The 57671-nt window shown below is 72.2% G+C and carries 48 protein-coding genes, 1 tRNA gene and 3 pseudogenes (2 of these 52 running past the window's edge); 27 read left to right on the forward strand and 25 right to left on the reverse strand.

The annotated features are described in order from the left end of the window. The 5 genes in view from carB to pyrR are tightly spaced (each overlapping or abutting the next) and all read right to left on the reverse strand, a layout consistent with a single transcriptional unit that may run on beyond the window. Positions 1-1664 carry the start of a carbamoyl-phosphate synthase large subunit gene (carB, locus tag WBK50_RS16590; protein ID WP_341336480.1) on the reverse strand. The gene continues 1711 nt to the left of window position 1, outside the view, so only the first 1664 of its 3375 coding nucleotides appear in the window; it begins with the start codon at positions 1662-1664; its stop codon lies beyond the left edge, outside the window. Next, positions 1664-2950 (reverse strand): glutamine-hydrolyzing carbamoyl-phosphate synthase small subunit, encoded by a 1287-nt coding sequence (gene carA, locus WBK50_RS16595; RefSeq protein ID WP_341336481.1) that lies wholly within the window; start codon positions 2948-2950, stop codon positions 1664-1666. Before carA ends, carB begins: the two co-directional genes overlap by 1 nt. Next, positions 2947-4251 carry a dihydroorotase gene (locus tag WBK50_RS16600; RefSeq protein WP_341336482.1) on the reverse strand — a complete coding sequence of 435 codons (1305 nt, stop codon included), beginning with the start codon at positions 4249-4251 and terminating at the stop codon, positions 2947-2949. Before WBK50_RS16600 ends, carA begins: the two co-directional genes overlap by 4 nt. Next, entirely contained in the window at positions 4248-5192 is a 945-nt protein-coding gene (locus WBK50_RS16605; protein ID WP_341336483.1) for an aspartate carbamoyltransferase catalytic subunit, read from the reverse strand. The genes WBK50_RS16600 and WBK50_RS16605 overlap by 4 nt, the downstream gene beginning before the upstream one ends. Next, the gene (pyrR, locus tag WBK50_RS16610) at positions 5189-5833 is read right to left on the reverse strand and encodes a bifunctional pyr operon transcriptional regulator/uracil phosphoribosyltransferase PyrR (RefSeq protein WP_341336484.1); all 645 of its coding nucleotides are present in this window, start codon (positions 5831-5833) and stop codon (positions 5189-5191) included. The genes WBK50_RS16605 and pyrR overlap by 4 nt, the downstream gene beginning before the upstream one ends. 578 nt (positions 5834-6411) lie before the next feature. On the opposite strand from pyrR, the gene bldD reads away from it, so the two are divergent. Further along, the gene (gene bldD, locus WBK50_RS16615) at positions 6412-6903 is read left to right on the forward strand and encodes a transcriptional regulator BldD (protein WP_297503019.1); all 492 of its coding nucleotides are present in this window, start codon (positions 6412-6414) and stop codon (positions 6901-6903) included. A gap of 96 nt (positions 6904-6999) precedes the next feature. Here bldD and WBK50_RS16620 read toward each other — a convergent pair whose 3' ends face one another. Genes WBK50_RS16620 through WBK50_RS16630 form a run of 3 tightly spaced genes read right to left on the reverse strand, consistent with a single transcriptional unit; the run spans position 7000 to position 8707 of the window. Then, positions 7000-7359, reverse strand: a complete 360-nt coding sequence (locus tag WBK50_RS16620; RefSeq protein ID WP_341336485.1) for an acyl-CoA thioesterase — start codon at positions 7357-7359, stop codon at positions 7000-7002. Next, positions 7263-7811: an acyl-CoA thioesterase gene (locus WBK50_RS16625; protein WP_341336486.1), complete on the reverse strand. Its 549-nt coding sequence runs from the start codon at positions 7809-7811 to the stop codon at positions 7263-7265. Before WBK50_RS16625 ends, WBK50_RS16620 begins: the two co-directional genes overlap by 97 nt. After that, positions 7811-8707 carry an alpha/beta fold hydrolase gene (locus WBK50_RS16630; RefSeq protein WP_341336487.1) on the reverse strand — a complete coding sequence of 299 codons (897 nt, stop codon included), beginning with the start codon at positions 8705-8707 and terminating at the stop codon, positions 7811-7813. Before WBK50_RS16630 ends, WBK50_RS16625 begins: the two co-directional genes overlap by 1 nt. A gap of 189 nt (positions 8708-8896) precedes the next feature. On the opposite strand from WBK50_RS16630, the gene WBK50_RS16635 reads away from it, so the two are divergent. From WBK50_RS16635 to WBK50_RS16670, 8 genes are all read left to right on the forward strand, one after another. Then, entirely contained in the window at positions 8897-9850 is a 954-nt protein-coding gene (locus WBK50_RS16635) for a DNA polymerase domain-containing protein (RefSeq protein WP_341336488.1), read from the forward strand. Between the two features lie 283 nt (positions 9851-10133). Next, positions 10134-11783, forward strand: a complete 1650-nt coding sequence (locus WBK50_RS16640) for a hypothetical protein (RefSeq protein ID WP_341336489.1) — start codon at positions 10134-10136, stop codon at positions 11781-11783. Between the two features lie 193 nt (positions 11784-11976). After that, the gene (locus WBK50_RS16645; RefSeq protein WP_341336490.1) at positions 11977-13803 is read left to right on the forward strand and encodes a flavin-containing monooxygenase; all 1827 of its coding nucleotides are present in this window, start codon (positions 11977-11979) and stop codon (positions 13801-13803) included. 144 nt (positions 13804-13947) lie between these two features. After that, positions 13948-14208, forward strand: a complete 261-nt coding sequence (locus tag WBK50_RS16650) for a DUF3311 domain-containing protein (RefSeq protein ID WP_341336491.1) — start codon at positions 13948-13950, stop codon at positions 14206-14208. After that, the gene (locus WBK50_RS16655; RefSeq protein ID WP_341336492.1) at positions 14205-15680 is read left to right on the forward strand and encodes a sodium:solute symporter family protein; all 1476 of its coding nucleotides are present in this window, start codon (positions 14205-14207) and stop codon (positions 15678-15680) included. The genes WBK50_RS16650 and WBK50_RS16655 overlap by 4 nt, the downstream gene beginning before the upstream one ends. Positions 15681-15693: 13 nt before the next feature. Next, the gene (locus WBK50_RS16660) at positions 15694-17079 is read left to right on the forward strand and encodes an amidase (protein ID WP_341336493.1); all 1386 of its coding nucleotides are present in this window, start codon (positions 15694-15696) and stop codon (positions 17077-17079) included. 227 nt (positions 17080-17306) lie between these two features. Beyond that, positions 17307-17380: transfer RNA gene (locus tag WBK50_RS16665), tRNA-Pro, on the forward strand. A 211-nt stretch (positions 17381-17591) separates the two neighbouring features. Continuing rightward, entirely contained in the window at positions 17592-17726 is a 135-nt protein-coding gene (locus WBK50_RS16670) for a LuxR C-terminal-related transcriptional regulator (protein WP_341336494.1), read from the forward strand. Between the two features lie 575 nt (positions 17727-18301). On the opposite strand, the gene WBK50_RS35170 is transcribed toward WBK50_RS16670, so the two are convergent. Continuing rightward, positions 18302-19258: a DUF2267 domain-containing protein gene (locus WBK50_RS35170; protein WP_445942267.1), complete on the reverse strand. Its 957-nt coding sequence runs from the start codon at positions 19256-19258 to the stop codon at positions 18302-18304. Between the two features lie 247 nt (positions 19259-19505). On the opposite strand from WBK50_RS35170, the gene WBK50_RS16675 reads away from it, so the two are divergent. From WBK50_RS16675 to WBK50_RS16685, 3 genes are all read left to right on the forward strand, one after another. Next, positions 19506-19838, forward strand: a complete 333-nt coding sequence (locus WBK50_RS16675) for a DUF2795 domain-containing protein (protein ID WP_341336495.1) — start codon at positions 19506-19508, stop codon at positions 19836-19838. A gap of 463 nt (positions 19839-20301) precedes the next feature. Further along, positions 20302-23997: a GAF domain-containing protein gene (locus WBK50_RS16680; protein ID WP_341336496.1), complete on the forward strand. Its 3696-nt coding sequence runs from the start codon at positions 20302-20304 to the stop codon at positions 23995-23997. Between the two features lie 231 nt (positions 23998-24228). Then, positions 24229-25251 (forward strand): zinc-dependent alcohol dehydrogenase family protein, encoded by a 1023-nt coding sequence (locus WBK50_RS16685; protein WP_341336497.1) that lies wholly within the window; start codon positions 24229-24231, stop codon positions 25249-25251. A 93-nt stretch (positions 25252-25344) separates the two neighbouring features. Here the strand turns inward: WBK50_RS16685 and WBK50_RS16690 are convergent, their stop codons facing one another. The 3 genes from WBK50_RS16690 to WBK50_RS16700 form a co-directional block, all read right to left on the reverse strand. Continuing rightward, positions 25345-25974: a DedA family protein gene (locus tag WBK50_RS16690; protein WP_341336498.1), complete on the reverse strand. Its 630-nt coding sequence runs from the start codon at positions 25972-25974 to the stop codon at positions 25345-25347. 54 nt (positions 25975-26028) lie between these two features. Beyond that, positions 26029-26169, reverse strand: a complete 141-nt coding sequence (locus WBK50_RS16695; RefSeq protein ID WP_341336499.1) for a hypothetical protein — start codon at positions 26167-26169, stop codon at positions 26029-26031. A 375-nt stretch (positions 26170-26544) separates the two neighbouring features. Beyond that, complete coding sequence (locus tag WBK50_RS16700) at positions 26545-27186, reverse strand: DedA family protein (RefSeq protein WP_341336500.1); 642 nt, start codon at positions 27184-27186, stop codon at positions 26545-26547. 581 nt (positions 27187-27767) lie between these two features. On the opposite strand from WBK50_RS16700, the gene WBK50_RS16705 reads away from it, so the two are divergent. The 5 genes from WBK50_RS16705 (at position 27768) to WBK50_RS16725 (ending at position 32160) form a co-directional block, all read left to right on the forward strand. Further along, positions 27768-28121 (forward strand): DUF1707 SHOCT-like domain-containing protein, encoded by a 354-nt coding sequence (locus WBK50_RS16705; RefSeq protein WP_341336501.1) that lies wholly within the window; start codon positions 27768-27770, stop codon positions 28119-28121. Positions 28122-28148: 27 nt separating this feature from the next. Next, positions 28149-29468 carry a sensor histidine kinase gene (locus WBK50_RS16710; protein WP_341336502.1) on the forward strand — a complete coding sequence of 440 codons (1320 nt, stop codon included), beginning with the start codon at positions 28149-28151 and terminating at the stop codon, positions 29466-29468. A 248-nt stretch (positions 29469-29716) separates the two neighbouring features. Then, positions 29717-30505 carry a phosphatase PAP2 family protein gene (locus WBK50_RS16715; RefSeq protein WP_341336503.1) on the forward strand — a complete coding sequence of 263 codons (789 nt, stop codon included), beginning with the start codon at positions 29717-29719 and terminating at the stop codon, positions 30503-30505. A 159-nt stretch (positions 30506-30664) separates the two neighbouring features. Then, on the forward strand, positions 30665-31987 hold the full coding sequence (locus tag WBK50_RS16720; RefSeq protein ID WP_341336504.1) for an alpha/beta hydrolase: 1323 nt from the start codon (positions 30665-30667) through the stop codon (positions 31985-31987). Then, positions 31984-32160, forward strand: coding sequence for a hypothetical protein (locus WBK50_RS16725; RefSeq protein ID WP_341336505.1), 177 nt, complete (start codon positions 31984-31986; stop codon positions 32158-32160). Before WBK50_RS16720 ends, WBK50_RS16725 begins: the two co-directional genes overlap by 4 nt. Positions 32161-32447: 287 nt before the next feature. On the opposite strand, the gene WBK50_RS16730 is transcribed toward WBK50_RS16725, so the two are convergent. Continuing rightward, positions 32448-33506, reverse strand: coding sequence for a Type 1 glutamine amidotransferase-like domain-containing protein (locus WBK50_RS16730; RefSeq protein WP_341336506.1), 1059 nt, complete (start codon positions 33504-33506; stop codon positions 32448-32450). A gap of 593 nt (positions 33507-34099) precedes the next feature. On the opposite strand from WBK50_RS16730, the gene WBK50_RS16735 reads away from it, so the two are divergent. Beyond that, entirely contained in the window at positions 34100-34990 is an 891-nt protein-coding gene (locus WBK50_RS16735) for an alkaline phosphatase family protein (protein WP_341336507.1), read from the forward strand. Positions 34991-35026: 36 nt separating this feature from the next. Here WBK50_RS16735 and WBK50_RS16740 read toward each other — a convergent pair whose 3' ends face one another. Both WBK50_RS16740 and WBK50_RS16745 read right to left on the reverse strand, forming a co-directional pair. Further along, entirely contained in the window at positions 35027-35419 is a 393-nt protein-coding gene (locus WBK50_RS16740) for a response regulator (protein WP_341336508.1), read from the reverse strand. A gap of 41 nt (positions 35420-35460) precedes the next feature. Next, positions 35461-36909 (reverse strand): MFS transporter, encoded by a 1449-nt coding sequence (locus WBK50_RS16745; RefSeq protein WP_341336509.1) that lies wholly within the window; start codon positions 36907-36909, stop codon positions 35461-35463. 543 nt (positions 36910-37452) lie between these two features. On the opposite strand from WBK50_RS16745, the gene WBK50_RS16750 reads away from it, so the two are divergent. Together WBK50_RS16750 and WBK50_RS16755 are read left to right on the forward strand one after the other, a co-directional pair. Then, positions 37453-38226, forward strand: coding sequence for a COG4280 domain-containing protein (locus WBK50_RS16750; protein ID WP_341336510.1), 774 nt, complete (start codon positions 37453-37455; stop codon positions 38224-38226). Beyond that, positions 38223-38459, forward strand: coding sequence for a hypothetical protein (locus WBK50_RS16755; RefSeq protein WP_341336511.1), 237 nt, complete (start codon positions 38223-38225; stop codon positions 38457-38459). Before WBK50_RS16750 ends, WBK50_RS16755 begins: the two co-directional genes overlap by 4 nt. A gap of 495 nt (positions 38460-38954) precedes the next feature. Here the strand turns inward: WBK50_RS16755 and WBK50_RS16760 are convergent, their stop codons facing one another. The 4 genes from WBK50_RS16760 to WBK50_RS16775 all read right to left on the reverse strand — a co-directional run bounded on the left by WBK50_RS16760 (position 38955) and on the right by WBK50_RS16775 (position 45967). Beyond that, entirely contained in the window at positions 38955-40403 is a 1449-nt protein-coding gene (locus WBK50_RS16760; RefSeq protein ID WP_341336512.1) for a glucose-6-phosphate dehydrogenase, read from the reverse strand. 757 nt (positions 40404-41160) lie between these two features. Further along, positions 41161-42972, reverse strand: a complete 1812-nt coding sequence (gene ftsH / locus WBK50_RS16765; protein WP_341336513.1) for an ATP-dependent zinc metalloprotease FtsH — start codon at positions 42970-42972, stop codon at positions 41161-41163. A gap of 241 nt (positions 42973-43213) precedes the next feature. Further along, entirely contained in the window at positions 43214-44164 is a 951-nt protein-coding gene (locus WBK50_RS16770; RefSeq protein ID WP_341336514.1) for a PrsW family intramembrane metalloprotease, read from the reverse strand. Positions 44165-44419: 255 nt separating this feature from the next. Next, on the reverse strand, positions 44420-45967 hold the full coding sequence (locus WBK50_RS16775) for an MFS transporter (protein ID WP_341336515.1): 1548 nt from the start codon (positions 45965-45967) through the stop codon (positions 44420-44422). Positions 45968-46262: 295 nt separating this feature from the next. Between WBK50_RS16775 and WBK50_RS16780 the strand changes: the two genes are divergently transcribed. From WBK50_RS16780 to WBK50_RS16810, 7 genes and pseudogenes are all read left to right on the forward strand, one after another. Further along, positions 46263-47717 (forward strand): GAF domain-containing protein, encoded by a 1455-nt coding sequence (locus WBK50_RS16780; RefSeq protein ID WP_341336516.1) that lies wholly within the window; start codon positions 46263-46265, stop codon positions 47715-47717. Further along, a complete protein-coding gene (locus WBK50_RS16785; protein WP_341336517.1) occupies positions 47701-48255 on the forward strand; it encodes a sensor histidine kinase in 555 nt (184 codons plus the stop codon). The genes WBK50_RS16780 and WBK50_RS16785 overlap by 17 nt, the downstream gene beginning before the upstream one ends. 116 nt (positions 48256-48371) lie before the next feature. Next, a complete protein-coding gene (locus WBK50_RS16790; protein WP_341336518.1) occupies positions 48372-49058 on the forward strand; it encodes a response regulator transcription factor in 687 nt (228 codons plus the stop codon). A gap of 204 nt (positions 49059-49262) precedes the next feature. After that, complete coding sequence (locus WBK50_RS16795; RefSeq protein ID WP_341336519.1) at positions 49263-49802, forward strand: hypothetical protein; 540 nt, start codon at positions 49263-49265, stop codon at positions 49800-49802. A gap of 513 nt (positions 49803-50315) precedes the next feature. Then, a complete protein-coding gene (locus WBK50_RS16800; RefSeq protein ID WP_341336520.1) occupies positions 50316-50999 on the forward strand; it encodes an MIP/aquaporin family protein in 684 nt (227 codons plus the stop codon). A 263-nt stretch (positions 51000-51262) separates the two neighbouring features. After that, positions 51263-52720, forward strand: coding sequence for a catalase (locus tag WBK50_RS16805; RefSeq protein ID WP_341336521.1), 1458 nt, complete (start codon positions 51263-51265; stop codon positions 52718-52720). 157 nt (positions 52721-52877) lie between these two features. Further along, positions 52878-53096 (forward strand): annotated as a pseudogene (locus tag WBK50_RS16810) (WhiB family transcriptional regulator); the annotation flags it as partial. Positions 53097-53291: 195 nt separating this feature from the next. Here WBK50_RS16810 and hemC read toward each other — a convergent pair. From hemC to hemE, 6 genes and pseudogenes are all read right to left on the reverse strand, one after another. Beyond that, positions 53292-54293 (reverse strand): hydroxymethylbilane synthase, encoded by a 1002-nt coding sequence (gene hemC / locus WBK50_RS16815; protein WP_341336522.1) that lies wholly within the window; start codon positions 54291-54293, stop codon positions 53292-53294. Continuing rightward, complete coding sequence (gene hemA / locus WBK50_RS16820; protein WP_341336523.1) at positions 54290-55567, reverse strand: glutamyl-tRNA reductase; 1278 nt, start codon at positions 55565-55567, stop codon at positions 54290-54292. The genes hemC and hemA overlap by 4 nt, the downstream gene beginning before the upstream one ends. A 247-nt stretch (positions 55568-55814) precedes the next feature. Continuing rightward, positions 55815-55919 (reverse strand): annotated as a pseudogene (locus WBK50_RS16825) (ferrochelatase); the annotation flags it as partial. A gap of 21 nt (positions 55920-55940) precedes the next feature. Beyond that, positions 55941-56165 carry a hypothetical protein gene (locus WBK50_RS16830; RefSeq protein ID WP_341336524.1) on the reverse strand — a complete coding sequence of 75 codons (225 nt, stop codon included), beginning with the start codon at positions 56163-56165 and terminating at the stop codon, positions 55941-55943. Positions 56166-56430: 265 nt separating this feature from the next. Further along, positions 56431-57357 carry a lactate/malate family dehydrogenase gene (locus tag WBK50_RS16835; RefSeq protein WP_341336525.1) on the reverse strand — a complete coding sequence of 309 codons (927 nt, stop codon included), beginning with the start codon at positions 57355-57357 and terminating at the stop codon, positions 56431-56433. A gap of 283 nt (positions 57358-57640) precedes the next feature. Next, positions 57641-57671, reverse strand: a pseudogene (hemE, locus tag WBK50_RS16840) (uroporphyrinogen decarboxylase) (its annotated part continues 1040 nt past the right edge of the window); the annotation flags it as partial.

Consider the following 57671-nt stretch of genomic DNA (forward strand, 5'->3'; position numbering starts at 1 on the left):
TTCTCGGTCTGCGGGGCGATCTCGGACTCCGCGGCGGGATCGGTCTCATAGGCGCTGTAGTGGTACGGCGTCCTCGCGGCGAACTCCGCGGCGCACGTGTCGACCGTCTTGTAGACCGGCCGGATCCCGAGCCGGTGCCGCAGCGCGCGGATGCCGTCCTCGCCGGCGAACTCCGAGCGGATCGCGGCCAGCTGCCGGTCCGACAGGCCCGCCCGCTTCGCCCTGCGCAGCAACGCCGCGTCGAGCACGGGGGCGGCCTCGATCTCGGCGCGCAGCTCGATCAGCGCCTGGATCTGGTCCAGGAACCACGGGTCGATCCCGGACTTCGCCGCGACGTCCTCGATCGACGCCCCGCCGCGCAGCGCCCGCTCGACAGCCAGGATGCGGCCGTCCGTCGGGGTCGCGACGTCCGGCTCGTCGGCCGGGTCCGGGGTCGTCCAGAAGCCCGCGGAGGTGGTCTCCATGGAGCGCAGCGCCTTGCCGAAGGCCTCGGAGAACGAGCGGCCCATCGCCATGGCCTCGCCGACGCTCTTCATCGTCGTCGTCAGCTCGGTGTCCGCGCCGGGGAACTTCTCGAACGCGAACCGCGGGATCTTGACGACGACGTAGTCCAGCGTCGGCTCGAAGGCCGCCGGGGTCTCGCCGGTGATGTCGTTGCGGATCTCGTCCAGGGTGTAGCCGATGGCGAGCTTCGCCGCGATCTTCGCGATCGGGAAGCCGGTGGCCTTCGACGCCAGCGCCGAGGACCGGGAGACGCGCGGGTTCATCTCGATCACGACGAGCCGCCCGGTCTCCGGGTGGATCGCGAACTGGATGTTGCAGCCGCCGGTCTCCACGCCGACCGCGCGGAGCACGGCGATGCCGACGTCCCGCATGTTCTGGTACTCGCGGTCCGTCAGCGTCATCGCCGGCGCGACGGTGATCGAGTCCCCGGTGTGCACGCCCATCGGGTCGAGGTTCTCGATGGAGCAGACGACCACGACGTTGTCGTGGTGGTCCCGCATCAGCTCGAGCTCGTACTCCTTCCAGCCGAGCACGGACTCCTCGATGAGCACCTCGGTGACCGGGGACGCGGCGAGGCCGGCGCCCGCGAGCCGCTCGAGGTCCTCCGGGGTGTGCGCCACGCCCGAGCCGAGCCCACCCATGGTGAACGACGGCCGGATGACGACCGGGAGCCCGAGCTCGCCGGCGGCGGCCCGGACCTCCTCCATGGAGTGGCACACCGCGCTGCGCGGCACGTCGCCGCCGAGGCCCAGCACGATCTCCTTGAACTTCAGCCGGTCCTCGCCGCGCTGGATGGCGTCGATGTCCGCGCCGATCAGCTCCACGCCGTAGCGCTCGAGCACCCCGTTCTCGTGCAGCGCGACCGCCGTGTTGAGCGCGGTCTGCCCGCCGAGGGTGGCCAGGATCGCGTCCGGCCGCTCCGCGGCGATGACCTGCTCGACGTACTCCGGCGTCACCGGCTCGACGTAGGTGGCGTCCGCGAACTCCGGGTCGGTCATGATCGTCGCCGGGTTGGAGTTCACCAGCGAGACGCGCAGGCCCTCGGCCCGCAGCACGCGGCAGGCCTGCGTGCCGGAGTAGTCGAACTCGGCGGCCTGGCCGATGACGATCGGCCCGGAGCCGATCACCATGACGTGCCGGATGTCCTCGCGGCGCGGCATCAGACGTTCTCCCCGGTGCTGTCGGTGCTGGTGGTCTCGGTGCGGGTGCCGGTGCCGGTGTCGGGGATGCTCGACGGGTTCGTGTCGGGCAGCTCGACCACCGCCTCGCCGAGCAGGCGGTGCCTGCCCCCGCCGTCGGGCTCCGGGTCGTGGGTGACCGGGTGGTCCGCCATGAGCGCGACGAAGCGGTCGAAGAGGTCCGCGGCGTCGTGCGGGCCCGCGGCGGCCTCGGGGTGGTACTGGACGCTGAACGCCGGGAACTCCAGGCCCGCCAGGCCCTCGACGCAGCCGTCGTTCGGGCAGGTGTGGCTGATCACGGCCCGGCCGTACGGGGTCGCGAACTCCTCCCCCGCCGTGCCCTCGACCGCGAAGCCGTGGTTCTGCGAGGTGATCGCGACCTTGCCGGTGGCGTGCTCGATCACCGGGACGTTGATGCCGCGGTGGCCGTAGCGGAGCTTGTAGGTGCCGCGGCCCAGCGCACGGCCGAGGATCTGGTTGCCGAAGCAGATGCCGAACAGCGGGATCCGCAGGTTCAGGATCTCCTGGGTCAGCGCGACCGGGACGTCCGCCGTCGCCGGGTCCCCGGGGCCGTTGGACAGGAACACGCCGTCGGGGCGCACCGCCAGGACGTCGCCCAGCGCGGAGTCCGCGGGCAGCACGTGCACCTCGATGCCGCGGGCCGCGAGCATCCGCGGGGTGTTGGACTTGATCCCGACGTCCAGCGCGGCGACGGTGAACCTCTTGTCCCCCACCGCCTCGACGACGTACGGCTGCCTCGTGGTGACGGCGCCGTAGAGGTCCGCGCCCTCCATGCCGGGGCTCTGCCGCACCTTCTCGACCAGCACGTCGTCCGCGGCCAGGGCCTGCCCGGAGAACACCCCGGCGCGCATCGCGCCGCGCTCACGCAGGTGGCGCACCAGCGCGCGGGTGTCGATCCCCGCGACGCCGACCACCCCGTTGTCGCGCAGTGCGTCCTCGAGTGAACCCGTTGCGCGCCAGTTGGAGGAGCGACGGGCGGGGTCCCGCACCGCGTACCCGGCGACCTGGATCCGGCCGGACTCGTCGTCCTCGTCGTTCCAGCCGGTGTTGCCGATCTGCGGCGCGGTCTGCACCACGATCTGGCGGTGGTACGAGGGGTCGGTCAGGGTCTCCTGGTATCCCGTCATGCCGGTGGTGAAGACGGCCTCGCCGAGGGTCTCCCCGGTCGCGCCGTACGCCTCGCCCCGGAAGATCCGCCCGTCCTCGAGGACGAGCACCGCCTCGTTGGTCACAGCGTCGCCAGTCACAGGGCAACCTTTCCGTCCCGGGCCGTGATCCGGCCACGGAGAATCGTCGCGACCACCGCACCGGGCAGTCGCATTCCTTCGTACGGCGTGTTCGCCGCCTTGCTCGCCAGCGCGGCGCCGCGGACCGTCCACTGCGCGTCCGGGTCCACCAGCGCGAACGTCGCGGGCTCGCCCACCGCGATCGGCCGGCCCTGGTCCGGCAGCGACCCGATCTCCGCGGGCCGCTCGGACAGCACCCGCGCGACGCCGTGCCAGTCCAGCAGGCCCGGCTCGACCATGGTGTGGACCAGGACCGAGAACGCGGTCTGCAGGCCCAGCATTCCCGGCTTGGCCGCGGCCCACTCGGTGTCCTTGTACTGCGACGCGTGCGGCGCGTGGTCCGTCGCGACGACGTCGATCACGCCCTCGGCCAGCGCCTCGCGCATCGCCTGGGTGTCCCCGGCCGTGCGCAGCGGCGGGTTGACCTTGTTGACCGGGTCGTAGCTGGTCAACCGGCCGTCGGTGAGCAGCAGGTGGTGCGGGGTGACCTCGGCGCTGACCCGCACGCCGGCCGCCTTCGCCGCCCGCAGCACCGCGATCGTGTGCGCCGACGAGACGTGGCAGACGTGCAGCGCGGCCCCGGCCTCGCGGGCCAGCGCGCAGTCCCGGGCGACCACGGTCTCCTCGGCGGTCGCGGGCCAGCCGGTCAGGCCCAGCCGGGACGCGACGGCGCCCTCGTGCGCCTGGGCGCCACCGGTCAGCCGGTGGTCCTCGGCGTGCTGCGCGACGACGACGTCCAGCGAGGACGCGTACTCCAACGCCCGCCGCATGATCAGCGGGTCGTTCACGCAGCGGCCGTCGTCGGAGAACATCCGGACCCGCGCGCGGGAGCGGGCCATCGTGCCGAGCTCGGCGAGCTTCTCGCCCTTCAGCCCGACGGTCACGGCGCCGACCGGGTGGACGTCGACGAGGCCGATCTCCTCGCCGCGCCGCCGGACGTGCTCCACGACGACCTCGGTGTCCGCCACCGGGTCCGTGTTCGGCATGGCGAAGACGGCGGTGAAACCACCCAGCGCGGCAGCGTGCGAACCGGTCTCGATGGTCTCGGACTCCTCGCCGCCCGGCTCGCGCAGGTGCACGTGCAGGTCGACGAAGCCGGGCAGCAGGACGTGCCCGCCGGCGTCGAGGGTCTCGGTGTCCTCGGGGGCGGTGAGCCCGGTGCCGATCTCGGTGACGACGCCGTCGGAGACCAGCAGGTCCGTCGCGTCCTCCCCGTACGGCCGGGCATTTCTGATCAACAGGTTGTCGGCGGTCTGGGTCATTCGGGGGCTCCGGCAAGCAGGTGGTAGAGGACGGCCATCCGCACGTGCACGCCGTTGCGCACCTGGGCGAGGACCGCGGAGGACGGCGAGTCCGCCACGGCGGGGGCGATCTCCATGCCGCGCACCATCGGCCCGGGGTGCAGCACGGGGGCGTTCTCCGGCAGCAGCGCCTGGCGCGCCTCGGAGAGCCCGTAGCCCACCGCGTACTCGCGGGCGGAGGGGAAGAAGCCGCCGTGCATGCGCTCGGCCTGCACGCGCAGCATCATCACGGCGTCCAGGGCGGACAGCTCGGCGTCGAGCTCGTGGGAGACCCGGCAGGGCCATTCACGCACGCCGACCGGCAGCAGCGTGGGCGGCGCGATCAGGACCACCTCGGCGCCCAGCGTGGCGAGCAGGAGCACGTTCGAGCGGGCGACCCGGCTGTGCAGGACGTCGCCGACGATCCCGATCCGCCGGCCCGCCACCGATCCGAGGCGCTCGCGCAGCGTCGCGGCGTCGAGCAGGGCCTGGGTGGGGTGCTCGTGGGTGCCGTCGCCCGCGTTGACGACCGACGTCGACGTCCCCGTCGTGCCGGCGTCCCGGTCCGCCCAGCCCGCGATGCGGTGCGCCGCACCGGAAGCCGGGTGCCGGACGATCACGCAGTCCGCACCCATCGAGGACAGGGTGAGGGAGGTGTCCCGCAGGGACTCGCCCTTGGAGACCGACGAGCCCTTGGCGCTGACGTTGATCGTGTCCGCGCTCATCCACTTGCCGGCGATCTCGAAGGAGACCCGGGTGCGGGTGGAGTCCTCGTAGAACAACGTGACGACCGTGCGCCCGCGCAGCGTGGGCAGCTTGCGGACCTCGCGGCCGAGCAGGGCCTGCTTGAGGCGGTCCGCGGTGTCCAGCAGGCCGGTGGCCGCGGCCGCATCGAGGTCGGCGACGGAGAGCAGGTGCCTCACGCCGGGTCGGCTCCTTCCGTGAATTCCATGTCCCCGGTGGCCGGGCGCTCCTCGCCGGGGGCCCGCGCGATCTCCACGGCGTCGCGTCCGTCGTGCTCGGCGAGCAGGACGTGGATCGCCTCGGCGCGGGCGGTGGGGACGTTCTTGCCGACGTAGTCCGCCCGGATGGGCAGCTCGCGGTGCCCGCGGTCGACCAGGACGGCGAGCTGGACCGCCCGCGGGCGGCCCTCGTCCCGCAGGGCGTCCAGCGCGGCGCGGGTGGTGCGGCCGGACATCAGGACGTCGTCGACGAGCACGACGAGCTTGTCGTCCACCCCGCCCTCGGGCACCGCGGTGTCCTCGAGCGCACGGGCGGGCCGGCGGCGCAGGTCGTCGCGGTAGAGGGTCGCGTCGACGGAGCCGACCGCGGGGGCGGCGCCGCTGAACTCGGTGATCGCCGCGGCGAGCCGACGAGCCAGGGTGGCGCCGCGGGTGGGGATGCCGAGCAGGACGAGGTCCTCGGCGTTCGACGGGCCGAAGGCCGTCTTCTCGATGATCTGGTGCGCGATCCGCGCGATGGTGCGGGTGACGTCCGCGGCGCTGAGCAGTTCCCGGACGGGAGGCTGCGCGCCCTCGGCGTCCCCGCGGCGGGCTGTCGCCACGAGGTGTGCTCCTTCCCCGCCTCACAGGACGGGCCTTAAAGGATGTGTCTGCCGTGTTTCCTCCCGCGACTCTAGCAAGGCGCCCGATCGGGCCCGGCCCCGGTGTGTGATCACGGGCCCGTCACGATCGGGCAACGTCCGTGCGTCGGTCTGCGGCGGCCCGGCGGGGCGTCGAGGCGATGATCACGCCTACGGTGCGGCGTCGGGACGACGTCCCGAGGCTGCGTCACACCCACGCGTACCCCGTTCGCCACAGCGTTGCCGCAGATAGTCGCGGTTCTCGGCGTAGCGCGTGATCCGTACCGCCGTCGAGGGACAAGGGCTCATCCTTCTGAGTGGAGTACGGCGTGTTGACCCCCGTACGGGGTGGCCCGGCTTGACCTGCGGCGCTGCTGCGGCGGAGGATTACTCTCCGTATTGAAAGGCGGTGACGAGGGTGGCCGCGGCAGCGGGGGGCACCGCCTTTGTCGACACCTCTCGCACGGACCGGTCCGCCGCACCCGCGGCCGGTGTCCGCGATTCGCACGACACGGTCCGGTCGGCCCGCGACCGGACGACAAGAATGAGGAGATCGCCAGATGGGCGACTACGCCAAGGCGCTCGGGAGCAAGCTCCGGGCCATCCGGCAGCAGCAGGGGCTGTCGCTGCACGGCGTCGAGCAGAAGTCGGGGGGCCGCTGGAAGGCGGTCGTCGTCGGCTCCTACGAGCGCGGCGACCGGGCAGTCACCGTGCAGAAGCTGGCCGAGCTGGCCGACTTCTACGGCGTGCCGGTCGCCGAGCTCCTGCCCGAGGGCCGCGTGCCCTCCGGCTCCGAGCCGGCCACCAAGATCGTGATCAACCTGGAGCGGCTGCAACAGCTTCCCGCCGACAAGGTGGGCCCGCTGGCCCGCTACGCGGCCGCCATCCAGAGCCAGCGCGGCGACTACAACGGCAAGGTCCTGTCCATCAGGGCCGAGGACCTGCGGTCGCTCGCGATCATCTACGACATGACACCCGGTGAGCTGACCGACCAGCTCATCGACTGGGGCGTCCTGCCCCCCGAGGCCCGGCCGGTCCACCGGGCCGAGTAGCCACGCAACGGCCGCGCTCCTGGGGAAGGGTGGCGCGACCCGCGGCAGGAATCGACGAACGGCGGCGGTCCCACAGGACCGCCGCCGTTCGTCGTGTCAGCGCTCCTTGCGGAACAACGTCTCCTGGGTGAGGCTCGCGCCGATCTGGCCGCCCCGGTCCCGCACCGTGCCGGTGTACCAGCCGCGACCCGCGGAGACGGTGTGCGGCACCAGGTCCACCAGCGCCCAGTCGTCGAGCCTGATCGGCCGGTGGAACCAGACGGCGTGGTCCAGGCTCGATCCCGTGCGCCACGTGCCGTCGTGCAGCGGGGCCAGCCCGGTGAGGATGTCCGAGACGTAGGTCAGCACGCAGGCCTGGGTCAGCGGGTCCGGCGGGAGCTCCTGGGTGCACCGGGCCCAGAACCGCGTCGGCCACTGGACGCCCGGGAACGGCTGCTTCGGCAGCCGGCCCTCCATCGAGAACAGCCGCGGCGGCGTGAAGGCCTGCTGCTCGCGCGGGTCCCCGGCGTCGATCGGGGGGCGAACTGCCGGTCCAGCCCCTCCTCGGCGATGTGGAACGAGGCGGACATGTTGAAGATGACCTCGCCGTTCTGGATCGCGACCACCCGGCGGGCGGAGAACGACCGGCCGTCCCGGTCCCGGTAGACGCGGAAGAGCGTGGGCCGCGACGCGTCGCCGCCGCGCAGGTAGTAGCCGTGCAGCGAGTGCGGCGACCGGTCCTCGTCGACCGTCCGGCCGGCGGCCAGAAGGGCCTGCGCCGCCACCTGTCCGCCGTAGAGCGCCCACTGCTCCTCGAAGACTGTGGTGGCCCGGAAGAGGTCCCGCTCGAGCGGTTCGAGGGTCAGCAGGTCCAGCAGGGTGGGATCGGCGACCGCCTCCGCGGGCGGGTGCGTCGGTGGGTGCGTCATCACCGGGACACCGTCGCATCCGGACGCGCCGCGTGGGAGTGCTGCCAGTCACCCAACAGGGTACGCAGTCCCGTGACCAGCGCGATGGGGTTGTCGATCATCACGTGATGGGCGGCCGTCGGGATCTCCACCACCGGTACCCCGCGGCCCAGCTTGTCCACGATCATCTCGCCCATGTCCGCCGGGACCAGCCCGTGCTCCGCCCGGAAGAGCGCGACCCGGCACCCGGGGACGTCCAGGTCCCCGGGCTCCAGCGGGCGCCGGTTGAAGACCACCGGGTCGAACTTCCAGGCCCAGCCGTCGTCGAGCCGCCGGACGGAGTGCTCGGCGATATGCGCGGTCACGTACGGCAGCGCGACCTCCTGTGCCGGGACCGCCCGGAACCGCGCGACCGCCTCCTCACGGGTGGCGTACCGCTTCAGCGGTCCGAACGCCCGCCGCTCGCGAGCCGCGACGTCCTCGGGCGGCTGGTCTCGCACCGGCGTGTCGATCGCGACCGCACCGGCGAGACGGTCGCCGAACCGCTGTGCGGCGACGAGGGCGACCATTCCGCCCATGCTGTGCCCCACGACCACCGGCCGCGTCCCGGCCCCGGCCGCGTCCGCAGCGGCCAGGGTCTCCTCGGCCCAGACGTCGAACGTGTAGTCCGGCCGGCGCCCGGAGTCCCCGTGCCCGGTGAGGTCCAGCGCGACGACGCGGCGCCCGGCCGGCTCGGCGAGCAGCGGCGCCACGTGGTCCCACCAGCGCGAATGCGCGGCGCCGCCGTGGATCAGCACGAGACCGTCACCGGACGGGCCCCACGCGCGGAAGCGCACGGGGGCGCCGGAGACCGACACCTCGCCGACGTCCGCCTCGGTGTCCAGCGCAGCACGGAACCAGGCGGGGGTGGTGGCCACGGGTGGTGTCCTCCTCGGGAGCGATCACGCGGACGCGTTCGGGCGCGGACGTTACGGCACCGGCCTGCTCCGGCAGGTGGCGACGAGCCGTCCTCCCCCGCCGGCTCGGCGTCCGTCCCCCGCGCCCGAGAACACGCGGGGCCTTCGCACGTGTGGCCCACCGGACGTGATCAGTGGTAGGACGTCGCTATGAGCCCCTCGACGGAGTCCCGCGCCGGGGTGCCCCTGAGCAGCCTGGACTCCCCGCTCTTCGACGGCGCGGACGCCACCAAGCGGGACCTCGTCGACTACCTGGAGGCGGTCGCGGACCGGATCCTGCCGGGCCTGCGGGACCGCCCGCTGTCGGTGATCCGGGTCCGGCCCGGGCAGCAGCCGTTCATGCAGAAGAACCTGCCGGCGTCCGCGCCGGACTGGATCCGCACGACGACGGTCTGGGCCGAGTCGTCGAAGCGGGAGGTCCGCTACGCACTGTGCGACGACCTGCCGACGCTGCTGTGGTTCGCCAACCAGCGGGCGGTCGAGTACCACCCGGCGCTCGTCCCCCTCGGCCCGCCGCGGGCGACCCAGCTGGTCCTGGACCTCGACCCGCCGGAGGGCGCCGCGTTCGGGCACGTGGTGCGCGCCGCCGCGCTCGTCCGGCAGGCGCTCGCCGACGCCGGGCTCGCCGGCGCGGTGAAGACCAGCGGCGCGAAGGGCCTCCACGTCGTCGTCCCGCTGGCGGACGGGACCGCGATCGAGGACGGGGCCGCCGCGACCCGCGCCCTCGCCGCGCGCGCCGAACGCCTCGGCCCGGACGTCGCCACCACCGCATTCCTCCGCGACGACCGGGAGGGGAAGGTCTTCCTGGACCCGACCCGGGTGGGCGGCGCGACCATGGCCGCCGTCTACAGCCCGCGGGTCCGCCCGGGCGTCCCGGTGTCCTTCCCGGTTTCCTGGGACGAGCTGGACCGGGTGTCACCCGCGGACTTCACGATCCACACGGCGGTCGGCCTGCTCGGGGACGCCGACCCGTGGCGGGACGCGCTGCCGGCGCCGCAGTCGCTGCCCGCGGATCTGGTCGAGGAGGGGCACACCATCCCGGTCCCGCGGGTGCAGGCGATGCACGAAGGCAAACGCCGAGCACGGGCCCGCCGAGCGCAGTAACGGCGTTCCGCTACCCGGCGGAGGCGAACCGCACCCGGGTGACCGCCCGGCGAACATGCCACCAATCGAGTGACCGGCTCGCTACCAGCGGGCGCACGCCGAGTGGTCTGTCAGGTCCGACCAGTGGTCGTTGCGCTGTTAGGGTGACGACCGGTGAACGGATGAATGACTCTTGGTGAACGTCCGGTGACCGGAGTAGGTCTTGTGGCTCCACTTCGCACACCGGAGGCGTTCCACCGTGGAACCGATCGATCGCCGTGCCCGAGCGGGCTCCGTCGACGCCGTGACCGTCGCCGGACCGCTCGCCCGCAGCATCCCCTCCCAGCGCAGCAACCCGGCCCCGGGCGGCATCCCGACCCGACGCGGCGCCGGGGACCCCCGGCCGGGCCGGCACAGCTCCGCCGGTCCGGTCGAGGGCGAACCCTCCGCGGAGGACCGGCAGATGGTGTCGGTCGGATCCCTGCTGCGCCGCGAGGGTCGCGTCCGGCACGCCGTGGACCGGCCCCTCCGGCCGCGGGCCGCGCACCGGGCGGAGATCGAGGCGGCGCAGGAGGCCGCCGGGGGCGCGCCGCTGGGGGGCGTCCGGCGCAGTGTCGCCGCGGGCGGGGCGCTGCTGATCGCGGGGTCGGTGCTCGGCGTCGCGATCCTCACGGATCCCTCCGGCGGGCCCTCCGATGCCGAGCAGGCTCTCGGCGGCAGCTTCCCCGGTCAGGGCCTCCCCGATGGCAGCCGGGGGTCGCTCGGCGCAGGAGGGACGCTCGACGCGGGACAGGCGGCGCCGTCGTCCTGGATGACGGTCGCATTCCCGTCCGTGCTGGTCACGGCCGACCCGAACGCGGCTGCCGGGCCGGCCGAGCGGATCAGGTTCACCCCCGCACCCGTCGCCGGCGCGGGCTCGGCCGGACCGCCGCCCTCCGTGCCGGACCTGACGCCGGCCGCCGGTGTTCCCGGCGCTCCGGGCGGTGTCGCCCCCGGCGGGACGGCGCCCGGTGGCCCGGCTCCGGTGGTGACGATCCCGGTCGTCCCGGTGCCGGCCGTCCCGGCCCCGGGAGGCACAGGCAACGGTGGACCGGGGACCGGGACGGGCGGATCCGGCGGGACGCCACCCGTCGTGACCGATCCGGGGCCCGGCGGCGGGGGCGGGAACGGTGGCGGGGGCGTTCTCGCCCCGGTCCTCGAGGACCCCGTGGTCACGCCGATCGTGCAGCTCCCCGGCGAGGTCACGCCCGTGCTGGGGCCGGTGCTCGGCACCGTCGGGACCGGCGTCGTCGGCCCGGTCGCGCAGACCGCCGGCGAGGCGCTCGGCGCCGTGACCGAGCCTGTCGCCGACGACCTGCTGGTCCCCGCGGCGGAGGCGATCGTCCCGGCTGTGGGCGCCTTCGCCGCCCCGGTCGTGACCGCGGTCGCGTCGACGGCGGAACCTCTGGTCGCCGCGGCCACGCCCGCCGCCGCGGTCGTCGCGCCGGTCGCGGACGTCGCCGCCCCGGCCCTGGACGTCGCCGGCCCGGTGGTGGCCGCGACCGCCCCGGTCGTCGAGGCGGCCACGCCGCTGGTGGAGACGACGGCGCCGCTCGTCACGGCGGTGGAGCCCGTCGCGAAGGCGGCGGCACCCGTCGTCGAGGCGGCCGAGCCCGTCGTCGCGGCCGCACCGGTCGTCGAGAAGGCCGTGCCGGTCGTCGAGGTCGCCCAACCGGTGCTCGACATCGCGGAGCCGGTCACGAACGTCGTCGAGCCGGTCACGGGGCCGCTCACGACGCTGACCGAGGAGGACGGCGGGGCGCAAACTGCCTCCGCCGGCGCGAGCAGCCCGGCGGCGGAGGGGCAGGGCACTTCCTCCTCCGAGGAGGGCTCCGGGAGCGGCGGTTCGGGCCTCGTCGAGACGGTCGCGGACACCACGAGCTCGGCCCTCGGTGGCCTCGTCCGCGGCGGCTGAATCCCCGCCCGGTCACCGGTAGCCACTCCGCACCGGGCGGAGTGCGGTCCGACGACCTTCCGGGGGTGCAACCGTGGTGCAACCCTTCCCGATCGCGCCGGAACCCCGTTGTCTTGTCCCAGGACGCCGTCACCGACGACGGTGTCCCTGTGCTGCCGAGCACGGCAGGGATCACGGACAGGGAGGTCCTCACATGACCCAGACCCTCGAACCGGCGCCGGGGCAGGAGCGGCCGACGCCGGCCCGCGAGCGGGTCGACACGTGGCTCGCGGACTTCGAGGCGGCGCTGGCCGACCGGGACGCCGAGCGCGCGGCCGGACTGTTCGCGACCACTTCGTTCTGGCGCGATCTCGTGGCGTTCACCTGGAACCTCAAGACCGTGGAGAACCAGGAGGGCGTGGCGGACCTGCTGCGCGCCACCATGGACACGACGGACGCGCGGGGCTTCCACACCACCGAGGAGCCCACCGAGACGGACGGTGTCGTCGACGCCTGGATCGGGTTCGAGACGGCGGTCGGGCGGGGCCGCGGGCACCTGCGGCTCAACGACGAGGGCGCCTGGACCCTCCTCACCACGCTCCACGAGCTCAAGGGGCACGAGGAGCCGCAGGGCAACAACCGCCCGATGGGCGCCGAGCACGGCGTCCACCGCGGCCGGGTGACGTGGAGCGAGGCGCGCGAGGCCGAGCTGACCGAGATGGGCCGGACCCGCCAGCCGTACGTCGTCGTGATCGGCGGCGGACAGGGCGGCATCGCGCTCGGCGCCCGGCTCAAGCAGCTCGGGGTGCCGCACGTCGTCGTCGACCGGTACGCCCGGCCCGGGGACCAGTGGCGCGGCCGCTACAAGTCGCTGTGCCTGCACGACCCGGTCTGGTACGACCACCTGCCGTACCTGGACTTCCCGCGCAACTGGCCGGTCTTCGCGCCCAAGGACAAGATCGCGGACTGGCTCGAGTTCTACACGAAGGTCATGGAGGTCAACTACTGGCCCTCCACCACCTGCACGTCCGCGACGTACGACGAGACCACCCAGGAATGGACCGTCGTCCTGGACCGCGACGGCGAGGAGGTCGTCCTCACCCCGAAGCAGCTCGTGCTGGCCACCGGCATGTCCGGCAAGCCGAACGTGCCCGAGCTGCCCGGTCAGGACGTCTTCGAGGGCGAGCAGCACCACAGCTCCGCGCACCCCGGCCCGGACGCCTACAAGGGCAGGAAGGTCGTGGTCGTCGGGTCGAACAACTCGGCGTTCGACATCTGCGGGGCACTGTGGGAGGTGGGCGCGGACGTCACGATGGTGCAGCGCTCGTCGACGCACATCGTGAAGTCGGACTCGCTGATGGACCTCGGGCTCGGGGACCTCTACTCCGAACGGGCCGTCGCGTCGGGGGTGACGACGCAGAAGGCGGACCTGATCTTCGCGTCGCTGCCGTACCGGATCATGCACACGTTCCAGCAGCCGGTCTACGCGGCGATCAAGGAACGGGACCAGGAGTTCTACGACCGGCTCGAGGCCGCCGGCTTCCGGCACGACTGGGGCGACGATGACTCCGGCCTATTCATGAAGTACCTGCGCCGAGGCTCGGGCTACTACATCGACGTCGGTGCCGCGGACCTCGTCGCGAACGGGGACGTCCGGCTGGTGCAGGGCCAGGTCGCCGAGCTGACCCCGCGCACGGTCAGGCTCACCGACGGCACGGAGCTGGAGGCGGACCTCGTCGTCTACGCCACCGGCTACGGCTCGATGAACGGCTGGGCGGCGGACCTGATCAGCCAGGAGGTGGCGGACAAGGTCGGGAAGGTCTGGGGTCTCGGCTCGGACACCACCAAGGACCCGGGCCCGTGGGAGGGCGAGCAGCGCAACATGTGGAAGCCCACCCAGCAGGAGGGCCTGTGGTTCCACGGCGGGAACCTGCACCAGTCCCGCCACTACTCGCTCTACCTCGCCCTGCAGCTCAAGGCCCGCGCCGAGGGCATCGACACCCCGGTCTACGGCCTCCAGGAGGTTCACCACACCTCCTGAGGCCCACCGACACCGCTCACGCACACCTTCGCGGGTCCGCGCCCAGGTTCCGACCTGTGCGCCGGCACGTCGGCCTGTGCGTGAGCGGCTGTCGATGCGGGCACGATTTCCGTGCACGGGCGGCGGAGGCGCAACCTGGCACGCATGGCAGCCCCCCGTGAACGAACTGCGTCGAGACGATCCCTCTGGTGGTTGCTCGGCCCACCCGTGATGTTCTGCGGGTTGCTCCCGTTGGCGAACCGCGTCGACCCGGTCGTGCTCGGGATGCCGTTCTTGATGTTCTGGCTGCTCCTCGCGACGCTGCTGTCGCCGGTGTTCGTCCGGCTGGCGGCGAAGGGCGACCCGGTCTGGGCGGCCGCTCGAAAGCGGGAGCAGGGCAGGCAGCGGGAGCGGGACGCGCGGTGAACGCCGTCGTCTCCGTCGGGATCCTGGCGCTGTTCATGGTCGCCGCCTGCGTGCTCGGCGTCCGCGCCGGCCGCGGGCGGGACAGGAAGGACCTCGCCGAGTGGTCGATCGGCGGCCGGAGCCTCGGGCTCGTCATGACCCTGGTGCTGATGGCCGGCGAGACCTACACGACCTTCAGCTACCTCGGCGCGGCGGGCTGGTCGTACACGCACGGGCTCTCGGCGCTCTACGTCGTCGCCTACCTGACCATCGGGATGGCGGCGAGCTACGTCGTGGGGCCGCTGCTGTGGAACTACGCGCACCGCCACGGGCTGCACAACATCACCGACATCGTCTCCCACCGGTTCGGCGCGCCCTGGCTGGGCGCGCTGCTCACCGTCGCCGCCACCGTCTTCCTGCTCCCCTACATCCAGCTGCAGATCACCGGCATGGGCACGGTCGTCGCGAGCGTGAGCTACGGGGCGATCGGGCTCGGCGTCGCCTACCTCGTCGCGTTCGTCGTGTCGGAGGTCTTCATCCTGGCCGGCGGGCTGCGCGGGAGCGCGTGGGTGTCCGTGCTCAAGGACCTGACCGTGGTGGTCACGCTCGCCGTCGTCTTCGTCTACGTGCCGCTACGATTCTTCGGCGGCTACGGCGAGCTGTTCGCGCGCCTCGGCGCGGAGCGTTCGGCCTGGCTCACGCTGCCCGGCCCGAACTCCGCGACCTACGGCCTCGCCTGGTTCGTCTCGACGGCGCTGCTCAACGGGGCCGTCTACAGCGTCCTGCCGACGACGGTCGCCGGCTTCCTCGGCGCCCGGTCGGCCCAGACGCTGCGCCGCAACGCCGTCATCCTGCCCCTCTACCAGGTGCTGCTGTTCGTGCCGGTGCTCCTGGGCCTGGCCGCGACGTTCGTCGTGCCGGGCCTGAAGGACTCCAACCTCGCGATGTTCGAGATGATCCGCTCGACGATGCCCGCATGGCTGCTGGGGATCGTCGGGGCCGCGGGCGCGCTGTCCGCGCTCGTGCCGATGGCGGTGTTCATGCTGGTCATCGGCACCATGTGGGGCCGTTCGGTGTTCAGCCTGCACCACCGCACCGCGAGCCGGCCGCGGCAGCTCTCCCAGGTCGTCACGCTCGTCGCGGGCGGTCTGGCGCTCGGCATGACCTACCTCTTCCCGAACGCGCTGGTCCGCTTGTCGGTGATCTCCTACGAGGGTCTCGCGCAGCTGCTCCCCCTCGTGGTGATCGCACTGGTGTGGCGGCGGATGTCACCGGCGGGCGGGGTCGCCGGCATGACGGTCGGGATCCTCCTCGTGGTGGTACTGATGGTCACGGGGAACGACCCGTGGAACGGGATCAACGCCGGGGCGCTCGCGCTGGTGGCGAACCTGGCGATCACGGTCGTGGTCTCGCTGGCGCGGCCCGGGGACGCTCCGCCGGAACGTCTGGCCGTGTCGAAGCTCGCCGAGCCCGAACCCGTCGCGGCCCGCTGAGCAGGAGGAACCCGTGCCCGTACCCGCCGATCTCACCGCCCGCGAGCTGCTCGACGGCTACCGCACCCGCACGCTGTCCCCCACCGAGGTGCTCGACTCCGTCCTCGAGCGGATGGCCGCCGACGAGCCGAGGCTGCACGCGACCTACGCCCCCGACCCCGAGGGTGCCCGGACCGCCGCACGGGAGTCCGAGAAGCGCTGGGCGGACGGGGCACCGATCGGCGCCCTCGACGGTGTGCCCGTGACGATCAAGGAGAACATCGCCACCCGCGGCACGCCCTCCCCGCTCGGGACCGCCGCCACCGTCCTGCAGCCGGCCGCGGCGGACGCCCCGGCCGCCGCCCGGCTGCGCGAGGCGGGCGCGGTGATCGTGACGAAGACGACCATGCCGGACTATGGGATGCTCGGCTCCAGCCAGTCGTCCTTCCACCCGCTCACGCGCAACCCCTGGGACCTCTCGCGGACGCCCGGCGGCTCCAGCTCCGGGGCCGCCGCCGCGGCCGCTGCGGGGTACGGACCGCTGCACCTCGGCACGGACATCGGCGGCTCGGTCCGGCAGCCGGCGGGATGGAACGGGATCGTCGGGCTGAAGCCGACGTTCGGCCGGGTGCCCGTGGATCCGCCCTACGTCGGCCGAGTGATCGGCCCGATGTGCCGGACGGCAGCGGACGCGTCGCTGCTGATGTCCGTGATCGGGGTGCCCGACCCGCGCGACCACACCGCGCTGCCCGCCGCCCGGATCGACTGGCCGGACTCCCCCGGCGACGTCCGCGGCCTGCGGATCGGGCTGCTCCCGTCCGTGGGGACGGGGTTGGACACCGACCCCGAGATCCGCGCCGCCGTCGAGGCCGCCGCCCGCGCGTTCGAGGCCGCGGGCGCCGTGGTCATCCCGGCGGAGCCGTTCACGACCCGCGAGATGCTCGACGGGATCGACCGCTTCTGGCGCGCTCGTGCCTTCGCCGACCTGGCGAAGCTCCCCGAGGAGCGCCGCCGCGCCGTCCTGCCCGCGATCACCGACTGGGCCGCGAGCGGCGAGACGATGACCGGGTCCGAGGTCTTCCACGGCTTCAGCCAGATCGACGCGATGGCGGTCGCCGCGAACCGCGCCCTGGCGGACCTGGACCACCTGCTCCTGCCTACGGCCCCCATCCCGCCGTTCGCGGTGGAGTACGCGTCCGTCTTCGACGACCCGCAGCGCCCCTTCGAGCACATCGCCACCAGCCTGCCGTTCAACATGTCCGGGCAGCCCGCCGTCTCGGTGAACTGCGGCTACACCGCGGGTGGCCTCCCGATCGGCCTGCAGATCGTCGGCAGGCGCTTCGACGACGCCGGCGTGCTGGCCGCCGCCCTGGCCTACGAGCAGCTGCGCCCGGCCCAGCGTCCCTGGCCCTCGGTGTGACGCGGGTTACCCGCGGGTACCTACCAAAGTCGCCCCGCGTCGGGCGACCGAGGGCGGTGGTCGCAGACGATCTCCCCCGCGACACTGGGTACGGCCTTCACGGCGGTGCCACGCCGTGATCGCCGCCGGCAGTGCGCTCGCCGACAAGTTGGGGGGCGGCACGAACGGGCCGATGTGGAGCCCGATCAGCGGTGCGCTAAGCTGGTCGAGCCCCACAGGGGGCGGCTCGGGACGTGGCGCAGCTTGGTAGCGCACTTGACTGGGGGTCAAGGGGTCGCAGGTTCAAATCCTGTCGTCCCGACGCAAGGCCGGAGGCCGGTACCGTTCGACGGGGTACCGGCCTTCGGCCTTTCTACCAGCGGCCACACCGCAACCGTGATCCCCGGCCAGCGGTCGATGCCGATCAGGACAAGATCACCCGCGAAGATCATTCGGGACCGCTTCTGGACCACGCTGATCTCCACGCGCCGCGGAAGCTGTGTCCCTGGTTGAAGCTCCGAAGGGTCAGCTGCGTGGTGAGCGAGCCGGGCAAGGGCCACCTCAGCCGACGCACCGTCGAGGCGCACCTGCGATCGATCTACCGCAAGATCGGCGTCACAACCCGAGCCGCCGCGATCCGTGATGCCTCCAGCATGATCTGCCGGTGAGAGCGGTGGCGATCGGATTATCAGCGCCTCGCACGATTGGCCGCAGTCAGTGACATCATCTAGGCAACTCGGTACCGTCACATTGCCCGAACGCCGACTCGAGCATGTTCGGGGCTCATGTCACGATGCGCCGATTCCCTCCTTGGCGCTCGTGGCGTGAAGGTGGCCCGGTCTGAGTGGTGGGTGCCCCCTCGTCACTCAGAACGGGTCGCCTGCCAAGTCGTCTCCGCTTTGCGCCTCGGGTAGTACTCGGAACTCTGTGAACAAGGCGGTGGCCTGCTCGTGCTCTCCCCGACGTCTATCAAGGCCGCGATCGTCACGCGCTCGATGAACTGCTTTGCGACCCCGTGCCCAAGGACTGCTGATGCACCGACGGTGCCCTCGATACACAACCGCTGAGTTTCGACACCATCCCGGTCCGCGCCGGCGGCGCATATCCCGCTCCTCTGTCCTTTCCGCGCTCTGGAGAATGCCCGCCACGACCGACACCACCGCCACTCATGACCTCCTGCGGGCAACGCCCGCGTACGAGCGGCGGAACCCGCCCTGCTACGTGGGCAGCATCTGCGGTGCCCTCACCGGCACTCAAACCGCCGACATCTGCCGACACACCGAGTGGCACGCCGCCCTTGCCGCACTACTGGCACCCGAGGGCCGACGCGACCCGTCCCGATGAACGCTCGCCACCGGCGCCGGTCCGCCCGGCCACACGAACAGCCGGCCTGGGTCCCCGCGGCCAAGGCGACCTGGCCGCACCATCGGGCCGCAGTCCTGCTGCTGGCAGCGGTGATCCTCGTGCTCGTCCTCGGCCTGCTCGTCACCGGCGCCACGTCAATAGTCCCGGCAGCGTTGTGCTCAGCTGCCGTTGTGCCCGGCCGGCGGGACGTTCTCGCGACCTTCCCTCCTCGGGCCAGGGCCGAGAGCTTCTCTACCTGGCGAACGCAGCGGATGCTGCGACGCGGTGGATCTGGGGACAAGTATCGAATCCGGCGCCGGTTGGGGGCGGCCAGCGCGCATGCGCGAGGCCTTGCCCCTGGTGCGCGAGGCCGCGGCGGAGTGCGGGACGCAGTTCGCGGGCGCGAGCGGGATCGGGTCCTCCACCTCGCCGCCGGTGAGGCGATGGGGCCAGCGCCTCGGGCACCGCTTACGACGTCACGCCGATCGCCTCGTCGAGCAGGGGCTGGAAGTCCTCCGGGAAGCTCGGCGCGCATATCGGTGAACTCCTTGGTACCGGCCCGCCACAGCGCCGCGAAGGTCCCCTTCGCCACCTTCTCGGCGACGCGCCGATCAACCCCCAGGTGCTGCTGCAGTCGCTGCAGGAACTCATCGAGGTCGAACTTCTCGTGCGGTCCCGCGTACTCGATGCACGAGCGCAGCTTCTCGGGCAGGCGCGGTGCGAGATCCTCGGCCTCTCCCTTCGAGATCCGCCGAGCCAGCGTCTGGAGCGTGAAGCAGGCGACGTGCTCGATCTGATGCCCTCCCGGGTTGCCCGCCACCTGCTGCACCGTCTTCAGGAAGTCCTGGTAGTCCATGGCCGCTCCTCGGCTCGCTGTCCCTTACGCAGGGAGGTGCCCATGGGAGGCCGGATGATGCGCACCGAGCGGGGTTCGGGTGCGCCGCTGCTCCAGGGGGCGAGGAGCCGGTCTCATGAACGTGTCGCCACCGGACCACGATGCGCTCGGCGATGTCCTCAATCGGCCTGCCAGTGCGAGGCCACCCCGCGCGGCTGACGCGCTCAGGCCCACGCCCCCGCGGCGCCGGTGAGGCCAGCATGAGGACATGGCGGCCTACACCACCCGTGAGCGGTTCAAAAAGGCGTTGATCGACGCCGACTACCCGGCGACGAAGGAGCAGCTCCTCGAGACCGCGGTGCGCAACGGCGCGGATGAGATGACGCTGAAAGCGCTGCGATCGATCCCACCGGTGGACTACCGCAACTTCCACGATGTGGAGGCCTCGGTCGAGATCCGAGACGAGGACCCGGAGCTGGAGGCCGCTCTGAAGGCGGAGCGCCGCAGGCTGCACACCCATCCCGGGCTCAGCGAGCGGGCGAAGGACGTGCCGCCGCCCAGCCCGATCGTCGAGGAGTTGGGGGAGAACCGAGGCAGCTGACGGGACCGCTCGGACCCCGGGTGAGGGAGCCGGAGTCCGAGCGGTTCCGTACTGCCCGGCGATTCCGGGGCGACCCCGACACGCCGGGCCGGCCATGCCTGCGCGGGCGCACGTCGCGGTGCACCGCTGGATGACTGCCGGTGCCGACGGCTCTCGAGCTCACGAGTTCGGGTCGGTGGTGCCGTGACATCACCGCCTTCCGGCGCCACACCCAGCCCGACCGCGGCGACGGGCAGCGGTTGTGGTCCGGGCACAGTTCCGGTCAGCGGCACCGCCCGGCGCGACCGGTCCTACCATGCTGTGGTCGGCGACGACATTCGTCCGCCGCGCTGCTGGACCTCGCCCGCGCGAGCACGCCACCCCACTCGTCCTGGGCGCCGGCGTTGCAGCGGGGCGGCCCTGTCGCCGACGGGCCCGGGCACCGGCGCTTCCGCCACCCGCCCGACGGGAAGGGCGACCCGACATGCGTATCGTCAGCCACGAGCCCGCCGCGACCCGAGGACGGCCGCCGGCAGTGGGCGCGGGGCTGTCCCCGCGGCGCCGGCTGGCCGGGGCGCTGACCGGGCTGATCGTTCTTCCCCTGCTCACGGCAGGTCTGGCCCAGCTCCGCGACGTCGTGGAGCTGCCCGTGCAGATGTTGCTCTACCTGCTCGCCGTCGTGATCGTGGCACTGCTCGGCGGGCTGGTCCCGGCACTGGCCGCCGCGGCCGCGGCCACGGTACTGCTCGATCACTACTTCGTCCCGCCGCTCTACGACGTCGACGTCGCCAACCCCACCAACGTGGTCGCCCTGGTCGCGTTCGTCCTCGTCGCCGGCGCGGTCAGCTCGCTGGTCGGCCTGGCCGCCCGCCGCACCCACGAGGCCGAAACCCTCGCGGCCACCAACGCCGCGAGCCGCGAGGAGCTACGCCTGCTCGCCGACGAACAGGCCGCGCTGCGCCGGGTGCTCGCCGAGGAACAGGCCGCGCTGCGCCGCCTCGCCACGCTGGTCGCCCGCGGGGTGGCGGCGCACGAGGTGTTCGCCGCCGTCGCGCAGGAGGTCGGCAACGTCCTGGCTGCCGACGCCACGAACATCACCCGCCTCGAACCCGACGGCGCGGTGACCATCCTCGCCCGCGTCGGCGCCCACCCCGCCGAGTTCCCGGTGGGCAGCCGCTGGACCCCGCAGCCGCCACTGGCCCTGGCACTCGCCCTACGCACCGGCCACCCGGCCCGCCTCGACGACTTCAGCCACGCCACCGACGCCTACGGCGACTTCTTCCGCCGGCGCGGATTCCGCTCGGGGGTCGCGGTACCGATCATCGTCGACGGGCGGTTGTGGGGCGGGATCGCCGTCGGCACACGACGCCAGCGATTCCCGGCCGACACCGAAGAACGCATGGCCGGGTTCACCGAACTCGTCGGCACCGCGATCGCCAGCGCCGAGGGCCACGCCCAGCTCGAGCACAGCCGCGACGAACTGCGCCGCCTCGCCGAGGAGCAGGCGGCGCTGCGCCGGGTCGCCACGCTGGTCGCCCGCGGGGAACCGGCGGCTGAATTGTTCGCGGCCGTCGCACAGGAGGTCGGCCACGTCCTCGGGGCCGATGCCACGACCATCGCCCGCCTGGAGCCCGACGGCGCGGCGACCGTCCTCACCCGCGTCGGCGACCCTCCTGACAAGTTCCCGCTGGGGAGCCGCTGGACGATCGAGCCGCCGCTGCCTCTGGCGGTCGCCGTGCACACCGGCCGCCCGGCCCGCCTCGACGATTTCAGCCAGGTCGCCGGCGCCTACGGCGACCGCCTCCGCAGGCTGGGGATCCGGTCGGGGGTCGCGGCTCCGATCATCGTCGAGGGGCGCGTGTGGGGCGCGATCGGCACCGGGACCCGTCGCGAGGAACTTCCGGCCGGCGCCGAAGAGCGCATGGCCGGTTTCACCGAGCTCGTCGGCACCGCGATCGCCAACGCCGAGGGTCGCGCCCAGCTCGAGGACAGTCGCGACGAACTGCGCCGCCTCGCCGAGGAGCAGGCCGCGCTGCGGAGGGTCGCCACCCTGGTCGCCCGCGGGGAACCGGCGGGCGAGGTGTTCGCGGCCGTCGCGCACGAGGTCGGCCACGTCCTCGGGGCCGACGCCACGACCATCGCCCGCCTCGATCCCGACGGCGCGATGACCGTCCTCGCCGTCGTCGGCGATCACTCCGACAATCTGGCGGTGGGCAGCCGCTGGACCCCTGAGCCGCCGCTTGCCCTGGCGGTCGCCCTGCGCACCGGCCGCGCGGCCCGCTGCGACGACTACAGCCACGCCTCCGGCGCGTTCGTTGACGCCACCGTCCGCCGGCTCGGAATCCGGTCGTCGGTCGCGACCCCGATCACCGTCGAGGGGCGTCTCTGGGGCGCGATCGTCGCCGGCACCCGGCGCGCGCATCTTCCGGTCGACACCGAACAGCGCCTGGCCGGGTTCACCGAACTCGTCGGCACCGCGATCGCCAACGCCGAGGGCCGCGCCCAACTCGAGGACAGCCGCGACGAACTGCGCCGCCTCGCCGACGAACAGGCCGCCCTGCGCCAGGTCGCCACGCTGGTCGCCCGCGGGACACCACCAGCCGAGGTGTTCGCGGCCGTCGCGCACGAGGTCAGCAGCGTCCTCGGGGCCGACGCCACGCCTATCGCCCGCCTCGATCCCGACGGCAGGGCGACCGTCCTCGCCGTCGCCGGCGACCCCCCCGACGCGTTGGCGGTGGGGAGCCGCTGGAAGCCCGAGCCGCCGCTGGCCATTGCGGAGGTCCTCCGCACCGGCCGCCCGGCGCGCTGCGACGACTACGGCCAAGGCTTCGGCGCGGCCGGTGACGCCGTCCGCCGGATGGGAATCCGCTCGGGGGTCGCGGCTCCGATCATCGTCGAGGGGCGGCTGTGGGGCATGATCGCCATCCTGGGGCGGCGCGGTCTCTTCCCGGCCGACACCGAACAGCGCCTTGCCGGTTTCACCGAACTCGTCGGCACCGCGATCGCCAACGCCGAGGGCCGCGCCCAACTCGAGGACAGCCGCGACGAACTGCGCCGCCTCGCCGACGAACAGGCCGCCCTGCGCCAGGTCGCGACCCTGGTCGCCCGGGCGACCCCGCCGGAGGAGGTGTTCGCCGCGGTCGCCGCCGAGGTCGGACAATTGCTCTCCGTCGAACAGGCGCTGCTGAACCGCTACGACCCGGAGGGCACGGCCACGGCCCTCGCCCCGTGGAGCAGCACCGGCGGCGCCGTGCCCTTCCCTACCGGCACCCGGTGGAGCCTCGGCGGGCGGAACGTGACCACGCTGGTGTTCCGGACCCGCCGGCCGGCGCGGATCGACGACTACGCCGAGGCCACCGGCCCGGCCGCCGACCTCACCCGCGCGCAGCGCGTCCGCTCGATCGTCGGCGCGCCGATCAGCGTCGAGGGGCGGCTGTGGGGGTTCATCAGCGTGATGTCCAGCCGCCCGGAGCCGCTGCCGGCCGACACCGAGGCACGGCTGGCCAGGTTCGCCGAGCTGGTCGCCACCGCCCTGGCCAATGCCGAGGCCCAAGCCGCACTGACCACGTCGCGGGCGCGGATCGTGGCCGCCGCCGACAGCACCCGCCGCCGGATCGAGCGGGACCTGCACGACGGCACCCAGCAGCGACTGGTGGCGCTCGGCCTCGCGCTGCGCCTGGCGCAGTCCATGGTGCCCGCGGACCTGGTCGAGCTGCAGACCCGGATCGGCCGGGTCGTCGACGAGCTCACCGAGGCGGTCGAGGAGCTGCGCGAGATCGCCCGCGGCATCCACCCGGCGATCCTGTCCGAGGGCGGGCTGGGCCCGGCCGTGCGCACTCTGGCCCGCCGCGCCGCGATCCCGGTGGAGGTCGCCGTCCGGACCGACACCCGCCCCGCGGAGCCGATCGAGGTGGCCGCCTACTACGTCGTGTCCGAGGCCCTGACCAACACCACCAAACACGCCCACGCCTCCCACGCGGACGTCGCGGTGGAGGAACGCGGCGGGCTGTTGCACCTGTCGATCCGCGACGACGGCGTCGGCGGCGCCGACCCGGCGGGAGGCTCGGGTCTGATCGGGCTGCGGGACCGGGTGCTGGCCCTCGGCGGGTCGATCGAGGTCGGCAGCCGCCCGGGGGACGGCACGACGATCGTCGTCGACCTTCCGCTGCAGACCGACTGACCGGTGGACCCCCGACTCGCCACGAGAAGCGGGCTGACCACCAGCACTCGTTTGGATCCCGCCGCTACGTGGAACCCGAACGGTCGCGGCGCCGAGCAGAAGGCCGGCAGCAGCTCGCGCAGCTCGACGCGCATGCCGAGCTGCCTGCGCTCGCGACGACGCCGTGTCCCGACGGGTGGCCCCTGAACAGCCCATCCACTGACCCACTCACCGAAGCCAGAAGGGAACCCCATGCGCGGAGCAGTGCTCTACGCCCCCCGCGACGTCCGCGTCGAGGACCGCCCGGACCCGAAGATCGAGGAGCCCACGGACGCCGTCATCCGCCTGGCCGCCACCTGCGTGTGCGGCTCGGACCTGTGGCCCTACCGCGGCATCGAGGCGGTCGACGGGCCGTCCCCGATGGGGCACGAGTACGTCGGCATCGTCGAGGAGGTCGGCAGCGAGGTCCGTGACGTGAAGCCGGGGCAGTTCGTGGTCGGCTCGTTCTTCGCCTCCGACAACACCTGCGAGATCTGCCGGGCCGGCTACCAGACCTCCTGCATCCACCGGCAGCCCGGCGCCGCCACGGGCGCGCAGGCCGAGTACACCAGGATCCCGCTGGCCGACGGCACCTTGGTCGCCACTCCCTCGATGCCTGCCGACGACCTGGTCCCCAGCCTGCTGGCAGCCTCCGACGTGCTGGGTACCGGCTGGTTCGGCGCGGTTGCCGCCGAGGTGGGGCCCGGCAAGACCGTCGCCGTCGTCGGTGACGGCGCGGTCGGCCTGCTCGGCGTGCTGGCCGCCGGGCAGCTCGGCGCCGAACGGATCATCGCCATGAGCCGGCACGAGCCCCGCCAGAAGCTCGCCCGCGAGTTCGGCGCCACCGACATCGTGACCGAGCGCGGCGACCAGGGCGTAGCACGGGTCAAGGAACTCACCGACGGCCTTGGCGCCCACTCGGTCATCGAGGCCGTGGGCACCCAGGAGTCGATGATGCAGGCCATCCGCTCCACCCGCCCCGGCGGCCACGTCGGCTACGTCGGCGTCGCCCACGGCGTCCAGCTGCCCGGCGAGGAGCTGTTCTTCTCCCACGTGCACCTGCACGGCGGCCCCGCTCCGGTGCGTCGCTTCCTGCCGGAGCTCATCGACCTGATCTGCAACCGCACCATCGACCCCGGCAAGGTCTTCGACCTCGAGCTGCCGCTGGACCAGGCCGCCGAGGGCTACCGGGCGATGGACGAGCGCCGCGCCATCAAGACCCTGCTGCAGCCCTGAGCCCGCGCGACCAGGACGATGGAGGAACAACCGGAATCGGTGTTGTGCCGCCGACGCTGAGGGACACAGGCCCGTCGTGTCGGGTCTGATCGCTCATTCCTCGGGCCCGTCCTCGGTGCGCTTCTCGATGCGATGACGGCGAAGCCGCCACACGATCAACGCCACGACGGCGACGACCGCGACGACGATGGCGACATCGCGTCCCACGGCGCTTTCGATCGCAGCGTAGGAGTTGCCGGCGCCGTAGCCGAGCAGGACCACGCCGACACCCCACACGATGCCCCCGGCCGCGTTGTAGACGAGGAAGCGGGCGTAGTGCATCTCGGCGATCCCGGCCAGTGCCGGCATCACCGCACGGAAGAAGGCGACGAACCGACCCAGGAACACCGCCGCACCGCCCCGGCGGGCCAGGAACGCCCGAGCCCCGTCCAACCGCGCCCGCCGGCTGCGCAGCATCCGGCCGTCCAGCAGGCGAGCGCCGAACTGGCGCCCGACCTCATAGCCGACGCTGTCCCCCACGATCGCCGCCGCCACCACCACCAGGATCATCACCGGGAGCGAAGCGTGCCCGAGGCCGGCCGCGACCCCGCCGAGCACCGCTGCGGTCTCCCCCGGAACGACGAAACCGACGAACAAGGCGTCTTCGACGAAGACCACCGCGGCGACCAGGGCATAGAGAAGCGGCCCCTGAATGCTCAGCAGCCTGTCGAGCAGGGCAGTCATCGAGAGTCCACGGCCTCTCCCCCAAGCCGGCGGTCCGCACTTCGCAAGCCAGGATCATGGCTCCTGCGGGCCGCCTTGGTGGTCGATGTCGCCGGACGGGTCGGTGTGCCCGCCGGGGCCGTCGGCCGCGTCGGGCTGCTCCCCGGCCGTCTCGCCGTCGGCCTCCTTCGCCGTGCGCGGAGGAACTGCGCACAACGGCAAGATTGCCCAGGCGAGATGAGACAGCAATGTACTGCGGGTGACGGCGCACTCACGGGCCTGCCGCAGAGATTCCGGCTCGGTGGTCCCGGCGGCCTGGCCGGACGAGATGCGGCAACGCCATCGCGTCCGCGGCCACCACCGGGCTTACCCGTGGCCGTGGCCTCGAGCGTGACGAGGCTCTGCAACTCGGCGACATCCGGCCTGCAGAACACGGCGCCACCAGCGGGACATCCCTCCGCGCCGCCGCCGCGTCCACGCCGGTCCCCGCCCGTCGTCGGCGAACCGGGCCGCGCCGTTGACGTCGGGCGGATAGGTGTCCGCGCCGCGCAGGATTCGAAGGGGCCGCATCGGCGTTCTCCTTGTGCCGGGTCAGCGCGAGGGATCGGGCCGGCGACGGCGCTCGCGGAGGATCTCCCGGGCGAGCGGGATCAGCGAGATGATCACGACCAGCGCGATCACGGGGAGCAGGTACTGGTCGACACCCGGGATGAACGCGCCCAGCGCGTAACCCGCGAGGACCAGGCCGACCGTCCAGACCAGCCCGCCGAGGACCTGCCAGAAGGTGAACGTCCGGACCGGGGTGTGCAGTGCCCCCGCGACCGGGTTGAGCACCGTCCGCACGACCGGGATGAATCGCGCCAGGACGATGGCCTTGGCCGGCCCGTACCGGGTGAACAGCTCCTCCGCGCGTTGCATCCCGGCCGCGACCTTCGGTCGCTTCGCCCGGGCCTGCAGTGCCTGCCCGGCACGGCGTCCGATCCAGAATCCGACCTGGGCCCCCAGCAGTGCGCCCGCTGCCGCGGCGAGCAGCACCCAGGGCAGGCTCAGGTGCAGGCTCCCCGCACCCGTCGCGCACAGCAGGCCCCCGGTGAACAACAGCGAGTCCCCGGGCAGGAAGAACCCGATCAACAGACCGGTCTCGGCGAAGAGCACGACCAGGATCCCGATCGTGCCGAACGAGGTCAGCAGATCGGTGGCGCTGAGCGGGTTGAGGGCAAGGACGGTGGTCATGGCTCTCCTCGGTCGGCGACACGGATGACGTCGCCGGATCCGACCCTAGGAACCCTCGGGCTTCGAACCGGCCAGACGGAGGTAAACGGACTGCAAGAACGCCTGTGAACAGCCTGCGAGCGCCGGACGAGGCCGGTGGTAGAGGTGCAGACCTTCCTGGCGGTGGCCCTCGCCCTCGTCTCCGCTCTCTGCGACGCGGCGGCGGCGGTCCTCCAGCACCGTCGCCGCCGTCCTCCACGCCGTCACGACGGCCCTCTGCTTCGGGCTCACCTCCGGAACGGCACCCGTGCGACTGGCGATCGGCGTCGCGGGGGCGTTGCCGACCGCTGCCGGCGTGGCCGCGCTGGCACCACGACCCGTCGTCGCCGAGCCGGGCCCACGGGCCGAGCTCGAGTCGGTCCCCTGACCGGCGATGCCGTGGCCCGGCGCGAGGACCGCCGGCTGCCCGAAGTTTTGCCATCGCCTTACCCGGCGCGGCCCGAGCGCGAACCAGCCGCCACCTAGCGTGGGAGCATGCACAGCATCCCGGAGGCCGCCTGTTCCCCGGCTTCCACCGCGGCACACGCAACACGGGCCGGAAGATGACTCTCTCGCCGGGGCACCACGAGGGCGACGGCCGCGCCCGGGAGGCGCCCGGGCCGAGGTGTCCGAGCGACGACGAACTCCTGTGCGCGGCCACGCACGTCAGCGACGCCGTCCACGACGGCCGCCTCGACCTCGAGGAGGCAGGCCGGCTGCTCTCGGCGACCTACCGGGCGCGTTCGCGGCGCGAGCTCGACGACCTGGTCCACGATCTCGTCGCCGAGCAGGCCGAGCCCCCCACCTCGTCGGGGGACCGTGCGTTCTACGTCTGGGCGGCGGTCCGCGTGACGATCTTCGCCGCCACCGCCGCCGTCCTGCTGTTCGCCGTGCTCCACGCCCTCAGCCCCTCCTGATCCGACCGACCCTCGGGGACCCCAGACGTGCGTAGACGCATCATCGTGCTCACCCTCGGCGCAGCCGTCCTGGCGATCGGGCTGTTCGGGCTGCCGCTGGCCGGGATCGTGGTGTCCTACCTCGCCGGCAACGAGCAGAACGAGCTCGGCCAGGTCGCGAACGTCGCCGCGCTGACGGTCGCCGTGGACCTCGCGCGAGGCCAGGACCCTCAGCTCCCGGCCTTCCCCGGATCGACCCAGGTCGCGCTCTACGACCGCGCCGGCGTCCGGATCCTCGGCACCGGACCCGCGACCGCGGACCATTCCGTCGCCGAGGCGCTCGCCGAGAACTCCCACGACACCGGGGAGGACGGGATCGTCGCAGTGCCGGTCACCGGCGACAGCCCCCGCGCCGGCGCCATCCGCGTCTACAGCTCACCCGGCGAGGTCTACGCGAAGGTCGCCCTGGTGTGGGGAGCGATGCTCGCCCTCGCCCTCACCGCGCTGGCCACCGTCTGGATCGTCGCCAGGCATCAGGCCGGGCGACTGGCCGGGCCCCTGGAACAGCTCTCCGGAGCCGCCCGCCGCCTCGGCGACGGCGATTTCACCGCTCGTGCGCCCCGCGTGGGGATCCCGGAGATCGACTCCGTGGGCGCGGATCTCGACACCACCGCCGAACGGCTCGGTGACCTCGTCGCGCGCGAACGCTCCTTCACCGCCGACGCCTCACATCAGCTGCGCACCCCGCTCGCCGGACTCCGGCTCAGCCTCGAGGGCGCCCTCGAGGACCGGGACACCGACCCGAGGCCGGCCATGGCCGACGCGGTCCGGGCCGCCGACGGGCTGCAGCGCACCATCGAGGACCTCCTGGCTCTGGCCCGTGACACCGACACCGCCCCCGCCGCGCTCGACCTCCCCGCCCTCCTCGCCGAGCTCGACCACCAATGGCGCCCCGTCCTCGGCACCGCCGGCCGGACCCTCCGGATCATCGTCGGCACCGACCCACCTCGCGCCGCCGCCTCGACCGCGGCGATCCGCCAGGTCCTGGCCGTGCTCGTCGACAACGCGGTGCGCCACGGCGCCGGAACCGTCACCGTGGCCGTCCGCGACATCGGCGCGGCCGTCGCCGTCGACGTCTCCGACGAGGGCCGCGGTGTGACGGTCCCCGTCACGGAGCTCTTCACCCGGCGCGCCCGCCACGCCGCAGGACACGGGATCGGGCTCGCCCTCGCCCGCAGTCTCGCCGAGGCCGAGGGCGGACGGCTCGCCCTCACGCGCACGGCACCGCCGACCTTCACCGTCCTGCTCCCCGCCGCCGCACGCGAGCCCGAACCCGGTGCCGACCCCGCGGCGACGCTCCGCCCATAGTCCGCGGCCGCCGGTGCCACCGGTGTCGCGCGCCGCGCCGCTCGTCGCGCTCCGGCGGCAGCAGCCCGGCCCCGTGCGGCCGGTGCGACGCAGCTCTCCGAGCGGCACGGAGGGGTTTCCCGAGCGCTAACCTTCCGTTGGCCCGCCGCGTACCAGCACGTTCCTAGCGTCGACGGCATGATGATGCCCAGGGCGGCCAACCGCTATCTGGTCCCCGACCAGCGCGACTTCTTCGCGATCACCGCCCGATGACCGTCGCGGATGTCCAGCAATGGGTGGGCGTGGGGGCGATGGGCGTCTGGCTGATCGCCACGATCGTCGTCGTCCGGACCGCGTGGAGTGCCGGACGACGGCCACCGCTCGGGTTACTGATCGGGAGCGGCGTGGGCGCGGGGCTGTTCGCCGCCTACGGCGGGATCGTCGACGCCGTCGCGGACCCCGGTCCCCCGGCCGACCTGGACGTCCCCGTCCTGCACTGCATGGTCGGGCACCGCTCCGCACCCGCGAACGCCGTCATGATCCAGATCAGCGATCTCGGGGGGACCCTCGGCATGACGGTCCTCACCGCACTCGGCGCCGCCGTCCTGCTGTGGCGACGGCGGGTCCCGGACGCGGTCGTCGTCCTCGTGGCCGGCGCCGGCACCGGCGTCCTGGTGAGCGGGTTCAAGAACCTCAACGCCCGCCCGCGTCCGCCCGTCGCGACCCAGCTGGTGACCGAGCAGACCTTCGCGTTGCCGTCGGGGCACGCGCTGACCTCGACCGTCGTCGTCGGGATCCTCGCCGTGGTGGCGGCCGGGATGATCCGCTCGACGGCGGCGCGCCTCGGCGTGGGCGCCGTCGCGGCGGCTGTGATCCTCGCGATCGGGGTCAGCAGGCTCTACCTCGGTGTGCACTGGCTGACCGACGTCCTGGCCGGGTGGCTGCTCGGCGGTGCCTGGCTCGCCCTGTGCCTCACGGCGCTCACCGCGGTCCGGACACGCCGGGCGACCCGGGTTCCCGAACAGGCCGCACCGGCGGAACCGGGGGTGCTCTCATGATCCTCAGCACCCTCATGGCCCGGGCGCCGGGCCCGCTCGTCGTCCTCGTCCTCGTCGTGATCGGCCTCGTGGCCGCGCGGACGAGGCGGGAGATCCACTCCTGGTCGTGCTCACCGTCGGTTCCTCCCGAACGGCGCCCGGTCTGCGAAGGTATGAGACATGTCCGTTCTCGGCTGGTCGACGCTGACCGGGCCGCTACCGGTCGTGCTGATCATCCTGGCGCTGACCGGGCTGGTCGTGCTGCTCCTGCGCCCCGACCGGTGGTGGTGGAGCCGGGTGGTCCCGGTCTGCGCGGTCGCGGCGGTGGCCCTGACCACGGCCCTCGTGCTGGTCGTCGACCGGGTGTGGCACCCCTTCCCGGACCGGCTGCCCCTGGTCGTGGACGTGGCCACCGGGGTGGGCGTCCTCGGGATCGTGCTCCTGGCGGCCCGGTTGAGCACCTCTCGCCGGGAGCACCGACGGGCACGGCTACTGGTGGTACCCGCCCTCACCGCCGCGACGCTCGCCGTCGTGCTCGGAGCAGTCTCCGCCGTCAACCGGTACTACGGATCCTTCCCCACGGTTGGGGCCGTCTTCGGCGTGGCCCTGCCGAACCAGGTCGCGCTCGGCGCGGTGCCGGCCGACGTCCCCCTCGTCACGGAGCGGTCGGGAACACCCTTGAGCGCCACCTGGAACCCCGCCACGCCCGCCCCGGCGCACGGCTCCGTCACCGAGACCGCGGTGCCCGGTACCCGCTCCGGCTTCGCCGCCCGCCCGGCCTGGATCTACCTCCCGCCCGCCTACCTGATGGCCCCGCGCGCACAGCTCCCCGTGCTCGTCCTCGTGTCCGGACAGCCGGGGTCACCGCGGGACTGGTTCGACGGCGGTCGGCTCGCCGAGCGGCTGGACGCGTTCGCCGCCGCGCACCGCGGCCTGGCCCCGGTCGTGGTCGTCGCGGACGACCTCGGAAGGACGACGGCGAACCCGCTCTGCATGGACTCGCGCCTCGGGAACGTCGGCACCTACCTGGACGTGGACGTGCCGGCCTGGATCCGAACGCACCTGCAGGTGGCCACGTCGTCGCGGGCCTGGGCCGTGGGCGGCTACTCCAACGGCGGCACCTGCGCGCTGCAGACATCGCTGCGTTCGCCCCAGGTCTACCCGACCTTCCTCGACATCTCCGGCCAGGACGAACCGACGCTGGGCAGCCGGGCCGCGACCGTGCAGGCCACCTTCGGCGGGGATGCGGCCGCGTTCGCCGCGGTGAACCCGCTCGACGAGCTGACGGCGCGGCCGGCTCCGCGGATCGCGGGCATGCTCGTCGCCGGCACCGCCGACAAGCAGTACCGGCCCCAGGCCGAACGGGTGCAGGCCGCGCTCGTCGCCGCGGAGGTCCCGAGTGTCTACCGGCTGCTCCCCGGGGGCCATACCTGGGCGGTGTGGGGCGCAGGGCTCGACGTCGGCCTGCCGTGGCTCGCGGCCCGGACCGGGCTCACACCGTGACCGCGCAGGCGTGGGGCCGCCGGATCCGCCGGGCCCCGGTCACGACGCTGCCCGCGATCGGCACGGCGATCGGCCGGGCCTACCTCCCCGACCTGACCGCCGGCCAGATGGCCCGGCTCGGCGGACGCCTGCTGGTGCCCGCGGAGCGTCCGCCGGCGCGCGCCTCCGTGTGAGAGGTTTCGGTCGGTGACCGCCACGGCGCCCCCGTCCGGGTCTGCCGTGGCAGCGGCGATGCTCGCCCGCAGGGCGGGTCCGCGGCGCCTACGCCGAGACCGGCACGAAGGACGGGAGCGGCTGGATGAGTGCGAGCGGGGACCGGCGTACAGCGGCGAGCGCGGCCCCGCAGAGCGAACAGGCCCAGTGTCCCGACAGAGACCCAGATGCCAGTCTGCAGCGCCGCGCTCAGCGCTGCCGTTCGCTCATGGACAGGAAGCAGCAACGCCGGGGGCCGAGTAGGGGTTCACCCCCCAAAGGGGTCTGCCCGGCGCGCGTCCACAGAGATGGTGTATTTGGGACCGGTACCGCAGCGCCTCGTCATGGCGTAGTACTGCCCAGGGGCGTCCAGGCGGGTGACTTCGAGATTCGGGTAGACCAACGGCTTTCCGGCGCTGACCTGCGCAGCGGGTCCTCCGACCACGAAGTAGGCGGCACCGGGCTTCGAAGGTGACTGCAGCAACGTGGCCCTACCTGCGCGGTCGACGACGACCGCGGCGGTTTCGTCGATACCCAGGCCGTAGACCTGTGGATGAGCACCGGATACCGCACCGTCCGCTATCTGCCGTTCCATGAACACCGTGAGCCGGCCGAAGCGATCGCGCTCACCGAAATGGCTGTCCGTGATCCAGCCGGCGAGCGGCGGGAATTTCAACATGTTCCGGGTGAAGGTCGCCCTCGACGAATAGGGATCGGCGAGAGCCTCGGCTGAGTCGATGCTGCCGTTGCTGGAATCGAAGGCGTACTGCCCGAGGATCGCCAAACCGGCACTGCTTCCGCCGACGACGCCACCACGCTGGTACACGCGTTGGACCGCTGCCATGAGCGGACTGCCCGCCCATTGCGTGTAATTGTACTGATTGCCTCCGTCGAAGAAGACGGCCTCGGCTTTGTCGATGACCGGAGCGGTCTGCTCGAGGTCGGCCTGCGTGGAGGGAGGCGGCAGGCTGATCGTCTGCACCGAATTGAAGGGTGCGGCCTTGTAGATGTCCGAGTCCAGGCCACTGTTGGCCTCCGCGGTCAGCACCACCACGTCCCCGAGTCGGCTCGTGCTGTCCGGGGAGAGGGTGGAGCGCATCCACGCAGCGAACGCTGCGGTCACCTCCAATTCGCCCCCGTCGAGCACGAGCCCCGGCCCGGCGGGCGTGAAGACGCTGTCCGCAGTGGATCCCAGACGCGGAGATACCTCCGTCGTCCTCGGCAGCCCCGCCGCTTGCGCAGCGGCGGCCAACGATGTCAGGCCTCCGGCGAGCAGAATACATGCCGCCAGGACGAAGAGGGATCGTTCGAATAGACGGTGCACCATTTCCCCTTTCTTCCATCGGAAGACCGGAGGACGTCCCGGGAACCGAGAAGGAGATCGCAATCGCGCCCCTCGCCAGCATGAGGACGGCCATCTCCCCATACTCGATTCCGGTGTTCTCAGCGCCGCCGCGGTCGTTGGAGTGCCTTGATCATCTGCGGTGAGCAGCCGCAGGCAGCGATAGCAGCACCGGCGGAGGCCGGGGTCAAGGGATCGGGGCGGGCGATTTCGGCCGGGCGCAGTGTCCCCGTAGGGGCGGTCGGGACGGTGCGGCCCCGTGACGGCGAAGGCGGCCGGCGCACGCTCCCGAAGGGGGTGATGTCCGCCCGTCCCCGGTCCCACCGCGGGCGTCCGGGTTCGAGCACCGGAGGGACGCCTCGCCCATGAGGCCCCACCCCGGTGCGGGCAGGCGCGTGCGGCCTGCTCGGCAGGGTTCTTGGCGTCGTCACAGGATCGATCGGCTACACATCACCCAGCGCACGGACACTCCAGCTCGGAAGCTGCCCGGGAGCACGCAGCCAGACACCCACGCGGAGCGGAGTCCGAATGCCGAATCCACTGTTCCGGACCACGCACGACGCTTCCGGGAGCCCCCGATGAGCCGACGCCGGACCATCGGCCTGGCCGCAGCCGCCGCCTGCCTCACCGCCGCGGTGTCCGGATGTTCGATCTCCGGGACTCCCGTGACGGCGGTCGCTCCCGCAGACTCGGCTACGGCGGACACCGGCCTTCCCCGTCCGGACCACGTGGTGATCGTCATGCTGGAGAACAAGGACGAGGCGGACGTCAGGCGCGAGGCGCCCTACCTCCGTTCGTTGGCGCAGACCGGGTCCGCGTTCACGGACATGCACGCGGAGACCCATCCGAGCCAGCCCAACTACATCGCGCTGTTCTCCGGTGGCACGCAGGGAATCGACAACGACGACTGCCCGCACACCATCGACGCGCCGAATCTCGCGAGCGAACTCACCACTGCCGGTCTCACCTTCACCGGCTACGCCGAGGACCTTCCCGAGGTCGGCTACACCGGCTGCGAAGCAGGGGACTACGCCCGCAAGCACAGCCCGTGGACGAACTTCTCCGACGTTCCCGCCTCGGCCAACCAGCCGCTCTCCGCGATGCCCACCGACTTCACCCAGCTGCCCACCGTGTCGTTCGTGATCCCGAACCTGTGCCACGACATGCACGACTGCTCCATCGGCGAGGGCGACACGTGGCTCCGCCAGAACATCGACGGCTACGCGCAATGGGCCCGGACCAACAACAGCCTGCTGATCGTGTCCTTCGACGAGTCCGACGTCCCCGACGACAGCGACAACCAGATCAGCACGATCGCCGTCGGGCAGATGGTCGAGCCGGGGACCTACGACGGGCGCGCGGACCATTACGACCTGCTCCGCACCCTCGAGGACATGTACGGCCTCCCGGCACTCGGTCGCAGCGCCGATGCTGCTCCGTTGACGGCGCTCTTCCGGTCCGGTACCTGACCCGTCGGATCGGCGTCCGAGCAGTACCCGACCGTCTCACCGCGGACGGTCGGGACCTCCGGCGACGCTGCTGATCAGCCTCTCGATCGCCTCGGCGGACAAAGCCGGTTTCGCCAGGAAACCGAGGGCCGGACTCGTCTCGATCAGGTCGGCGAGATCGTCCTCGGTGTGGGCGGAGATCAAGATCAGATGCCCGGGGTCGACGCCGGCGTCGTCGACGAGCCGCCGCGCCAGCTCGAAGCCGCTCTCTCCGCCGAGATCGATGTCGACGAGCGTCACGTCGGGATGCAGCTCGGCCGCACAGCGGAGCGCCTCCGCGCCCGTCGAGGCGACGCCGACGATCCGGAGGCCCTCCCGCTCGAGCAGCGCGCGGGCAGCCTGGAGGAAGCCCGAGTTGTCGTCAATGATCAAGCAGCGCAAGGCAGCCACGATCTCAGGCTAGGAGCGGGGCGGCGGCGCGGGCATTGCAGCTAACCGCCATCTCGGCCCGCCATGCGTTCCCGGATCGTCCGACCGCTCCTCGGATATCGCCGCCGCGCCAGCTCCGTGACGGCCATCAGCAGCGCCAGCACCATGAGCCCGCAAGCGCACAGCAGCGCGTCGGATCCTGCTGCCGGGTAACCGCGGCCGGATTCGGTGAGGACCCGGTAGAAGACGGTGGTGAGGACGGCGGTGCCGATCGCCGAGCCGATCCGCTGGGCGGTCTGCAGCGCACCGCCGGCCGCGCCGGCCATCGACACGGGCACGTTCTGCAGGGTCAGCGTCATGTTGGGTGAGGTGATCATGCCGCCGCCGATCCCGGCCAGGAACAACGGCCCTGCAACCGCCCACGCTGCTTCGTCCCCACCCACGTTCTGCAGCACCAGCGCGGTGGCGGCCAGCCCGACGATCGTGGCGACCAGCCCGAAGACGGTCAACCAGCGCCCGACCCGGGGCACGAGACGACCGGCGATCGCGGCGGAGATCGCCACCCCGATCGCGAACGGCGTCACGGCCAGACCGGAACGCAGGGGCGAATAACCCATTCCGTCCTGGAAGAACAGCGCCAACACGAGCCAGATGCCCGTGGAGCCGATGAAATAGACCAGAGCGATCCCCGACCCCGCCAGGTACCCCGGGGTGTGGACCAGCCGCGGCTCCAGCAGCGGTTTCCGTCCCTTGCCGACCGTGCGGACCTCCCACCAGGGGAATGCGACGAGCAGCAGCCCGGCCACGACGAACAGCGGCCACCATCGGCCCAGCCCGCCTGCCTCGGCGCTCACCAGGGGTAGCAGGAGGCTGAGCACGCCACCTCCGAGCAGCAGCGCCCCGACCAGGTCCAGATGGACGCCGCGCCGACTGCCACGGGTCGTGGCCGGTACGAGCCGGGCGGCGAGCAGCAGCGCGACCAGGCCGATCGGCACGTTGACGTAGAACACCCACCGCCAGCCGTCGGGACCGGGGAACGCGGACAGGATCAGCCCGCCGACCACAGGGCCCGCCGCGGTGGACAGCCCGACGGTCGCGCCGAGGATTCCGAACGCCCTACCGCGTTCGTCGCCGCGGAACAGGTCCTGGATCAGCCCGGAGTTCTGCGGGATGAGCATGCCCCCGGCGACGCCCTGCAGCAGCCGCGCGGCGATCAACAGTCCCGTGGTCGGCGCCGCGCCGGTCAGCGCGCTCGTGACCACGAATGCGGAGAGGGAGATGAGGAACATGCGGCGCCGACCCACGATGTCACCGAGGCGCCCCGCCGCCACCAGCACCAACCCCAGGGTCAGCGCGTAGCCGGACACCACCCACTGCACCGTCGCCGCCGATGCGCCCAGCCCGCGCTCGATCGAGGGCAGCGCCACGTTGACGATGCTCACGTCGAGCAGGCTCATCAATACGGCCACCTGCGTGACGGCGAGCGCGTGCCAGCGCCTCGGGTCTGCCACCTCCGTCGGGGAGATCGTCGACGTGGCCCGGCCTGCCGCCCTCGAGGGTCCGCCGTGAGGAGGCGGCGGCTGCCGTTGATCCGGTCCCGACTCCGGCAGCCTTGCCGTCGGTCGGGGTTCCATGCCGTGCTCCAGGGCCATCACCTGAGCGTCCGGGTGAGGTCCTCCAGCGGCATCACGGCGAGCGGCCGTTCTGCGGTGCCGGTGGTGGGGGTCCCGGACCCCGGCTGACCGGTATCGGCGGATGAGCCCTGGCCGTGCCGCCTCTTCCGACGCGGGGCGTTGCCGAGGGCTCGGTGGAGGCGACCGACGATCTGCGGGTGCTCGCTCGCGGCAACGTCTCCGCGTCTCGATCCAGGATGACGGCATCGGTGGCGCCACCTCCGAGAGAGCCTCCGGCTCGTCGACCTGCCCGTCGGGGACCCCTAGCCGGAAGCCCGCCATCCCGGCCAGCAGCCACGGCCGATGCCCGCTGGCCACGACGACATGTCACCGCCAGCGCGCCAAGCTGGAACAGGAGGGACCAATCACTCCGGAGGTTTCATGAGCAGCGGTGCATTGTTCATCGCAGTCTTCCTGGCCTGCATCGTGGAGGCGGTCGAAGCGCTGACGATCGTGCTGGCCGCGGCCACCGGCCGGGACTGGCGGTCCGCGCTGATCGGCGTGGTGGCCGGTGTCGGTGTGCTGGCGGTGGCCGTGGCCGCGCTGGGCCCCGCGCTGACGGCGGTGCCGCTCACCCCGCTACGTCTGGTCATCGGCGGGTTGCTGCTCATCTTCGGGCTGCAATGGCTCCGCAAGGCCATCCTCCGGGCCGGCGGGCTCAAAGCACTGCACGACGAGACCGCGATCTTCCGGACCGCTGTCGACGAAGCCCGCACGACGCCGAGCAGGGGACGCGGCATGGTCGCCGACTGGTACTCCTTCACCTTGTCCTTCAAGGGCGTGCTTCTCGAGGGGCTCGAGGTCGTCTTCATCGCGCTGACCTTCGGTGCGAACCAACGCGACGTCCCGTTGGCCGCACTTGCCGCCGGGGCCGCGGTGCTCGTCGTCACGGTCGCCGGAGTCGCGGTTCGGGCCCCGTTGGCGCGCGTGCCGGAGAACACCATGAAGTTCGTCGTGGGTGTCATGCTGACGGCGTTCGGGATGTTCTGGGGCGCCGAAGGCGCAGGCGCCCGGTGGCCCGGCGCGGATGCCGCACTGCTCGTCCTGATCCCGTCCGTCGCGCTGTTCGCCCTCGGCCTCGTCGCCCTCCTGCGACGGGCCGGAGGGCCCCCGGCGACTGCTGACTCCTTCATCCACGGTGAGGCCCGGCCATGACCGCGAAGATCGCTGCGTTCCTCAGGTTCTGGTACGACTTCGTCGTCGGCGACGACTGGCGCATCGCCGTTGCGGTGGTGGCGGCACTGGCCCTCACCGAGATCGTCAGTGGCAGCTCCATGCCGGCCTGGTGGATCCTGCCCGCCGCCGTGGCTCTGCTACTGCCACTGAGCCTGCGGAGGGAGCACCGGCGTCGGCGTCCCTCCGGCCACGGTGGGCCGGGCTCGCGCTGAGCGTCCGGACAGGCCGTCGGGCTGTCGGCGACACGTCCCCGAACCCGGACCCCGGTTGTCGAGCGCGAGCTCGAGCCGGCTGCCGTCACCGTCGAGGTCAGCGCCCGTCTCCGCTGGCGGTCAGCCGGGCCCGGGGCGTACCTACTAGCTGCAACTGCCTTGATCGGCCCTGCCGAATCCGGGCCTGACCCGGTCACCGACCACCTCGACGACCCGCCGGACCGACTCGCGGTCGCCGGTCCAGCGGCGTGGAACTGCTGGCTCCCGGGCGAGGACACGGGCGAGGACACATGTCCTCGCCGGGACGTGAACAGCGTCGCGGGTGATGCACACCACGCGCATCACCGCCAGCGGCCCTCGCGGTCCGGTGCTGGCCGGAGTCCTCGGGTTCCCGCTGGCAGGTATTCGGATGCCGGGAACGGCGTCACGCCCGCCGATCGAGGTCGTCGTCGACGACGGAACGAACCCGCGCTGTCCGCGGGTGGTGACCCTGCCTCAGACGGCTTGCCCGTGCCGGTCCGGCCCGTCGGAGGCTGAGGAGCCGAGCAGCCAGCCGGGGGGCTCGGCGAGCCGATCCGCCTCGGCCGGCCCCCACGAACCCTTCGGATAGCTCACCGGCTCCGGCTTGTCGGCGAGCAGCGGACCGGCCACCTGCCAGACGTGTTCCAAGCCGTCCGGGCGGGTGAACAACGTGCGGTCACCGAGCAGCACGTCATGGATCAGCCGAGCGTAGGGCGGCAGCGGGTGCCCTCCGAGCACCGTCCTCAGCGGCAGCGCGGTGTGCGCCGTGCCGAGAGCCAACTCAGGTCCGGGCACCTTGACGACGAGCGACAGATCCAGTTCTCCCTCACCGGCGAGGTCGAACGTCAGGACGTTGCCCATTGCCGGCAGCTCGTGCACCACGGGGTCGGGCCGGCGGAACAGCAGGCTCACCTGCTGGCGCGACTCCGCCAACTGCTTACCGGTGCGCAGCAGGAACGGGACCCCGCGCCAGCGCTCGGTGTCGACCCACAACCGGACCGCCACGAACGTCTCGGTGCGGGAGTCGTCGGGGACACCGTCGATGTCCCGGTAGCCCTCGAACTGGCCGAGTACCACGTCGTCGGGCTCCAGTGTGCGGAACGCACCGATCACCGCCTCTCGGGCCGCCGCCAGGTCGTCGGCGCCGAAGCTGGCCGGTGGTTCCATAGCGACCTCGGCGGCCACCTGGAACAAGTGGGTGACGAGCATGTCGAGCACCGCCCCCGTGCTGTCGTAGAACGCGGCACGGTCCGCCACGTCCAGCACCTCGGGCACGTCGACCTGCACCGCAGCCACGTGGGAGCGGTCCCATACCCCGCTGAACAGCCCGTTGCCGAAGCGCACGGCGTAGAGGTCCTGGGCCGCCTCCTTGCCCAGGAAGTGGTCGATCCGGAACACCTGGGACTCGTCGAGAACCTGATGAACCGCCCGGTCGAGTGCATGGAAGGAGTCCATGGACGTGCCGAACGGCTTCTCGAACACCACCCGGGACCGCGCGGCGAGCCCGTGCCGCCCGAGTCCCCGGGTGAGGGTGCCGAACGCCGCGGGCGGCACGGCGAAGTAGTGCACCCGCTGGGGGCTTCCGCCCAGCTCGCGTTCCGCGTCGGCGAGGACTTCGAGAAGGCTCCCCGGGTCGTCGGCCGAGAAACCGCCGCCGGCGAAGAGCAGCCGGGAGCAGAACTCCTCCCACGGGCCTTCCTGGGGCTGCGGGCCGAACTCGGTCAGCGCGTCGTGCACGCGGGCCCGGAAGTCCTCGTGGCTCACGTCGCCACGGCCGTTGCCGATCAGTCGCCAGTCGTGAGGCAGCAGCCCCGCCTGTGCCAGGCGGAACAAGGCAGGGAGCACCATCCGGCGAGCGAGATCTCCGGTGGCGCCGTAGAGCACGAAGACGGTGGGGTCGGACACGCGGTCGAGCTCGAACACTGCACGGCCTCCCTGAGGAACGAGACGACGGGCCTGATCAACGCGGCACGCTGACCCAGGCCCAGGCCTGGGCGCGGGCGCGGCGCTGCCGCCATGACCAGAAGTTCTTCCTGCTCCACGACGTGGCCGCGTCAGGCCACGAGGCGGGGCTGCGTCCTGCTGCCGGCGTGGCTGAGGCTGGCCCGGCAGGCGGCCAACAGTCTAGTGGTCGCGGCGCTGCCACCCTGGCTGCAGCGCGGACAGCGCATGGTCACCGTTCGCGCGAGTTCGTCCACCGCGACGGTCAGCTCCGCTGCGCAGTCGCGACACCAGCGATGCCGCGTGACCGGGTTGACATGCACCGGCGAGGAGACGCAGTGGTGGATCCACCGGCCGTGGACGTGGCAGGTGAGCCGGTCGTCGGGGTCGAGTCGGCCGGCGTCCTCCGCCCGGTCCTCCGCGGCCAACCGTTGCGCCAGGGCTTGGCCTGTCAGGCTCCGCACCCGACCCCGAGGTTCCCGCTGGTTCATGCCGCCCTCCCGACCCCTCACCGACCGGCTCCCCCACGGACGAGGAGCGTGATCGGTCTTGCTTCACCGAATGAGCTTCGCCCGTGACGCCCGACGGCCGCATCACCGCCAGCGGCCGTCACGCCCAGGTGGTGGCGGGGGTCCTCGGACTCATGCTGGCAGGTACCGCGTGGGGCTTTCGGCGCCGAGGCATCCAGGTCGGCGCGCCCTGTCGGCGGGGTCGCCCAGGGGCCGGGCCTCGGCCCTGCTCAACTCCTCGTCGTGGTGTGGTCGACCGCAGCGACCGGCGAGGGTTGGCCGGGGATCCGGCCGAGGATCTCGTCCACCTCGGCCCCGTTGACGGTCTCCCGTTCCAACAGCAGCTCGGTGAGGCGGTCCAGCTCGTGGCGATGGTCGGTGAGAGTTGCGGTGGCGCGCCGCTCGGCGTCGCGCAGCAGTGTGGCCACCTCCTCGTCGATCACCCGCTGGGTGGCCTCGGCGTACGGACGGCTCCTGACCTCCTCACCGCCCAGGTACGTCGGGTTCCTCGAGCCGAAGCCGACCGGGCCGAGTGTCGGGCTCATACCGAACTCACGCACCATGCGGGTGGCCAGATCGGTCGCGCCGGCCAGATCGTCGGCGGCGCCGGTGGAGGTCTCACCGAGGACGATCTGCTCGGCGACCCGCCCGCCCATGCGGATGGCCAGCGAGTCCTTGAGGTAGCCCGCGGACTGCAGATGGCGCTCGTCGATCGGGAGCTGCTGGGTCACCCCGAGGGCCTGACCGGCGGGCAGGATGGTCACCTTGGCCACCGGATCCCCGTGCTCCGACAGTGCCGCCACCAGCGCGTGGCCGCCTTCGTGCACGGCCACTGCGCGTTTTTCGTCCGGCAGCAGCGCGTTCGAGCTGTCGCGGTGCCCCAGCAGCAGGCGGTCCCACGCCTCGGCGAAGTCCACCGCCTCGATCACCTGGCGCCCGGCGCGCACCGCGAAGATCGCGGCCTCGTTGACCAGGTTGGCCAGGTCGGCGCCGGAGAACCCCGGCGTACCACGGGCCACCACTCCGAGGTCCACATCCGGGCCCAGCGGCTTACCCCCACTGTGGACCGCGAGGATCGCCCTGCGTTCCCGCTGGGCGGGCAGCGGGATCACCACCTGCCGGTCGAAGCGGCCCGGGCGCAGCAGCGCGGGGTCCAGCACCTCGGGCCGGTTGGTGGCGGCGATCACCACCACCCCGGTGGCCGGGTCGAACCCGTCCATCTCGGCCAGCATCTGGTTGAGGGTCTGGTCGCGCTCGTCGTTGGAGACCAGCTGGCCGCCGCGGCGCTGCCCGATCGCGTCGATCTCGTCGATGAAGACGATCGACGGCGCCCGCCGCCGGGCGTCGGCGAACAGGTCACGGACCCGCGCGGCGCCGACACCGACGAACATCTCCACGAAGCTGGAGCCGGTCACCGAGATGAACGGCACACCCGCCTCCCCTGCGACCGCCCGGGCCAGCAGCGTCTTGCCGGTTCCCGGCGGCCCGACCATCAGCACCCCCTTGGGGCCGACCGCACCCGCCCGCCGGTAGCGGTCCGGCTGCTTGAGGAAGTCGACCACCTCGGTGACCTCCCGCTTGGCGCCCTCGTAGCCGGCCACGTCCGCGAACGTCGTGCCGGGCCGCTCGGTATCGAACACCTTGCCGCGGGAACGGCCGATACCGCCGAGACCGGAGAGCTGCCGCCGGGACGCACGGCCCACCCACAGGAACAGCCCCACGACGATGGCCAGGGGGAGCAGGTTCAGCAGCACCGACGAGATCGAGGTCCTCGCCGGCTGGGTGGTGACCTGGACGTTGTGCTGGTCCAGCAGCTGGGCGAACTGGGGATCCTGCAGGCCCAGCGGGTAGCTGGAGGTGAAGCCGGTGCCGTTGGTGAGCGTGCCCGAGATGTTGCCGTCCGGGCCGATCGCGACCGAGGTGACCTGCCCGGCGGCGATGTCGCTCTTGAGCTGCGAGTAGCCGAGCTGTTCGACGTTGCCCGCGGTCCGGCTCGGAACCAGGAACAGCGCCACGGTGAGTACCACTCCGACGATCAGCAACCAGCTTCGCCACCTCGGCGGGGGCGCCGGCGCCGGCGCAGGTGGCCGGTCGGGCGGTGGGCCGGGCCGGGCTTTCGAGGTTCGGTGCACGGTGCTCCACCGGCCCGCGGCCATCGTGATCAACGGTTTTCCTCCCTGCTACGGATGACGACCACGGCGGGCCGACCTGTCTGACGGCGCGGGCGCAGCGGCACCGCAGCGCCGCCGACGGCGGGGCGCCCGGTTCGGTGTCGGATCCGCCTCACCGTCCGCCTGCGTCCGTCGGCGAGACGGCGGTGGCCCGGTGCCAGCGACCGTGCAGGACCAGCAGGCCGACGATCCCGACCAGCACCAGCAGGGCCCAGCTCAAGGCCGTGAACAGATGCACCTGGCCCCCGGTCACCCGCGGGACGTCGTCCAGCCGGATCAGCAGCCACTGCCTGCGGGTGCCGGTGAGCAGGAGCGTCAGCCACACCGCGATCCCGCTCGAGGCGTCCCACAGGGCGTGCAGCAGCACCACCACCGCGTACCAGCCCAGGACCGCGCCGGTCAGCCGCGGCCGACCGCGGCGTGCGGCGGTCGCGAACAGCGCCCCTCCCAGGATCGTCGTCCACAGCCCGTGCCCGGCCGGCGTCAGGATGCCGCGCAGCACCTCGGTCTCGACCAGGTTGAGCAGCGAGGGGCCCGTAGAGGTGAACAGTGCGTTGAAGGCGTAGCCGGCGCTCTCGAAGGCGGCGAACCCGAAACCGACGGCGGCGCCCAGCACCATCCCGTCGCGCATGGTGTAGCGGGGCAGGCGGCGGGCGAGCAACCAGAGCGCAGCCACCTTGACGCCCTCCTCGATCAGCCCCACCCCGACATAGCCCAGACCGGACGGTTGCCGGAGGAACGCGGACTCGAGGAAGGAGGCGCCCAGCACACCGAGCACCCCGCCGTAGACGAACGCGGTGAAGATGCGCTGGGCCGTGACGACCTGATCGGCGCGCTCGAAGGCGTAGACGACGAAGGTGACCGGGATCAGGAAGCTGCCGAGCAGGATGACGGTGGGGATCAGGTTGGGGTTGCCGGTCGTGAAGATGGTCAGCACCGACGCCACCCACAGCGCCAGGCCGATGACGAGGATCCGGGCCCAGCTCGGCCCCGCTCGCCAGCGGGGGGTGATGCCGGTGATGGTGGGGGCCTTCGAGCCCGGGTCTTCTGCCGCCTGCGTCATGTCCCCCTCCTCAACAGCCCGACGCCGCTTCGTACGGCGGGGCGATCCCTCATGGGCAATGCTGGTCCGAGGGCCGGTGCATGTCGTCACGGTCGGCGGCCATCTTCGCTACCGGCTGGCAGGGATCCCGGTCTGCGAGCGCGGAGCCCTGACTCCGGCGGGTACTGCTGCGACCGACGTGTCCTGGCTCCATCTCCTCAGGAGATCGAGTCTCCGGACACGCCGGGGCTCCGAGGCACCGGCGCCGGACTCGGCTCACGCCTCGGTCGAGCAGCGGCCGCAGCGGATCGTGACCACGGGACCGGCCCTGGAGACGCTGACGTCGCCGCCGTAGCGTTCGCAGGTGCTGCGGGCCCGCTCCTCGTAGTGGCGGGCGAGGGCCCGGGCCGCCGCGCGCCGGCCGGGGGCCGTCCGCACCTCCAGCTGCAGCAGGCCGCTCGGGCAGAGCGTGGTCTCGACGCGGGCGTCCGGGTCGAGATCGCGGAGCTGCTTCTGGAGCTTGGCCGCGAGGCCGAGCCACGCGTCCCCGATGCCGTGGTGCGGGTCGGCGTTCACGTCCTCTCCGGCGTTCCGGGGCCCGCCAGCCTCGGTGCGGCCGGCAACCAGCATGGCGAGCGCGATCGCGGCCACCACGGCGACCGCAATGCTGAAGGCGATCCCGGCAGGTCGCAGCCCCACGAGGCCGGCGGCGATGCCTTCGCCGATCACGGGCAGCGAGATGCCGGTGTAGAGGACCATGAAGAAGCTGGACGCGACGCCCGCGCGGCGCTCCGCGGGAGCCCGGCTGTTCACGGCCTCGAGGCCCGCGCGGAGGGTGAGCCCCTGCCCGACCCCGGCGACGACCGCCGAGGCGATCACGAGCGCCAGCGACGTCGCGGCCAGACCTGCGGCCAGCAGCCCCATCCCGATGACCAACGCCACGCACCCGGCCGCCAGCGCCCAGGGCCCGAGCCGCCGGGCGAGGCCGACCTGCCCGAGGGCCGAGGCGGCGAACAGGGTGAACACCACCGCACCCGAGAGGGCATGGCTGCCCTCGTGGAGAACATCGAGCAGGAAGGACGGAGCCACCGCGGTGAACAAGCCGAGCACGACGAATCCCGCGAAACCCGCGGTCGCCGCGCGGACGAACAAGGGCCGGACCTGCGGTGGAAGGTCGGGGCGGCTGATCCGCAGGCGGGGATGCGCGGGAACCTCCACCGTCTCCGGCAGCGCCCACACGGCGAGGACCGCCAGCAGTATCAGCCCCAGATCAACCAGGAAGGGCAGGCGCAGCGGCAGGGGCGCGAACTGGGCCAGCAACCCGGCCATCAGCGGCCCCAGGCCGAGCCCGCCCATGTTGGCGACGGCGGCCACCAGGGTGGCGCGCTGGTGCCGGCCCTCGCCGGCGAGGTCGACCAGCGTCGCCGTCGCCGTGCCGGTGAACAGCCCCGCCGCCAGGCCCGAGAGCACCCGGCCGACGAACAGCAGCGGCAGCCCCTGCGCGAGCAGGAACACCACCGCCGACAGCGCCGCGCACACCAGTCCGGCGAGCAGCACCCGCCGTCGCCCGAACTGGTCCGAGCTGCGGCCGAACAGCAGCAGCGCCGCCAGCACCCCCGCGGCGTAGACCGCGAAGACGACCGTGATCATCAGTGGCGGAAAGCCCAGCTTCTGCTGGTAGAGCACATACAGGGGCGCGGGCAGCGTGGTCCCCAGCATCGTCACCGAGAACGCCGCGGCCAACAGCCAGAACGCCACCAGCCTCGGAGCGGCCGGATGCCGACGTGCGGCGGAGGTGATCGACCGGGTGCCGTCGAGACTCATCGGCGACGTCGATCGGACCGCACCACGGGCTGGTCCACGACCCGCCGAGCAGGCTCGAGAACGCGAGCAGAGCCACGAAGCGAGTAGGCACGGGGATCCGAAGTCACCGCGTTCACCTCCACGGGAAAGGAGTTATGAGGCTGCACCGGCCGAAGGACGTTCGAACGGCTTTTCGGCCGGGTCGTCACCAGCCTGACAACGGCAGCACCGCGCGTCGTCCAGGCCAGCCGGAAAACCGGGATACCGACCAACCGGTAGGGCCGCCGGCATTCCGCTGCGGGAGTAACCTGTCGCCGTGGCCGCTCGGGAGCGTGGCTATCGGCTCCCGCTCGGCGCCGAGATCGTCCTGGCGTTCGCGACCGGCGCTGGAACCTTCGCCCTGGCAGCCGTGGCTCTCAAGGACGTCGGACCAGGGGTCGTCGTCGCGTTCCTGGGCGTTGTCCACCTCTTCGCGGTGATCGCGATCGCCCGATTCGCGAGCATCGCGTACGCGGTCCCGATGGGGATGGCGGGCTTGCTCGCCTACGACTGGTTCTACCTCCCCCCGACGCACCCGCTGGCGTTCCCGGACTTCGTCAACCTGATCGCCCTCGTCGTCTACCTGGGCGTAGCGGTCCTCCTGGGCGAGCTGGCGGCGCACGCAACCCGCCGCGCGGAGGCCGCCGAGCGTGCACGCGGAGAGATCGCCGACGCGCAAGCGGCACTTCGCCGGGTGGCGACCCTCGTCGCCCGGGGCGCACCCGCGCATGAGCTCTTCGCCGCGGTGGCGGCGGAGGCCGGCATCCTGCTCGACGTGCACGGCATCCGCATCGCCCGCTACGAGAACGAGACGCAGCTCGTGCACGTGGCCGAATGGAGCAGGCCCGGACACGACCCTCCCGCCTACGATCGCGCCGCGCTCGAGGGGACGAGCGTGTCTGCCGAAGTGCTCCGCACGGGACAGGCCGCCCGCATCGACGACTACGCGGACATCGCGGTCAGAGCGGCGTTCGCTCGAGGCGACGATCTGAAGTCGGTGGTAGGCGCTCCGATCGTCGTCGAAGGCCGCCGATGGGGCGTGATGATCGCCTGGTCCGGGAGCGGCCCGCTCCCGGACGACATGGGAGACCGGTTGACCGAGTTCGCCGAGCTCGTCGCGACGGCGATCTCGAACATCGACGCGCGGACGGAGATGGTCCGGCTCGCGGATGAGCAGGCTGCCCTGCGACGGGTGGCGACGCTGGTGGCGAAGGCGGTGCCGACCGCCGAGGTCTTCGAGGCCGTCACCCGGGAGGTCGGCTTGCAGTGCGACGCCGACCTCGCTCGCATGGAGCGCTTCGAGCCGGATCGCACGGTCACCGCGATCGCCGCCTGGAGCCGGGTCGGTGATGCCCGGCTGGCTGTAGGCAGGCGCTTCGCCCTCGAGGGGGAGAGCATCGCCGCCCAGGTGCTCGCGACCGGCCGGCCGGCCCGTGTGGACACCTTCGTGGGCGCATCGGGGCCGATCGCACGCGAGGCTCAGGCGCTGGGCATCCGCGCCTCGATCGGCTGTCCGATCGTCGTCGGCCGACGGACGTGGGGATCGATCGCGGCGTCGACGAGGCGTGAGGCGCCGTTCCCCCGAACACGGAGTCGCACATCGCGGACTTCATGGAGCTCGTCGCCACCGCGGTCTCGAACGCCGAGGCGCGGGCCGAGTCGTCGCCTCGCGGGCCCGCCTGCTCACGGCCGGCGACGACGCCCGCCGACGCGTCGTGCGCGATCTGCATGACGGCGTGCAGCAGTGCCTCGTGCAGGCGATCATCACGCTCAAGGTCGTCGAGCATGCGCTCGAGGAGGGCGACAAGGCGGCCGAGGCGCTCGTCGGCGAGGCGATCGACCAGGCGGAGCAGGCCAACGCCGAGCTCCGCGAACTGGCGCACGGCATCCTTCCCGCCGTCCTGGCCCGAGGCGGCCTGGCGGCCGGGGTGAGGACACTGGTGTCGCGCCTGCGCGTACCCGTCGACGTGGACGTGCCCCGCGACCGGTTCCCTCCCGAGATCGAGGCCAGCGCCTACTTCGTCGTCGCCGAGGCGTTGACGAACGTCGCCAAGCACGCCGGCGCCCAGAGCGCGAAGGTCACCGCGCGGGTCGACGACAGCGTGCTGCGCGTGTACGTGCGCGACGACGGAGTCGGCGGCGCCCGCGCCGACGGGACCGGTCTGCTCGGGCTCAACGACCGCGTCGCGGCGCTGGGGGGCCGGCTGGAGATCGACAGCCCGCCGGGCATCGGGACCCGGATCGCCGCCACGCTCCCGCTGGAGCGCTGAGGTGCACCCGGACCCCGCCCCAGCGGCGCACGTGCCCGTTCGACAGCCCGTTGATCGGCGCGTACTCCGGCAAGGGCGCTCACAGATAATCCCGGCCATGACGATGAACCGGGTCCATGTGGCCGGGCAGCAGCGGTAGCGTTCCGGCCATGGCCGCAGTACGTGTGATTCTGGCCGAGGACGACGTCCTGCTCCGAGAGGGCCTGGCCAGCCTGCTCGAGCGCTCGGGCTTCCACGTTCTGGGACAGGTCGGCAACGGTTTGGAGCTCCTTGCGCTCGCCCGCAAGGAGGCGCCCGAGCTTGTCGTGGTCGACATCCGGATGCCGCCGACCCAGACGACCGAGGGGCTGGAGGCAGCTCGGGAGATCCGCAGGGAACTCCCCGAGACCGGCATCCTGGTCCTGTCGGCCCACGCCGACGTCGAGCACGCGATGGAGCTGCTGGCGGGCGGCCGGGGGATCGGCTATCTGCTCAAGAGCCGGGTCAACGACGTGGCGGAGTTCGTCGACACGCTCGAACGGATCGCGAAGGGGGGTTCGGTCGTGGATCCCGCGCTGGTGCAGGAGTTGGTGACCGCCCGCCGCCGCAACGACCCGCTTGCCGTGCTCAGCGCGCGGGAGCGCGACGTGCTGGCGCTGATGGCAGAGGGCCGGTCCAATGCCGGCCTCGCACGCCGGCTGTGGATCACCGAGGGAACCGTCGAGAAGCATGTCCGCAGCATCCTGTCGAAGCTGAGCCTCCCCGAGACCGACGACGATCACCGCCGTGTCCTCGCGGTGCTCACCTTCCTCGAGGCCCGCTGACCGGATCGAGAGAATCGTCGACGCCCGGCCCGGGCGGGTCGCGGATGGCGTCTGCGGACAGTGTGAACACCTGCCAGCGGGAGCCCGGGGGCTCCGGTCAGCACCAGGTCGTCTCGGGCGCTGGCGGTGATGTGCGCCAGGGGGATCACCGCGACGCTCTCAGACGCATCGTCCCCCCCCGCTACTTCGAAGAACGAGGCCCGAATGACGAATCTGGATTCGGATCGAGTATCCGGGTCAGCCGATGCTCGCGACCGCAGGCACGTACGCGACGAGCAGTCGTTCCTGCTCCAGCGGGTACAGCCGGCGATGGCCGGCCTGATGGACGGCGCCCTGTCGACGCTCGCGCCGATCTTCGCGGTCGCACTCGCCACCCACCAGCCCCGATACGCCTTCTTCGCGGGTCTGGCGACCGCGATCGGCGCCGGGGTCAGTATGGCCTTCTCCGAGGGGCTCTCGGACACGGGCGACGTGACCGGGCGGGGCAGTCCGTACCTCCGCGGCTCGATCATCGGGGCCGGGACCTTCCTGGGCGGCATCCTGCACACGCTGCCCTTCCTGATTCCGCAGTTCCGGGCGGCGCTGATCGTCGCGATCGTCGTGGTCACCCTCGAGCTCGTGGCCCTGGCGTGGATTCGCTGGCGCTTCTTCAACACCGGCTTCGTCCGGTCGTTCCTCTCCATCACTCTCGGGGGGGCGATCATCGCGGCGATCAGCGCGGCGCTCGGCGGCGCGGCCGGCTGATTCCAGATGTCCGCGCTCCGGTCCGGCCCGGGGCGGTGTGATCGAGGCACGCCCGCGTCGGACGGCTTGCAGACGTGCTGCCGGCAGCCGGTGGTCGCTCCTGCCGGCGGTCCCCGCGATCGCCGCACTTCGACGACGCAACCCTTGCCTTCCGTCAGCCGCGCCGTGTCCGCCGCCGGCTCCGCCCGGTGTACAGCATCCTCGATCTGTCATAGCCGCGGCCCCAGCCCGATCCGCGCCAGCGGACCGGGCGTCTGTGCTGTCGCCGGCGGCCCGCTGTCCTACCTGTTGTGCTGTCGGGAGGCTTCATGCACATCGTCCTCCGGCAGGGCCGGCCGGCCGTCCGAAGTCGTCCTGACCGTCGTCGCGATGACGGGTCGCCCACCGAGCAGTTCCGGTTGCCGGACCGGCGCATTTGCAGCTGGCAGGTAGGCACGAGTTCCAGCCGACCGGGAATGTAGACGGGCGTTGGCGGCAACGACATGTTCGCGCGGGAAAGCAACTCTCACTGTCATGGATACCTACACACCTCCCGAAAGCACGAACGTCGCCGTCGCCCGGGAAACAGGTCGGAAGCTAGCGGTCGAGCTGATCGGGACGTTCTTCCTCGTCTTCACGGTCGGCGCCACCGTGTACAGCGGCAGCTCACTCGCCCCGCTGGCCATCGGCTCGGCCCTGATGGTCATGATCTATGCGGGTGGGCACATCTCCGGCGGCCACTTCAACCCCGCCGTGACCATGGCGGTGTTGGTGCGGGGCCGGATCGGGCCCGGTGAAGCGGTCGGGTACTGGGTCGCGCAGTTCGTGGCCGGCCTGCTCGCCGCGGCCGTCGTCCGCGCGACCGTCACCCCGGCGGCGGCCAAGACCCTGTCCCTGTCCGGTCACGCCCTGACGGCCGCCATCGTGGTGGAGCTGCTGTTCACCTTCGCCCTGGCCTACGTCGTGCTCAACGTCGCCACCAGCAAGGACCACCCGGACAACTCCTTCTACGGGCTGGCGATCGGTTTCACCGTCCTGACAGGCGCCATCGCCGTCGGCGGGATCTCCGGGGGCGCGTTCAACCCGGCGGTCGCCCTCGGCGGCAGCGCAATGGGCCTGTTCACCTGGTCCACGTTCGGGCTCTACCTGGTGGCCGAACTCGTCGCCGGCGCAGTTGCCGGCCTCGCCTTCCGCGCCCTCAACCCCACCGACAAGTAGCCCGGGCCGCGGGCCTCTGATCCGACGTCCCGTCCACCCGCACCCGACCGGCCACGCCCGTCCGGCAGGCACCCGGGCCCCCGTCCCGGCCACACGCCGCGGATGACACATCCCGCCGGCTCTCACCAACCGGCAAGCACCGCCCCGAACTCGGCGTCGACAGCGTCGAGGCCGTCAGAAACGCGCGAGTTGAACGAGTTCCATCCGTTCACGTCGCGCTCAACCGGAACCTCGGTTCCACCGCAATTCGAGGAGACACAGCAGTGACGCAATCGAAGCCCACTCCGACCACGACCGACGCCGGTATTCCGGTCGCCAGCGACGACCATTCGCTGACCGTCGGGCCCGACGGCCCCGTCGTGCTCAACGACTTCTACCTGATCGAGCAGATGGCCAACTTCAACCGGGAGCGCGTCCCGGAGCGCCAGCCGCACGCCAAGGGCGGCGGCGCGTTCGGTCATTTCGAGGTGACGGGCGACGTCAGCGCGTACACCAGGGCCGCGGTGTTCCAGCCCGGCAGCAAGGTCGAGAACCTGATCCGGTTCTCGACCGTCGCCGGGGAGCGGGGCTCACCCGACACCTGGCGCGACCCCCGCGGGTTCGCGCTGCGGTTCTACACGCCCGAGGGCAACCTCGACATCGTCGGCAACAACACCCCGGTCTTCTTCATCCGCGACGGGCTGAAGTTCCAGCACTTCATCCGCTCGCAGAAGCGCCGGCTGGCCACCAACCTGCGCGACCACGACATGCAGTGGGACTTCTGGACGCTCTCCCCGGAGAGCGCGCACATGGTGACCTGGCTGATGGGTGACCGGGGCATCCCGAGGACCTGGCGGCACATGAACGGCTACAGCAGCCACACCTACAGCTGGATCAACGCCGCCGGCGAGATCTCCTGGGTGAAGTACCACTTCATCAGCGACCAGGGGGTCGACTTCCTGCCCCAGGCCGAGGCCGACGAGCTGGCCGGCAAGGACGGCGACTACCACCAGCGCGATCTGTACAGCGCGATCGAGCGCGGGGACCACCCGAGCTGGACGCTGAAGGTGCAGATCATGCCGTTCGAGGAGGCCAAGACCTACCGGTTCAACCCCTTCGACCTGACCAAGGTGTGGCCGCACGCCGACTACCCGCTGCAGGAGGTCGGGAAGCTGACGCTGGATCGGAACGTCACCGATCACCACAGCGAGATCGAGCAGGCCGCGTTCGCGCCCAGCAACCAGGTGCCCGGCACCGGGCTGTCCCCGGACAAGATGCTGCTGGCCCGCGGGTTCTCCTACGCCGACGCGCACCGCGCCCGGATCGGGGTGAACTACAAGCAGATCCCGGTCAACGCGCCCAAGACCGAGGTGCACAACTACGCCAAGGACGGCGTGATGCGGGTGCAGAACGCCACCGAGCCGTTCTACGCGCCCAACTCCAAGGGCGGCCCGCAGGCCGACCCGAGCCGCGCCGCCGAGGTGCACTGGGAGGCCGACGGCGAGATGGTCCGCTCGGCCTACACGCTGCGCCCCGACGACGACGACTGGGGCCAGGCCGGCACGCTGGTCCGCGAGGTGTTCGACGACGCCGAGCGGGACCGGCTGGTCGGCAACATCGTGGGCCACCTGCTCGACGGGGTGACCGAGCCGGTCCTGCAGCGCGCCTTCGAGTACTGGCACAACGTCGACAAGGACCTGGGCGACCGGGTCGAGAAGGGCGTCCGCACCGGACAGTCCTGATCGGCGTCCCTCGCAACAGCAGGCGAGTGCCCGGCGCCCCGAGGGGTGCCGGGCACTCGCTCGCGTACCCGCCGATCGAGATCCCGCCACAGGTCCGAGCCGTAGCTCGAGCAACTGCACCGACAGCCGGAACACCAGGAGACACGGAGTGAGCGACATGAGCCGGCGCGATCGAGCGGCCTGCCGCACCGAGGAACCGGAACTGTTCTTCCCGATCGGCACCGGGCGGCGGGCACCCGACCAGCTCGCCGAGGCCAAGTCCGTCTGCCGCGGCTGCGTCATGGCCGGCGAGTGCCTGGCCTGGGCGGTGGGGACCGGCCAGAACTCCGGCGTGTGGGGCGGGATGACCGAGGACGAGCGACGCCGGCTCCGGCAGGGTGCGCTCCCGGGCACGGTGTCCGGCGGCGCTCGCGTGGACTTCCTGGTCAGGCGGCGAGCGCCTCGATCCGCGGGCGTGCGTTCGACCCCGACCCGGACCGTGCCCTCGACCCGGTAGCTGTGCGCCCCCGGACGGCATTCGTCCACCGGGGCCGCCGGTGCACGTGACGAGGCCTGATCGACCAGGCCGCTGTCACCGGGGTGCGGATCCCACCTCGTCCTCGGCCCCGTGCGGCGTCCGGTCCATCAACTCGGCGGCGCCGTGCTGGAGCAACATGTGGGCCAGCCGGCGACCGAGCGCGGCGCCGTCGCCGACCACGCCGGTCAGCTGCCCGCGGACCACCGCGGAGCCGTCCGGGGCCGCGATGACGCCCGAGAGGCGCAGCGCCGGTGCGGCTCCGGGCTCGACGATCAACTCCGCCAATGCGCCGACCGGCGCGGTGCAGCCGGCGTCGAGCGCGGCCAGGAAGCCGCGTTCGGCGATCGTCACCACGCGGGTGGGTACGTGGTCGAGGGCCGTGAGCTGGGCCGCCGTCGCCGGGTCGTCCGTGCGGCACTCGACGGCCAGCACCCCCTGCGCCGGTGCCGGCATCAGCATCGCCGGGTCGAGAGGCGTGGCGTCGGCATCGAGCAGTCCCAGCCTCGACAGCCCCGCCATCGCCAGGACGAGGGCGTCGACCTCGCCGTCGGCAAGCTTGCGGAGCCGGGTGTCGACGTTGCCGCGTATCGGCACGATCTCCGGTCGCAGTCCGAGGGCGCGGAGCTGAGCGGCCCGCCGGGGTGACCCGGTTCCGATCCGCACTCCGCGCGGCAGTGCGTCGAGGCTGGTCCCGCCCGGCCGGATCAGCGCGTCACGCGGGTCCTCGCGGACCGGGAACGCCGCCACCCGCACCCCCGGTACCGATGCTGTGGGCAGGTCCTTGCAGGAGTGCACGACCAGGTCGACGTCCCCGCGCAGCAACGCCTCGCGCAGAGCGGTGGTGAACACCCCGGTCGTGCCGAGCCGCTCGATCGGCGCGGTCGAGCCGTCCCCCGGCGTGCGGACCGTGACCAGGAAGACCGGCCGGCCGCACCGTTCACGCAGCTGCTCGGCGATCCGGCCGGACTGGGCCAGTGCGAGCGGACTGCCGCGGGTACCCAGCCGCAGCGGCCGCCGCTCCCAGGAGGCGGCGGGCCGCGCCAGGATCTCCGTCACGCCTTGGCCTCGCTCACACTGTGGTCGAACAGCTGTCGCAGCGCCTCGAGATAGACCGACCCCTCCGGATCGGTGGACAGCTGCTTGGCCCGGACCGTCGGCCGGTGCAGGAACTGGCGGACGATGCGATAGACGGTCGCCGCCGTCTCGGCCCGTTGGTGGTCGCTCAGGCCGGGCAGCCGACTGTGCATCCGGAGCAGTTCGACCTCGGCGAGCTGTCTGACGTGGGAATGCATCGCCCCGATGAAGGGGGCCGCCGCCGCCTGACTCTGCCGCTCGACGTACGAGGCGACCTCAGCAGCGACGATGGCGCGGACCCGGGGGATCTCGTCCGGCACCTCTCGCTCCGCCAGGTGCCGCCCGAGCGCGTCGATGTCGACGAGTGTGACACCGGATAGCCGCCCCACGGCCGGTTCGACGTCGGGCGGCATGCCCAGGTCGAGCACGAACAACGGGCGGCCCGCGGCCCGCTCCCGGCTCGCTCGCACCTGCTCGGCGAGCACCACGGGTACCGCGCACCCGGTGGCGGTGACCAGGAGATCGGAGTCGGCGAGCACAGCGGGGACGTCGACGGCCCGTAGAGCCGTCGCGTGCACGGCCGCGGCAGCTCCTGCAGCTCCCGCCTCGCTGCGGCTGGCCACCGACAGCTCTCCTACGCCGCCCTCGCGCAGGAGCCGTGCCGCGAGCCGGCCCACGGCGCCGGTCCCGAGGACCACGGCACGACGGGCGGCGAGCCCACCGAGGTGGGCATGAGCGAGCTCGATACCGGCACGGGCGAGTGAGATACCCGCGGTGCTGATCGTGGTCTCCGTGCGCGCCCGCTTGCTGGCTCGCAGGGCCGCGTCGATCAGGCCGGTGACGACGGGCCCGATGGCCCCCGCTTCGGCCGCAGCCCGGGCGGCGGCCTTGATCTGCGCGACGATCTGGTCCTCCCCGACGGCCATCGAGTCCAGCCCGCACGCGACCGAGAAGAGGTGCTCGACGGCCGAGGCCCCGACGCGGACGCGGGCGATCCGCAGGATCTCGTCGACCGGGATCCGCCCGCGCGCGGCCGCCAGGTCGGCAACCGCCCGGGTCACCTGCTCGACCGGTCCCTGTGTGCCCGCGTAGACCTCGATCCGGTTGCAGGTGGACAGGACGAGCACCTCGTCGATGGCCGGCACGGCGTGCAGCCGGGCCACCACATCGCGAAGCTGCGTGGACGGCACGACGAGCTTTTCGAGTACCTCGGCCGGAGCGATCCGGTGGGACAGGCCGATGTTCACAATCGTCATCGCAGACAACCACTCAATCTGGGTTTCCCCACGTTCCGGTCGTGGCCCGATCGGGGCGTCCACGCCTGGGCAAGTGCAAATCGGGCCGCATTCAGAGTCGCGGTGCGATCGGCTCTCGTCTTCACGGCCAACGGCCGTTCTTGCTTCCCGTCCACTGCAAGGCGCCCCTGCCTGCTGGCAGGGATGTCGCGGTTCGGCCATTCGGGCGGGACGCCACTCAGCAGCACACCCGGCCGGAACCCGGCCCTAGCTTGACCAGCTCGGGTGCGCCCTCGCCGATCGTGTTCCGGGCCCGCGCGATGTCCTCGTGGTGCTGCCGGCACGCCGAGTAACCGCCGTACCCCGTCGCCGGCATTCCCTGTGCATCGCTCGCTCACGCCACAGCCGGAATGTTCGCCGGGGATTCGACGCGGACGGGATGGGACAGCACGGAATGGTGGAGGTAGCCCAGGTCATTCCACGACGTGGAGTCCGGTTGGGTGTTGCCCTGGTCATCGGTGGCGCGCACGCGGAGGGTGTGCTCGCCCGGTTCTGGATTCCAGCCGAACTGCCGGCGCACCCACGCCCCCGGCGTTTCCGGTGACGCGATCTGCGGCACCTTCAGGGCGTCTCGGGTGTGACGCGGGTCTGACGACGTCCATGACTGCGAGAGTCGTCCTCTCGCGGGCACATGTCGTCGCGGCCACCGCCCATCTACGCTCCTGGTCAGCTGGCCTGCCTGCGTACCTGCCAGCGACGAGCAACCGACCGGGCGTCCGGTCGGTGCTGGTGCTCGACGCCTCAGCCTCACCGGCGCGGGACGACGTCCGGTGGCGCTGTCGCGGGGAATCCACTCGGGCACCCCGCGGCGTTCGTCGCGGCATTCAGCGGGGGCCGGCGGCGGGTTGCTGCTCGACGACGTCGAGGGCGCGGCGTGTGGCCTCGCGGAGTGTGGACACGCTGCGGTCGAGCGCGGCGCGTTCCTCCGCGGTCATCCGCGGCTGGTGCATCCGTAGTACGCCACCGGCGCCGAGCACGCTGACCAATGACAGGGTGACGTCGAAGTCGGGGTTGTAGGCGGCGACCGGAAGGACGGCACGTTCGTCTCGCAGCACCGCCTCGACGAGGCGCGCGGAAACGGCGCCGATGCCGTACTGGCTGGCCCCGGTGCCCTCGATGATCGTGATGTTCGCGTACCGGATGCTCTCCTCGATGTCATGCCGCACCGCATCCAGGGGCTGCCCGTCAGCGCCGAGAAGCTCGAGTACAGGGATGCCACCCACCGCCGCGGACGACCACAGCAGCACTTCGGAGGTGCCGTGTTCGCCGACCACCATCGCCTGCACGTCCAACGGACGCACTCGTAGCCGATCGGCCAGGTGCACACGGAAACGCAGACTGTCGATCAGCGTGCCGGTGGAGAACACCCGGTCGTGGCCGGCCAGGTGACGAGTGAGATCCGCGAGCGGGTCCGGTGGGTCGGTGACCACCATCAGCACAGCCTGTGGTGCGACCGAGACGACTCGCGGCACGACGTCGGCATAGACCGTCGCATTGGTGTCCAGCAGCCGCAGGCGGCCTTGCGCATCGGAGCGGTCGGTGGCGCCCCCGGCCTTCTCGTTGACTCCCGCAGTGATCACCACCAGTGCGGCGTCGACCAGATCCTGATACCCACCCGCGCGCACGTCCACAACCGGCGACAGCGGCGCTGCATAGCGCATGTCAGCAGCCACACCGGCCGCCCGTTCCGGAATCCGGTCCACCAGCACGATCTCCCGGCACGTCCCCCCGCGTTCGATCAGCGACAGCACCGTCGCCGCCCCGACCGCGCCCGCTCCGATCACACCGACCTTCACGACGAACACCCTCCTCCCGAATTCGGACCCGCGCCCGTTGCGCCGTCCCGGACGGGCAGGCTGCAACCGCACCGGCTCTGGCACTCCTGCCCTGCACAGGGGACCGAGCACCGCCGGCCCCTGCGCTGCGGCCCTCGATCCGTCCACGCTGTGCCACGGGGGAGCCGGTCGAGCCGCCCCCGTCGGACTGCGGATCCGTCTCGACCCGTTCGGCCCCCGTACCGCCATCGGGCTGGTCGTGGACCAGCCCGACCAACCGCGTGAGGATG

The organism is Pseudonocardia sp. T1-2H, from assembly GCF_038039215.1.
Classification (GTDB): domain Bacteria; phylum Actinomycetota; class Actinomycetes; order Mycobacteriales; family Pseudonocardiaceae; genus Pseudonocardia.

What these genes read in the sequence shown, in the direction of transcription:
- WBK50_RS16600 (WP_341336482.1), bottom strand. Translation starts at nt 4,251, where the DNA reads ATGACCCAGACCGCCGACAACCTGTTGATCAGAAATGCCCGGCCGTAC.
- bldD (WP_297503019.1), top strand. Translation starts at nt 6,412, where the DNA reads ATGGGCGACTACGCCAAGGCGCTCGGGAGCAAGCTCCGGGCCATCCGG.
- WBK50_RS16620 (WP_341336485.1), bottom strand. Translation starts at nt 7,359, where the DNA reads ATGGAGGGCCGGCTGCCGAAGCAGCCGTTCCCGGGCGTCCAGTGGCCG.
- WBK50_RS16625 (WP_341336486.1), bottom strand. Translation starts at nt 7,811, where the DNA reads ATGACGCACCCACCGACGCACCCGCCCGCGGAGGCGGTCGCCGATCCC.
- WBK50_RS16635 (WP_341336488.1), top strand. Translation starts at nt 8,897, where the DNA reads ATGAGCCCCTCGACGGAGTCCCGCGCCGGGGTGCCCCTGAGCAGCCTG.
- WBK50_RS16645 (WP_341336490.1), top strand. Translation starts at nt 11,977, where the DNA reads ATGACCCAGACCCTCGAACCGGCGCCGGGGCAGGAGCGGCCGACGCCG.
- WBK50_RS16650 (WP_341336491.1), top strand. Translation starts at nt 13,948, where the DNA reads ATGGCAGCCCCCCGTGAACGAACTGCGTCGAGACGATCCCTCTGGTGG.
- WBK50_RS35170 (WP_445942267.1), bottom strand. Translation starts at nt 19,258, where the DNA reads ATGGACTACCAGGACTTCCTGAAGACGGTGCAGCAGGTGGCGGGCAAC.
- WBK50_RS16675 (WP_341336495.1), top strand. Translation starts at nt 19,506, where the DNA reads ATGGCGGCCTACACCACCCGTGAGCGGTTCAAAAAGGCGTTGATCGAC.
- WBK50_RS16680 (WP_341336496.1), top strand. Translation starts at nt 20,302, where the DNA reads ATGCGTATCGTCAGCCACGAGCCCGCCGCGACCCGAGGACGGCCGCCG.
- WBK50_RS16685 (WP_341336497.1), top strand. Translation starts at nt 24,229, where the DNA reads ATGCGCGGAGCAGTGCTCTACGCCCCCCGCGACGTCCGCGTCGAGGAC.
- WBK50_RS16690 (WP_341336498.1), bottom strand. Translation starts at nt 25,974, where the DNA reads ATGACTGCCCTGCTCGACAGGCTGCTGAGCATTCAGGGGCCGCTTCTC.
- WBK50_RS16700 (WP_341336500.1), bottom strand. Translation starts at nt 27,186, where the DNA reads ATGACCACCGTCCTTGCCCTCAACCCGCTCAGCGCCACCGATCTGCTG.
- WBK50_RS16705 (WP_341336501.1), top strand. Translation starts at nt 27,768, where the DNA reads ATGACTCTCTCGCCGGGGCACCACGAGGGCGACGGCCGCGCCCGGGAG.
- WBK50_RS16715 (WP_341336503.1), top strand. Translation starts at nt 29,717, where the DNA reads ATGACCGTCGCGGATGTCCAGCAATGGGTGGGCGTGGGGGCGATGGGC.
- WBK50_RS16720 (WP_341336504.1), top strand. Translation starts at nt 30,665, where the DNA reads ATGTCCGTTCTCGGCTGGTCGACGCTGACCGGGCCGCTACCGGTCGTG.
- WBK50_RS16730 (WP_341336506.1), bottom strand. Translation starts at nt 33,506, where the DNA reads ATGGTGCACCGTCTATTCGAACGATCCCTCTTCGTCCTGGCGGCATGT.
- WBK50_RS16735 (WP_341336507.1), top strand. Translation starts at nt 34,100, where the DNA reads ATGAGCCGACGCCGGACCATCGGCCTGGCCGCAGCCGCCGCCTGCCTC.
- WBK50_RS16750 (WP_341336510.1), top strand. Translation starts at nt 37,453, where the DNA reads ATGAGCAGCGGTGCATTGTTCATCGCAGTCTTCCTGGCCTGCATCGTG.
- WBK50_RS16755 (WP_341336511.1), top strand. Translation starts at nt 38,223, where the DNA reads ATGACCGCGAAGATCGCTGCGTTCCTCAGGTTCTGGTACGACTTCGTC.
- WBK50_RS16770 (WP_341336514.1), bottom strand. Translation starts at nt 44,164, where the DNA reads ATGACGCAGGCGGCAGAAGACCCGGGCTCGAAGGCCCCCACCATCACC.
- WBK50_RS16775 (WP_341336515.1), bottom strand. Translation starts at nt 45,967, where the DNA reads ATGAGTCTCGACGGCACCCGGTCGATCACCTCCGCCGCACGTCGGCAT.
- WBK50_RS16790 (WP_341336518.1), top strand. Translation starts at nt 48,372, where the DNA reads ATGTGGCCGGGCAGCAGCGGTAGCGTTCCGGCCATGGCCGCAGTACGT.
- WBK50_RS16795 (WP_341336519.1), top strand. Translation starts at nt 49,263, where the DNA reads ATGACGAATCTGGATTCGGATCGAGTATCCGGGTCAGCCGATGCTCGC.
- WBK50_RS16800 (WP_341336520.1), top strand. Translation starts at nt 50,316, where the DNA reads ATGGATACCTACACACCTCCCGAAAGCACGAACGTCGCCGTCGCCCGG.
- hemA (WP_341336523.1), bottom strand. Translation starts at nt 55,567, where the DNA reads ATGACGATTGTGAACATCGGCCTGTCCCACCGGATCGCTCCGGCCGAG.